This is a genomic window from Mesorhizobium sp. P2_D6 (assembly GCF_056404315.1).
On record NZ_JBFUEG010000006.1, the window covers coordinates 278927 to 335155 of the forward strand.

General features: G+C 63.0%; 51 protein-coding genes and 1 tRNA gene (1 of these 52 running past the window's edge). 28 read left to right on the forward strand and 24 right to left on the reverse strand.

Annotation, left to right across the window (positions count from 1 at the left end):
- Positions 1-162: 162 nt before the first annotated feature.
- Positions 163-570 carry a DUF3168 domain-containing protein gene (locus AC1D1L_RS15705; protein ID WP_477302443.1) on the forward strand — a complete coding sequence of 136 codons (408 nt, stop codon included), beginning with the start codon at positions 163-165 and terminating at the stop codon, positions 568-570.
- Here the strand turns inward: AC1D1L_RS15705 and AC1D1L_RS15710 are convergent.
- Entirely contained in the window at positions 567-953 is a 387-nt protein-coding gene (locus AC1D1L_RS15710) for an ester cyclase (protein WP_477342486.1), read from the reverse strand. The genes AC1D1L_RS15705 and AC1D1L_RS15710 overlap by 4 nt on opposite strands.
- Before the next feature lie 281 nt (positions 954-1234).
- Between AC1D1L_RS15710 and AC1D1L_RS15715 the strand changes: the two genes are divergently transcribed.
- The 13 genes from AC1D1L_RS15715 (at position 1235) to AC1D1L_RS15775 (ending at position 16073) form a co-directional block, all read left to right on the forward strand.
- Entirely contained in the window at positions 1235-1495 is a 261-nt protein-coding gene (locus AC1D1L_RS15715; protein WP_477342487.1) for a hypothetical protein, read from the forward strand.
- 65 nt (positions 1496-1560) lie between these two features.
- Complete coding sequence (locus AC1D1L_RS15720) at positions 1561-2226, forward strand: response regulator transcription factor (protein ID WP_352584881.1); 666 nt, start codon at positions 1561-1563, stop codon at positions 2224-2226.
- The gene (locus AC1D1L_RS15725) at positions 2210-3631 is read left to right on the forward strand and encodes an ATP-binding protein (protein ID WP_477342488.1); all 1422 of its coding nucleotides are present in this window, start codon (positions 2210-2212) and stop codon (positions 3629-3631) included. The genes AC1D1L_RS15720 and AC1D1L_RS15725 overlap by 17 nt, the downstream gene beginning before the upstream one ends.
- Before the next feature lie 176 nt (positions 3632-3807).
- Complete coding sequence (locus AC1D1L_RS15730) at positions 3808-4251, forward strand: hypothetical protein (RefSeq protein ID WP_477342489.1); 444 nt, start codon at positions 3808-3810, stop codon at positions 4249-4251.
- Between the two features lie 88 nt (positions 4252-4339).
- Positions 4340-5479 carry a c-type cytochrome biogenesis protein CcmI gene (gene ccmI, locus AC1D1L_RS15735; RefSeq protein ID WP_477342490.1) on the forward strand — a complete coding sequence of 380 codons (1140 nt, stop codon included), beginning with the start codon at positions 4340-4342 and terminating at the stop codon, positions 5477-5479.
- Between the two features lie 3 nt (positions 5480-5482).
- On the forward strand, positions 5483-5926 hold the full coding sequence (gene ccmE / locus AC1D1L_RS15740; protein WP_477342491.1) for a cytochrome c maturation protein CcmE: 444 nt from the start codon (positions 5483-5485) through the stop codon (positions 5924-5926).
- Complete coding sequence (locus tag AC1D1L_RS15745) at positions 5926-7917, forward strand: heme lyase CcmF/NrfE family subunit (RefSeq protein ID WP_477342492.1); 1992 nt, start codon at positions 5926-5928, stop codon at positions 7915-7917. Before ccmE ends, AC1D1L_RS15745 begins: the two co-directional genes overlap by 1 nt.
- Positions 7914-8381: a cytochrome c-type biogenesis protein gene (locus AC1D1L_RS15750; protein ID WP_477342493.1), complete on the forward strand. Its 468-nt coding sequence runs from the start codon at positions 7914-7916 to the stop codon at positions 8379-8381. The genes AC1D1L_RS15745 and AC1D1L_RS15750 overlap by 4 nt, the downstream gene beginning before the upstream one ends.
- 122 nt (positions 8382-8503) lie before the next feature.
- Positions 8504-10057 (forward strand): Do family serine endopeptidase, encoded by a 1554-nt coding sequence (locus AC1D1L_RS15755; protein WP_477342494.1) that lies wholly within the window; start codon positions 8504-8506, stop codon positions 10055-10057.
- A gap of 257 nt (positions 10058-10314) precedes the next feature.
- On the forward strand, positions 10315-10986 hold the full coding sequence (locus AC1D1L_RS15760) for a response regulator transcription factor (protein WP_477342567.1): 672 nt from the start codon (positions 10315-10317) through the stop codon (positions 10984-10986).
- Positions 10987-11093: 107 nt separating this feature from the next.
- The gene (locus tag AC1D1L_RS15765; RefSeq protein ID WP_477342495.1) at positions 11094-12569 is read left to right on the forward strand and encodes a sensor histidine kinase; all 1476 of its coding nucleotides are present in this window, start codon (positions 11094-11096) and stop codon (positions 12567-12569) included.
- An 11-nt stretch (positions 12570-12580) separates the two neighbouring features.
- Entirely contained in the window at positions 12581-15535 is a 2955-nt protein-coding gene (locus AC1D1L_RS15770) for a bifunctional [glutamine synthetase] adenylyltransferase/[glutamine synthetase]-adenylyl-L-tyrosine phosphorylase (protein WP_477342496.1), read from the forward strand.
- A gap of 64 nt (positions 15536-15599) precedes the next feature.
- Entirely contained in the window at positions 15600-16073 is a 474-nt protein-coding gene (locus AC1D1L_RS15775; RefSeq protein WP_477342497.1) for an EF-hand domain-containing protein, read from the forward strand.
- 254 nt (positions 16074-16327) lie between these two features.
- Here AC1D1L_RS15775 and AC1D1L_RS15780 read toward each other — a convergent pair whose 3' ends face one another.
- Entirely contained in the window at positions 16328-18649 is a 2322-nt protein-coding gene (locus AC1D1L_RS15780; RefSeq protein WP_477342498.1) for a PAS domain-containing sensor histidine kinase, read from the reverse strand.
- Between the two features lie 309 nt (positions 18650-18958).
- Entirely contained in the window at positions 18959-21598 is a 2640-nt protein-coding gene (pepN, locus tag AC1D1L_RS15785) for an aminopeptidase N (protein ID WP_477342499.1), read from the reverse strand.
- A gap of 248 nt (positions 21599-21846) precedes the next feature.
- Here pepN and AC1D1L_RS15790 point away from each other — a divergent pair, with 248 nt between their 5' ends.
- Entirely contained in the window at positions 21847-22821 is a 975-nt protein-coding gene (locus AC1D1L_RS15790) for a DMT family transporter (RefSeq protein WP_477342500.1), read from the forward strand.
- Here the strand turns inward: AC1D1L_RS15790 and AC1D1L_RS15795 are convergent, their stop codons facing one another.
- The 3 genes from AC1D1L_RS15795 to AC1D1L_RS15805 all read right to left on the reverse strand — a co-directional run bounded on the left by AC1D1L_RS15795 (position 22822) and on the right by AC1D1L_RS15805 (position 25614).
- Entirely contained in the window at positions 22822-23634 is an 813-nt protein-coding gene (locus AC1D1L_RS15795; RefSeq protein ID WP_477342501.1) for a helix-turn-helix domain-containing protein, read from the reverse strand.
- A 252-nt stretch (positions 23635-23886) separates the two neighbouring features.
- On the reverse strand, positions 23887-24765 hold the full coding sequence (locus AC1D1L_RS15800; protein ID WP_477342502.1) for a uracil-DNA glycosylase: 879 nt from the start codon (positions 24763-24765) through the stop codon (positions 23887-23889).
- A gap of 210 nt (positions 24766-24975) precedes the next feature.
- Positions 24976-25614 (reverse strand): hypothetical protein, encoded by a 639-nt coding sequence (locus AC1D1L_RS15805; RefSeq protein WP_477342503.1) that lies wholly within the window; start codon positions 25612-25614, stop codon positions 24976-24978.
- 219 nt (positions 25615-25833) lie between these two features.
- On the opposite strand from AC1D1L_RS15805, the gene AC1D1L_RS15810 reads away from it, so the two are divergent.
- Complete coding sequence (locus tag AC1D1L_RS15810) at positions 25834-27513, forward strand: electron transfer flavoprotein-ubiquinone oxidoreductase (protein WP_477342504.1); 1680 nt, start codon at positions 25834-25836, stop codon at positions 27511-27513.
- 77 nt (positions 27514-27590) lie between these two features.
- Positions 27591-28190 carry a DUF922 domain-containing protein gene (locus tag AC1D1L_RS15815; RefSeq protein ID WP_477342505.1) on the forward strand — a complete coding sequence of 200 codons (600 nt, stop codon included), beginning with the start codon at positions 27591-27593 and terminating at the stop codon, positions 28188-28190.
- Between the two features lie 25 nt (positions 28191-28215).
- Here AC1D1L_RS15815 and AC1D1L_RS15820 read toward each other — a convergent pair whose 3' ends face one another.
- The 5 genes from AC1D1L_RS15820 to AC1D1L_RS15840 all read right to left on the reverse strand — a co-directional run bounded on the left by AC1D1L_RS15820 (position 28216) and on the right by AC1D1L_RS15840 (position 31967).
- Positions 28216-29247: an endonuclease/exonuclease/phosphatase family protein gene (locus tag AC1D1L_RS15820; protein WP_477342506.1), complete on the reverse strand. Its 1032-nt coding sequence runs from the start codon at positions 29245-29247 to the stop codon at positions 28216-28218.
- Between the two features lie 118 nt (positions 29248-29365).
- Positions 29366-30826: an AMP nucleosidase gene (locus tag AC1D1L_RS15825; RefSeq protein WP_477342507.1), complete on the reverse strand. Its 1461-nt coding sequence runs from the start codon at positions 30824-30826 to the stop codon at positions 29366-29368.
- Between the two features lie 182 nt (positions 30827-31008).
- On the reverse strand, positions 31009-31203 hold the full coding sequence (locus AC1D1L_RS15830; RefSeq protein WP_477342508.1) for a hypothetical protein: 195 nt from the start codon (positions 31201-31203) through the stop codon (positions 31009-31011).
- A gap of 39 nt (positions 31204-31242) precedes the next feature.
- Positions 31243-31401 (reverse strand): hypothetical protein, encoded by a 159-nt coding sequence (locus AC1D1L_RS15835; RefSeq protein WP_185970258.1) that lies wholly within the window; start codon positions 31399-31401, stop codon positions 31243-31245.
- Between the two features lie 224 nt (positions 31402-31625).
- Entirely contained in the window at positions 31626-31967 is a 342-nt protein-coding gene (locus AC1D1L_RS15840) for a DUF2147 domain-containing protein (protein ID WP_352584918.1), read from the reverse strand.
- 443 nt (positions 31968-32410) lie between these two features.
- Here AC1D1L_RS15840 and AC1D1L_RS15845 point away from each other — a divergent pair, with 443 nt between their 5' ends.
- Together AC1D1L_RS15845 and AC1D1L_RS15850 are read left to right on the forward strand one after the other, a co-directional pair.
- Positions 32411-32677 (forward strand): SEL1-like repeat protein, encoded by a 267-nt coding sequence (locus AC1D1L_RS15845; RefSeq protein WP_025583692.1) that lies wholly within the window; start codon positions 32411-32413, stop codon positions 32675-32677.
- 382 nt (positions 32678-33059) lie between these two features.
- Complete coding sequence (locus AC1D1L_RS15850; protein ID WP_477342509.1) at positions 33060-34181, forward strand: branched-chain amino acid ABC transporter substrate-binding protein; 1122 nt, start codon at positions 33060-33062, stop codon at positions 34179-34181.
- Between the two features lie 65 nt (positions 34182-34246).
- On the opposite strand, the gene AC1D1L_RS15855 is transcribed toward AC1D1L_RS15850, so the two are convergent.
- The 3 genes from AC1D1L_RS15855 to AC1D1L_RS15865 all read right to left on the reverse strand — a co-directional run bounded on the left by AC1D1L_RS15855 (position 34247) and on the right by AC1D1L_RS15865 (position 38657).
- Positions 34247-36208 (reverse strand): acetyl/propionyl/methylcrotonyl-CoA carboxylase subunit alpha, encoded by a 1962-nt coding sequence (locus AC1D1L_RS15855; protein WP_477342510.1) that lies wholly within the window; start codon positions 36206-36208, stop codon positions 34247-34249.
- A gap of 309 nt (positions 36209-36517) precedes the next feature.
- Positions 36518-37048 carry an O-acetyl-ADP-ribose deacetylase gene (locus AC1D1L_RS15860; RefSeq protein WP_477342511.1) on the reverse strand — a complete coding sequence of 177 codons (531 nt, stop codon included), beginning with the start codon at positions 37046-37048 and terminating at the stop codon, positions 36518-36520.
- Position 37049: 1 nt separating this feature from the next.
- Positions 37050-38657, reverse strand: coding sequence for a carboxyl transferase domain-containing protein (locus AC1D1L_RS15865; RefSeq protein WP_477342512.1), 1608 nt, complete (start codon positions 38655-38657; stop codon positions 37050-37052).
- A 105-nt stretch (positions 38658-38762) separates the two neighbouring features.
- Here AC1D1L_RS15865 and AC1D1L_RS15870 point away from each other — a divergent pair, with 105 nt between their 5' ends.
- Complete coding sequence (locus AC1D1L_RS15870) at positions 38763-39017, forward strand: type II toxin-antitoxin system HicA family toxin (protein ID WP_192256661.1); 255 nt, start codon at positions 38763-38765, stop codon at positions 39015-39017.
- On the forward strand, positions 39014-39382 hold the full coding sequence (locus AC1D1L_RS15875; protein ID WP_192256663.1) for a type II toxin-antitoxin system HicB family antitoxin: 369 nt from the start codon (positions 39014-39016) through the stop codon (positions 39380-39382). Before AC1D1L_RS15870 ends, AC1D1L_RS15875 begins: the two co-directional genes overlap by 4 nt.
- Here the strand turns inward: AC1D1L_RS15875 and AC1D1L_RS15880 are convergent.
- From AC1D1L_RS15880 to AC1D1L_RS15890, 3 genes are all read right to left on the reverse strand, one after another.
- Positions 39379-40542, reverse strand: coding sequence for an isovaleryl-CoA dehydrogenase (locus AC1D1L_RS15880; protein WP_352584925.1), 1164 nt, complete (start codon positions 40540-40542; stop codon positions 39379-39381). The genes AC1D1L_RS15875 and AC1D1L_RS15880 overlap by 4 nt on opposite strands.
- On the reverse strand, positions 40511-41155 hold the full coding sequence (locus tag AC1D1L_RS15885) for a TetR/AcrR family transcriptional regulator (RefSeq protein WP_477342513.1): 645 nt from the start codon (positions 41153-41155) through the stop codon (positions 40511-40513). Before AC1D1L_RS15885 ends, AC1D1L_RS15880 begins: the two co-directional genes overlap by 32 nt.
- 73 nt (positions 41156-41228) lie before the next feature.
- Complete coding sequence (locus AC1D1L_RS15890; RefSeq protein WP_352584929.1) at positions 41229-41513, reverse strand: acylphosphatase; 285 nt, start codon at positions 41511-41513, stop codon at positions 41229-41231.
- Between the two features lie 318 nt (positions 41514-41831).
- Between AC1D1L_RS15890 and AC1D1L_RS15895 the strand changes: the two genes are divergently transcribed.
- A complete protein-coding gene (locus AC1D1L_RS15895; RefSeq protein WP_477342514.1) occupies positions 41832-42245 on the forward strand; it encodes a MarR family winged helix-turn-helix transcriptional regulator in 414 nt (137 codons plus the stop codon).
- Between the two features lie 68 nt (positions 42246-42313).
- Here the strand turns inward: AC1D1L_RS15895 and AC1D1L_RS15900 are convergent, their stop codons facing one another.
- The gene (locus AC1D1L_RS15900; protein WP_477342515.1) at positions 42314-43426 is read right to left on the reverse strand and encodes a pyridoxal phosphate-dependent aminotransferase; all 1113 of its coding nucleotides are present in this window, start codon (positions 43424-43426) and stop codon (positions 42314-42316) included.
- Between the two features lie 109 nt (positions 43427-43535).
- On the opposite strand from AC1D1L_RS15900, the gene AC1D1L_RS15905 reads away from it, so the two are divergent.
- Positions 43536-45215, forward strand: coding sequence for a tetratricopeptide repeat-containing sulfotransferase family protein (locus AC1D1L_RS15905; RefSeq protein WP_477342516.1), 1680 nt, complete (start codon positions 43536-43538; stop codon positions 45213-45215).
- 168 nt (positions 45216-45383) lie between these two features.
- Here the strand turns inward: AC1D1L_RS15905 and AC1D1L_RS15910 are convergent, their stop codons facing one another.
- The 3 genes from AC1D1L_RS15910 to AC1D1L_RS15920 form a co-directional block, all read right to left on the reverse strand.
- Positions 45384-46559 (reverse strand): porin, encoded by a 1176-nt coding sequence (locus AC1D1L_RS15910; protein ID WP_477342517.1) that lies wholly within the window; start codon positions 46557-46559, stop codon positions 45384-45386.
- A gap of 99 nt (positions 46560-46658) precedes the next feature.
- Entirely contained in the window at positions 46659-46910 is a 252-nt protein-coding gene (locus tag AC1D1L_RS15915) for a GIY-YIG nuclease family protein (protein ID WP_477234271.1), read from the reverse strand.
- A gap of 95 nt (positions 46911-47005) precedes the next feature.
- Positions 47006-47096: transfer RNA gene (locus AC1D1L_RS15920), tRNA-Ser, on the reverse strand.
- A gap of 464 nt (positions 47097-47560) precedes the next feature.
- Between AC1D1L_RS15920 and AC1D1L_RS15925 the strand changes: the two genes are divergently transcribed.
- The gene (locus tag AC1D1L_RS15925; RefSeq protein ID WP_477342518.1) at positions 47561-48754 is read left to right on the forward strand and encodes a porin; all 1194 of its coding nucleotides are present in this window, start codon (positions 47561-47563) and stop codon (positions 48752-48754) included.
- A gap of 241 nt (positions 48755-48995) precedes the next feature.
- Complete coding sequence (locus AC1D1L_RS15930) at positions 48996-50066, forward strand: tyrosine-type recombinase/integrase (protein WP_477342519.1); 1071 nt, start codon at positions 48996-48998, stop codon at positions 50064-50066.
- A 61-nt stretch (positions 50067-50127) separates the two neighbouring features.
- Here the strand turns inward: AC1D1L_RS15930 and AC1D1L_RS15935 are convergent, their stop codons facing one another.
- Together AC1D1L_RS15935 and AC1D1L_RS15940 are read right to left on the reverse strand one after the other, a co-directional pair.
- The gene (locus AC1D1L_RS15935) at positions 50128-51027 is read right to left on the reverse strand and encodes an alpha/beta fold hydrolase (protein ID WP_477342520.1); all 900 of its coding nucleotides are present in this window, start codon (positions 51025-51027) and stop codon (positions 50128-50130) included.
- Positions 51028-51339: 312 nt separating this feature from the next.
- Positions 51340-53373 (reverse strand): lytic transglycosylase domain-containing protein, encoded by a 2034-nt coding sequence (locus tag AC1D1L_RS15940; RefSeq protein ID WP_477342521.1) that lies wholly within the window; start codon positions 53371-53373, stop codon positions 51340-51342.
- A gap of 246 nt (positions 53374-53619) precedes the next feature.
- Here AC1D1L_RS15940 and dapA point away from each other — a divergent pair, with 246 nt between their 5' ends.
- The 3 genes from dapA to AC1D1L_RS15955 all read left to right on the forward strand — a co-directional run bounded on the left by dapA (position 53620) and on the right by AC1D1L_RS15955 (position 55824).
- Positions 53620-54501, forward strand: coding sequence for a 4-hydroxy-tetrahydrodipicolinate synthase (gene dapA / locus AC1D1L_RS15945; RefSeq protein WP_477342522.1), 882 nt, complete (start codon positions 53620-53622; stop codon positions 54499-54501).
- Positions 54502-54526: 25 nt separating this feature from the next.
- Positions 54527-55006, forward strand: coding sequence for an SsrA-binding protein SmpB (gene smpB / locus AC1D1L_RS15950; RefSeq protein ID WP_025583626.1), 480 nt, complete (start codon positions 54527-54529; stop codon positions 55004-55006).
- An 89-nt stretch (positions 55007-55095) separates the two neighbouring features.
- Positions 55096-55824, forward strand: coding sequence for a glycoside hydrolase family 25 protein (locus AC1D1L_RS15955; RefSeq protein ID WP_477342523.1), 729 nt, complete (start codon positions 55096-55098; stop codon positions 55822-55824).
- Position 55825: 1 nt separating this feature from the next.
- Here the strand turns inward: AC1D1L_RS15955 and AC1D1L_RS15960 are convergent, their stop codons facing one another.
- Positions 55826-56229 carry the 3' end of a DMT family transporter gene (locus AC1D1L_RS15960; protein WP_477342524.1) on the reverse strand. Its footprint extends 508 nt past the window's final position, so 404 of the gene's 912 nt are visible here — the last part of the coding sequence; its start codon lies off the right edge, out of view; its stop codon occupies positions 55826-55828.

Genomic DNA, 56229 nt, shown 5'->3' on the forward strand with positions numbered 1-56229 from the left:
CGTCGGGCCGGTCGTCATCTGGCGAAACCGGTGCAACGCAGTTAGGTTGCGCGCGAAACTGCTGGCGGCATGAGGTTTGTTCCAGAGCATGATGTTGAAAAGTGTGAAGCGGTTTTCTGAAGACATCATGCTCTTAGGAGAGACAGGCGAACGGAGACGAGGATGACGGCGCCCGGCGATTTGCTGCAAGCCCTGTTCATGAGATTGAAGAGCGACGCCTCGCTGACGGCGCTGCTCGGCGGCGCCGGGTTGCGCGAGCAGGCGGCAGACAGTGCCGCTTTCCCCTATGTCACGTATGGCAGGACCAGCGCGTTCGATCTCGACACCGGCGCCGACAATGATGACGACCAGCTGATCACGCTGCATGTCTGGTCGAAGGCGCAAGGCGAGGCCGAGACGCGTCTGATCATGGACAGCATCCGGGCGCGCCTCGACGGCGCTGCATTCGCCACCGGCTCGCGCGACCAGACACGCCTGTCGCTGGAATTCGCCGAGGCGCGCTACGACGAGGACTTGGCGCTCCATCACGGGGTGCTGCGGATACGCGCCATCACGCAAAGCGCCACCTAAATCTGCGCCTGGATCTCGGCCTTGTCGATGACCGACCACACTTCGCGAATGCGACCCTCTGCGAATTCGTAGAAAACATTCTCGGCGAACGACACGCGCTTGCCGTTCACCGGCAGGCCGAACAGCATTCCCTTGGGATGACAGTCGAAATGCAGGCGCGCCGCCACGCGCGGTGGCTGGCAGACCAGCAGTTCGATGTTGAAACTGAGATCGGGAATGGCCGCGAAATCGCCTTCGAGCATGCGGCGATAGCCTGACAGGCCGAGCATTTCGGCATTGTGCTGAACTTCATTGCCGACAAACCTTCCGAGATTGGCCCAGTCCTGGGCATTCAGGCAGGCGATGTAGCCCCGGTAAAGGTCGGCAAGGTCATTATCCGTCATGGCGCACTCCGATGGTTTGGCGTTCCCTACGCTAATTAGGGCGCCTCTGAGAATGGTCGCGCCTTGACCTGTTCCCGATCCACCTACGACTTGAGAACCAGCTGGCAAAAAACATAGCCGCGCTGCCGGTTTTCCGGCTATGAATCGCACGCCCGGTCTGAGGGGATCTGGGCGGCATGATTGCATTCATTCGTTTCGCGCGCAGGGGGTGTTGCGGGGATGGATTTTCAACCGCTCACCGTTCATTTCACGTTCAGCACAGTTGCGTTACAACGCCGACCATGAAAACGCTTCGCTCCCATTTCAGAACCGCGGCACTGGCGCTTGGTATCGCCGGCGTGTTGGCTTCGCAGGCGACGCCGGCCGCCGCCGCCGACTGCTACGCGATCGGCCAGCAGGTTGCAGAGCAGAATGGCGGAACGCTGGCCAAGGCCTCGCAGTCGACGCGTGGCGGCCAGGAGGTCTGCGTTATCGTCGTGCTCGTTCCTGGCAAGGACGGTCAGCGTCCGCGCCGCTCCGAGATCGTCGTCCCGGCGAACTGACCCCCACCGTTTCCCAGGCCGCCGGAATCGGCCTATATCTGAGACCTCAACAGGCCTGACCGATCATGCGCGTACTCGTTGTCGAAGATGACAAGGATCTGAACCGGCAGATAGCCGATGCTTTGGTCGATGCCGGCTATGTCGTCGACCGCGCCTATGACGGCGAGGAGGGCCATTTCCTCGGCGACACCGAGCCTTACGACGCCGTCGTGCTCGACATCGGCCTGCCGCAGATGGACGGCATCAGCGTCGTCGAGCGCTGGCGACGCAACGGCCGCAAGATGCCGGTGCTGATCCTCACCGCACGCGACCGCTGGAGCGACAAGGTGTCCGGCATCGATGCCGGCGCCGACGACTACGTCACCAAGCCGTTTCACATCGAGGAAGTTCTGGCGCGGGTGAGGGCGCTGATCCGGCGAGCCGCCGGCCATGCCTCGTCCGAGCTTACCTGCGGGCCGCTGCGCCTCGACACCAAGGCCTCCAAGGCCGATGTCGACGGTCAGCCGCTGAAGTTGACCTCGCATGAATTCCGTCTGCTTGCCTATCTGATGCACCATATGGGCGAGGTGGTGTCGCGCACCGAACTGGTCGAGCATCTCTACGACCAGGATTTCGACCGCGATTCCAACACCATCGAGGTCTTCGTCGGCCGGCTGCGCAAGAAGATGGGCATCGATATGATCGAAACCGTGCGCGGCATGGGCTATCGCATGCGTGAGCCGGAGGCGTAAGGCGGAACCGCTCCCCATACCAGCAAGGAAGCCTTTCTCAGCACGGCTCTGGCCGCGCTCGCTGGCCTTCCGCGTCATCGGCTTTTCCACCATCTGGGCGATCCTCACTTTGATCGTCATCTTCACCCTGATCACCACGCTCTACCGCCAGGCCAGCGAGCGTGGCTTCGACAGCCTTTTGTCGGCGCATCTGTTCAACCTGATCGGCTCCGTCGGCGTTTCTGAGTCCGGACAGCTCACCGGCGCTCCCGACCTCGGCGACCTGCGCTTCTCGGAGCCGAATTCGGGCTGGTACTGGTCGGTGGAACCGGCTTCCGAAGGCGTGCATGGCAACCTTCATTCGTCCTCGATGACCACGACGATCCCGTCTCCGACCGTCGCCGAGGTGCCTTTCAATTCCAGTTTCCAGCGCAGCTATTCCACCGACGGCATCGGCGACGAGGAATTGCAGGTGTTCGAAAGCGAATTCGTCCTCGACGCCAAGAACCGCGCCGCGCGCTTTCGCGTCATGGGCAACAAGACCGAACTCGAGCAGGAGATCGCCACCTTCCAAGGCCGCCTGCTGACCTATCTCAGCCTGTTCGGCGTCGGCATGATCGCCATCAACGCGATCGCCATCCTGCTCGGCCTGCAGCCCTTGCGCCGGGTTCGCAACGCGCTTGCTTTAGTGCGCGAGGGCACGGCGCAGCGGCTCGACGGCAAGTTCCCCGCCGAGATCGAGCCGCTCGCCAACGAGACCAATGCGCTGATCGAAAACAACAAGCGCATCGTCGAGCGCTCACGCACGCAGGTCGGCAATCTCGCCCATTCGCTGAAGACGCCGCTCGCCGTGCTGATCAATGAGGGGCGGGCGCTTGGCGGCGCCAAGGGCCAGCTCATCGCCGACCAGGCCGCCTCGATGCAGAAGCAGGTCGATCATTATCTGCAGCGCGCCCGGGTCGCGGCGCAGCGCGACAGCGTTGTCTACCGTACGCCGGTGACGCCGCTGGTCCAGCGCATGGTGCGCGTGCTGCAAAAACTCAAGCCGGATGTCAGTCTGTCGCTTGCGCTGCCGGCGGCCGACATTGTCTTTGCCGGCGAGCGTGAAGATCTTGAGGAACTGCTTGGCAATCTGCTCGACAATGCGATGAAATGGGCAAGGAGCGCGGTTGCCGTATCCATCACGCCGGCCGGCGCCGCCGGCTTGTTCGAGATCGCAATTGAGGATGACGGTCCAGGCATTCCCGAGGACAAGGCGCGCGATGCGCTGAAACGTGGCCGGCGCCTCGACGAGACCAAGCCGGGCACCGGGCTCGGACTTGCCATTGTCGCCGACCTTGTGAACGAATACGGCGGCGCGCTTGCACTGGACCGCTCCGCCATGGGCGGGTTGAAGGCGATAGTGCGCCTGCGCAGCCTTCCATGATGCTCTTCCCGGGAGCCAATCGACATGGCCGAATGCCTGTGTTATGGCGGCCCATCGATTGCACAAAAGCCGTTAAAAACGGCCAAATTTCCGACAAATATCAATAGTATGGCCTCCAGATATCCCCGATGACGCGGCCCCCCAGCGCATCCCGTTCAAGAAAACTGGTTGTAGGCATGAAGATTCGCGTTGCGCTCGTTTCCGCACTGCTCGCTCTCTCCGGCTGCGGAACCCTGAGCAAGGGCGGCGGCCCGGATATCTCCATCACCAACCCCCCCGCGTCGCCTCCTTCAGGGGCTAAAGTCGCGGCGACGATCATTTCGGCCATGGCTGGCGGGCTCGTCGGCGGATCGATCGGCAGTGGCCTGAGCGAGACCGAGAAGCGCAAGGCGCTCGAGGCGGAATACAAGGCGCTCGAATACACGGCGAGCGGCCAGAAGGTGACGTGGAAGAGCGACAGTTCGGCCCATTCCGGGGAAGTCGTCGCGGCCCAACCCTATCGCGTCGGCTCACAGGACTGCCGCCAGTACACCCATACGGTGTTTACCGGCACGGCCGGCCAGACCGCGCGTGGCACCGCCTGCCGCAACGCTGACGGCAGCTGGACGCCGCTGACCTGACCGTTCGGCTGACGGGATCGGCCTCCCGTCAAAGCGTCGCAGCACCCTCATGTTGTGAGAGCAGGGCTCTCGCTCTATTGGAAGAACCATGCTGTTCTGGGTCATAGCCGCAATCCTCACGCTGGGTGCAAGCTTGGCGGTGCTGCTGCCGCTGACCGGCGGCGGCAAGGGCGCTTCGACCAGCAACGACCACGATCTTGAAGTCTATCGCGACCAATTGGCCGAGCTCGAGCGTGATGCTGCGCGCGGGTTGATCCAGCCGGCGGAAGCCGAGGAGGCGCGTGCCGAAATCGCCCGCCGCATCCTTCGCCTGGGGGATGTCGGTCAAGCCGATGCGCCGACGTCGCGGCAGCCGTCGAGGGCGACAAGGCTGGTGGCGACATCAGCAGTGCTGTTGGTTCCACTGCTCAGCTGGGGCCTGTACAGCCAGCTCGGCTCGCCCGATTTGCCGTCACAGCCGCTTGCCGAGCGGCTGGCCAAGAACCCGGCCGACAGTTCAGTGGACGAGTTGGTGGCGCGCGCCGAGGCCCATCTTGCCGCCAACCCTGGGGATGGACGCGGCTGGGACGTGCTGGCCCCGATCTATCTGCGCCTGCAGCGCTTTTCCGATGCGGTGACCGCCTATCGCAACGCCATCCGCCTCGATGGCGACACGGCTGCCCGCGAGGCCGGGCTCGGCGAAGCGATCGCCAATGCGGCCGGCGGCATCGTTTCGGCCGATGCGCAATCGGCTTTCGAGCAGGCGTTGAAGCTCGATCCGGCAAACCCGAAAGCGTCCTTCTACCTGGCGATGGCGCTGGCGCAGGAAGGCCGCATACCGGAAGCCACAGCGGCCTGGCAGAAAATGCTCGGACTCCTGCCGCCGGATTCGCCCTGGCGGGGCGCTGTCCAACAGGCGTTGGCCGAGGCCGCCAACCGCAGCGTCGCGTCAGGAGAGCCAGCAAAAGGCCCCGATGCAGCAGCGGTCGATGCTGCCACGTCGATGGCGCCGCAGGACAGGCAGGCCATGATCGACACGATGGTCGCCGGTCTCGACGAAAAACTGCGACAAAATCCGCGCGACACGGAAGGATGGATGCGGCTCATTCGTTCCTATGTGGTGCTGGGCAAGGCCGATCAGGCGCGCGACGCGCTGCATCGCGGTATTGCCGTGTTTGGCGCCGACAGTGAGGAAGCGAAGAAATTCACCGCCTTTGCCGCCTCGCTCGGCCTGACGGCGAGGGAGTAGGGCATGACGCGTAAGCAGAAGCGATTGTCCGTGATCATCGGAGGCCTCGCCTTCCTCGGCGCCGCCACCGGACTGACCTTCTATGCGCTCGGCCAGAAGGCCTCCTATTTCTACATGCCTGCCGACCTGACCACCGCAAGCCTGGAGCCGGGACAGCGCATCAGGCTGGGCGGCCTCGTCGAAAAGGGCACGGTCGTGCGCGGGCAGGGCGCGACGGTTGCGTTCTCGGTGACCGACACGCACAAATCGGTCAAGGTCACCTATACTGGCATCCTGCCCGACCTGTTCCGCGAGGAGCAGGGCGTCATCACCGAGGGCAGCTTCGGAACGGATGGCGTCTTTGTCGCCGACAGCGTGCTGGCCAAGCATGACGAACGCTACATGCCCAAGGAAGTGGCCGACGGGCTGAAGGCCAAGGGCGTGTGGCAGGAGAGCAAGGGCGAGTAATGGTTGAAACCGGACATTTCGCGCTCATCCTCGCCTTCGCGCTGTCGCTGGTGCAGATGCTGGTGCCGCTCATCGGCGCCCGCACCGGCAATCAGCGGCTGATGGCTGTAGGCGGCCCGGTCACAGTCACCGGCTTCGCGCTGACCGCGCTCTCGTTCGCGGCCCTCGCCGGCGCCTATGCAAGCTCCGATTTCTCGGTGGCCAGCATTTGGGAAAACTCGCATTCGCTGCAACCGCTGATCTACAAGATCACCGGAACCTGGGGCAATCACGAAGGCTCGATGCTCTTGTGGGTGCTCATCCTGACCTTCTTCGGCGCGCTGGTCGCCGTCTTCGGCTCCAATTTGCCGGCAACGCTGCGCGCCACTGTGCTGGCCGTGCAAGGGGCGATCGGCGCTACCTTCTTCCTGTTCATCCTGGTGACGTCCAACCCGTTCATCAGGCTCAATCCGGCGCCGATCGAAGGCCGCGATCTCAACCCGGTCCTGCAGGACCTCGGCCTCGCCATCCATCCACCGCTGCTCTATCTCGGCTATGTCGGCTTCTCCATCTGCTTTTCCTTCTCGGTCGCGGCCCTTATCGAAGGCCGCATCGATGCCTCCTGGGCGCGCTGGGTGCGACCATGGACGCTGGTCGCCTGGATGTTCCTCACCGGCGGCATCGCCATGGGCTCATACTGGGCCTATTACGAGCTTGGCTGGGGCGGCTTCTGGTTCTGGGACCCGGTCGAAAACGCCTCCTTCATGCCGTGGCTGGCAGGCACCGCGCTCTTGCATTCGGCGATCGTCATGGAGAAGCGCTCGGCGCTCAAGATCTGGACGCTGCTGCTCGCCATCCTCACCTTCTCGCTGTCGTTGCTCGGCACCTTCCTGGTGCGCTCCGGCGTGCTGACCTCGGTGCATGCCTTCGCCACCGATCCGACGCGCGGCATCTTCATTCTGTGCATATTGACGTTGTTCATCGGCGGCTCGCTGGCTTTGTTTGCGCTGCGCGCCTCCAGGCTTACGGCTGGCGGCCTGTTCCACCCGATCTCGCGCGAAGGCGCGCTGGTGCTCAACAATCTGTTCCTGACCACGGCCACCGCCACCGTGCTGGTCGGCACGCTCTATCCGCTGGCGGTCGAGGCGCTCTCGGCCGGCAAGATCTCGGTCGGTGCGCCGTTCTTCAACCTGACATTCGGCCCGCTGATGGTGCCGCTGCTGGTCCTGGTCCCCTTTGGGCCGCTGCTCGCCTGGAAGCGCGGCGACCTCTATGCGGTCGCTCAGCGCCTGATGGTCGCCTTCGCCGCCGCCTTGTTGGCGATGCTAGTCACCGGCCTGTTCATCGACGGCGCATCAGTGTTCGCCGCTCTTGGCGTCGGCCTTGCCTTCTGGCTGGTCTGCGGCGCGCTCACCGACCTTGCCGTCAAATCCGGCTTCGGCAATGTGTCGTCGGCCATCATGCTGCGCCGTTTCGCCGGCCTGCCGCGTTCGGTGTTCGGCACCGCCCTGGCCCATCTCGGCCTCGGGCTGACGACGCTTGGCATTGTCGGCACGCTGTGCTTCGGCACCGAGAAAATCCTGTCGATGCATGCCGGCGAGAGCGTCGAACTCTCCGGCCACACGCTGCGCTTCGAAGGGCTCTATCCCGCGCAGGGCCCGAACTACAGCGAGGACCGCGGCCGCTTTTCCTTGATCGGCGCCGATGGCGGCATTGCGGCTGAAATCACCTCGGCCAAGCGCTTCTTTCCGGTGCGGCAGACGACGACGACCGAATCCGGCATCGAGACGATCGGGTTCAGCCAGCTCTATCTGTCGCTGGGCGACGAGGGCACCGACGGTTCGGTCGTCGTGCGCCTTTGGTGGAAGCCGCTGGTGACGCTGATCTGGGGCGGTGCTCTCGTGATGATGGCGGGCGCGGCAATGTCGCTGTTCGACCGCCGCCTGCGTGTCGGCGCGCCCTCGCGCCGCCGCAAGCCGACAGCTGCCATGCCATCGGCAGGCCTGCCGTGAGCACCAGGTTCTCGCTGGCCTCGCTCGTCCTGCTCCTGACGCTGTTGTTCGCCGGCGCAGCGCAAGCAGTGAAACCCGACGAGGTTCTCGCCGATCCCGCGCTCGAGGCGAGGGCGCGGCTTCTATCGGACGGCCTGCGCTGCATGGTCTGCCAGAACCAGTCGATCGACGAATCCGATGCCGACCTTGCCCGGGACCTGCGCATCCTGGTGCGCCAGCGCCTGGTTGCCGGCGATACCGACCAGCAGGTGATGGACTATATCGTGTCGCGCTACGGTGAGTTCGTACTGTTGAAGCCGCGCTTCAGCCCCCGAAACGCCTTGCTGTGGGGCACGCCCGTGCTTCTGCTTCTGGTCGGCGGCATTTTCATCGTGCTGACCGCACGCTCCCGCCGCTCGCTGGCAACCAAGGCGCTGAGCGCTGAGGAACAGGCGGCGCTGGACACCATCCTGCGGCGCGACTGAACAGCGCCAACATTACAAAACTTTCATGCTTCGGAAATGGCGCCGTAATGTGCGCCTCTCTATTCCTCTTGTCCGAGGATGCTCTGCCTGAGCCGCATCCAGTGAAAAGAGGATACAGATCCATGTCTATTGCCCCCAATTCATATTCCCGCACCCGCAAACGCCTGTTGGCAGCCGCCGCCTCGCTCGCCATTGCCGGCGCCATCGGCTTCGGTGCCGTCGCCACCGGCACGGCTCCTGTTCTGGCTGACGCCGTGCGGGTCGAAGCGCCGCAGGTGCCGGGCTTTGCCGATATCGTCGAGCGCGTTTCGCCGGCCGTGGTCAGCGTCAAGGTCAAGGCCAAGATCGAACCTGCCGCCGATGACGGTTCCGACCAGTCCGACGATCCGGACGGCATGAACAACCTGCCCGACAATCCGCAGCTGCGCCAGTTCTTCAAGCAATTCCGCGGCTTTGGCGATCAGAACGGCCAGGGCGGCGGCAACCGTCGCTTCAGCCATCGCGACCACAACAACGACCAGCCGCGCCCGGTGGCGCAGGGCTCCGGCTTCTTCATCTCCGATGACGGCTATCTCGTCACCAACAACCATGTCGTGGAGGAAGGCTCGGCCTTCACCGTGGTGATGAATGACGGCAAGGAGCTCGACGCCAAGCTGATCGGTACCGATCCGCGTACCGATCTGGCCGTGCTCAAGGTCGATGGCGTCGGCAAGTTCACCTATGTCGACTTCGCCGATGATTCCAAGGTTCGCGTCGGCGACTGGGTGGTTGCCGTCGGCAATCCGTTCGGCCTCGGCGGCACTGTCACCGCCGGCATTGTCTCGGCCCGTGGCCGTGATATCGGCGCTGGTCCCTATGACGACTTCATCCAGATCGACGCTTCGGTCAACCGCGGCAATTCGGGCGGCCCGACCTTCAACCTCAACGGCCAGGTCGTCGGCATCAACACCGCGATCTTCTCGCCCTCGGGCGGCAGCGTCGGCATCGCCTTCGACATTCCGGCCTCGACCGCCAAGCAGGTGGTGCAGGATCTGATGAAGAGCGGCTCGGTGCAGCGTGGTTGGCTCGGCGTCGAAATCCAGCCGGTCACGTCGGATATCGCCGAATCGCTGGGCTTGAAGTCGCAGAACGGGGCTCTGGTCTCCAGCGCCCAGGACGGCGGTCCCGGCAAGAAGGCCGGCATCACCGCCGGTGATGTGATCACCCAGGTCGAAGGCAAGGACGTCGCATCGCCGAAGGAACTGGCTCGCCTGATCGGCGCCTATTCGCCCGGCAAGTCGGTCGACGTCACCGTGTGGCGCGACGGCAAGAGCGAGACGATCAAGGTCGACCTCGGCACGCTGCCGTCCACCGACAAGCAGGCCTCGGCCGACCCGCAGCAGCCCGCAGCCCCGGCAAAGCCGGCCGCGCTGGCCGATCTCGGCCTCACCGTCACCAAGTCGGAGAACGGCAAGGGCCTGGTGGTGACCGATGTCGACCCCGACAGCGATGCCGCCGACCGCGGCATCCAGCCCGGCGATGTCATCACCTCGGTCAATTCGACGGAGGTGAACGGCACCGAGGACGTCGCCAAGGCGATGGCCGATGCGGTCAAGTCCGGCCGCAAGGCCGTGCTGATGCAGATCACCCGCGATGACTCGAACCGCTTCGTCGCGCTTCCGGTCGCCAAGGGCTGACATCGAACACTTTTCCAGTGCGGCGGTTTCAACACCCCCGAGCCGCCGCACGGGAAAGCAAGGGGCCGAACGCGTTAGTCAGTCATCGTGTTCTGCCCCCGGCGGCAGCGGGCCCCCATCGCCCGCTGCCGCTCTAACAGCAAGGCATGTCGCCCAAAAGTGCACGGCGGTTTTGGGATAACGACATGCTTGAACGAAAGCTTTTCACGCTCATGGCGGCCCCTCAATCTTCCAGCGAAATCGCGTATAACGGCTCTATGAAGATTCTCGTCATAGAAGACGATCGCGAGGCGGCCGACTATATGCAGAAGGCATTTGGCGAGGCCGGGCACACCGCCCATGTCGCCGGCGACGGCGAGACCGGCTTTGCGCTGGCCGATGCCGGCGACTATGACGTGATGGTCGTCGACCGCATGATGCCGCGCCGCGACGGGCTCTCGGTCATCGCCGGCCTGCGCTCGCGGGGCAACACCACACCGGTGCTGATCCTGTCGGCGCTGGGCGAGGTCGATGACCGGGTCACCGGCTTACGCGCCGGCGGCGACGACTATCTGACGAAGCCCTATGCTTTTTCCGAACTGCTCGCCCGCGTCGAGGTGCTGAACCGCCGCGCCAGCGCCAGAGAAGCCGAAACCATGTACAGGGTCGGCGATCTCGAGCTTGACCGACTGTCCCATTCCGTCAAGCGCGCGGCGCGCGAGATCACGCTGCAGCCGCGCGAGTTCCGCCTGCTCGAATATCTGATGCGCCATGCCGGCCAGGTGGTGACGCGCACCATGCTGCTCGAAAATGTCTGGGACTATCATTTCGATCCGCAGACCAACGTCATCGACGTGCATGTCTCGCGGCTGCGCGGCAAGATCGAGAAGGGTTTCGACAAGCCGATCCTGCACACCGTCCGCGGCGCCGGCTATATGCTGAAGAGCTAGAGCATGATCCCAAAAAGTGGGTACCGGTTTTTGGAAAAGATCATGCTCCAACAAAGGGGTAGGTCATGATGAGATTTCAACCAAATCTCATCATGATCTAGACATCCATGGCCCTTTCCCTGCCGGCCATCATGAGGACGACGGCGGCGCGGCTTTCGGCGCTCTATTTTCTTCTTTTTGCGCTGTGCGCCGTCCTGCTGGTTTTCTACATGACGTCGCTGTCGGCGCGGATGCTTACCGGCCAGACGCAGGAAACCATCAATGACGAGGTGCTCGGCCTTGCACGCGCCTATCAGCGCGGCGGCCTGCCGGTGCTGGTGCGCGTGGTCGAGCAGCGCTCGCGCCAGCCCGGCGCCAACCTCTATCTGATCGCCGACGCCAACGGTCAGATCCTGACCGGCAATGTGCAGAGCCTGGAGCCGGGCGTGCTCGAGACCGACGGCTGGACGACCGAGCCATTCTCCTACCGGCGCTTCGGCGAGGGCGAGCTCGAGCGGCAGCGCAATCAGGCTGCCGACCCTAACGGGGCGCAGCCCGGCGAGACCGAAATTCAGGTGGAAGGCGAGAAGGGCCACAACGCCATCGCGCTGGTGCTCAGGCTGCCCAACCAGATGATCATGCTTGTCGGCCGCGACCTCGGCGAACCCGAGCGCTTCCGTGCCGTCATCCGCCGCGCCCTGATGCTGGCGCTGGGCATGATGGGCCTGGGCGGGTTGCTGATCTGGTTCTTTGTCGGCCGAGCGGCGCTGAAGCGCATCGACAGCGTTTCGGAAGCGAGCCGCCGCATCATGGGCGGCGACCTCACGGGACGGCTGCCGGTGACTGGCGCCGGCGATGAATTCGACCGCCTGTCGGAAAACCTCAACACAATGCTGGCCAGGATTGCGACGCTGAACGAAGGCCTGAAGCAGGTCTCCGACAACATCGCCCATGATTTGAAGACGCCGCTGACCAGGTTGCGCAACCGCGCCGAGGCCACGCTTTCGGGCAAACACAAGACCACCGACTATCGGCAGGCGCTGGAAGGCACCATCGCCGAGTCCGACCAGCTGATAAAAACCTTCAACGCCATCCTGATGATCTCCAGACTGGAGGCCGGCTATTCCTCGGAAAGCACCAGCAAAGTCGATCTCGCCGCCGCCGTGCGCGACGTCGTCGAGCTCTACGAGCCGGTGGCGGAGGAGGCGGGCGTGGAACTCGAGACCTCCGTGGAAGGGGATTTCACAGTCAACGGCAATCGCGAGCTGATCGGCCAGGCGCTGTCGAACATCGTCGACAACGCCATCAAATACTCGACCGACGCAACTGAGAAGCCGGCCGTGCGCGTTGCGCTGCAGCGTGTCGGCCATGACATCCGGCTTTCCGTCGCCGACAACGGCCATGGCATTCCCGATGACGCTGATCGCGCGAGGGCGACCGAGCGCTTCGTGCGGCTGGAAAAGAGCCGCTCGCAGCCGGGGTCCGGCCTCGGCCTCAGCCTCGCCAACGCGATCATGACGTTCCACAATGGCCGGCTTGAACTTCTGCCCGCCAATCCTGGATTGTCCGTTATCATGAGTTTCCCGGTACGGGAGGAACATTGATGGCGGTGAGAATGGCTGCGAAACCGATCGAGACAGAATGGCACCTGCAGCTGGCAGCGCAACTTGCGCCGCTGGACGAGAGCCGCGCCCGGCGTGAACTGTCGGAGGTCGCTGGCGACGCCGAGGACGACAACCTGCCGCGGCTGGCGAAATTCCTCGCGGGCAAGGGCGCCGCCCAGGATTTCCTCGCTGCCGTCTTCGACCTCTCGCCCTTCCTCCGCGATGTCACGCGCCGCCGGCCGCAAATTCTCGACGCGCTGTTCGATGCCAGTGTCGAGGCCAGGCTGACCAGCATTAGCGACGCCATCGGCAAGGCCGCCTTTGCCGAGACCGTTTCGGAATCGAGCCTGATGATGGAGCTCAGGCAGTGGAAGGGGGAAGCTCACTTCCTGATCGCGCTCGCCGATCTCGCCGGAGAGGCCGAGACCGCACTCACCGTGCGCCGCCTCAGTGATCTCGCCGATGCCTGCAGCCGTGCTGCCGTCAACTTCCTGCTGCGCGAGGCGCACAGCCAGGGCAAGCTCAAACTGCCGGATCCCGAAAAGCCGTCTCAGCAGTCCGGCTGGATCCTGCTCGGCATGGGCAAGCTCGGCGCCCATGAACTGAATTTTTCCTCCGACATCGATCTCGTCGTCTTCTTCGATCCCGAAGCGCCGGCGATCGTCGATCCGCTCGATGCCACCGAGCTGTTTGCGCGCCTTACACGCAGGCTGGTGCGCATCCTGCAGGACCGCACCGAGCACGGCTATGTCTTCCGCACCGACCTCAGGCTGCGCCCCGATCCCGGCTCGACGCCGCTGGCGATCCCGGTCGAGGCAGCACTTCGCTACTATGAGGCGCGCGGCCAGAACTGGGAGCGCGCCGCCATGATCAAGGCGCGCCCCGTGGCCGGCGATCTCGCCATCGGCGAAGCGTTCCTGCGGGAGCTGCAGCCCTATGTCTGGCGCAAATACATGGACTATGCGGCGATCGCCGACGTCCATTCGATCAAGCGCCAGATCCATGCCCACAAGGGCCATGGCGAGATCGCGGTGAAGGGCCACAACGTCAAGCTCGGCCGTGGCGGCATTCGCGAGATAGAGTTCTTCGTCCAGACCCAGCAGCTGATTGCCGGCGGCCGTTTTCCCGAGCTGCGCGGCCGCGAGACCGTGCCGATGCTGGGTGCGCTGGCGGCGCGCGGCTGGATCACCGCCGATGCCCGCGACACGCTCACCCGCCAATACTGGTTCCTGCGCCGCGTCGAGCACGCCATCCAGATGGTCGCCGACGAGCAGACGCACATCCTGCCCGACGATGATGAGGGGCTGGAACGCGTCGCCCATATGCTGGGCTTTGCCGATGCCGCCAAATTTTCCGAAACTTTTCGCGCGGCTTTGCAGGAAGTCGAGCGCCATTACGCTGCGCTGTTCGAGACAGCTCCGGAATTGTCGGCAGGCGTCGGCAATCTGGTCTTTACCGGCGATGTCGACGATCCCGACACGCTGCGGACCTTGCACGGGCTCGGCTTCAAGCGGCCGAGCGACATCTGCCGCGTCATTCGCGGCTGGCATTTCGGCCGCTACCGCGTCACCCAGTCGGCTGAAGCGCGTGAGCGGCTGACCGAACTGACACCGGCGCTGCTCAAAGCCTTCGGCCAGACGCGCCGGGCCGACAAGGCTTTGGTGCGCTTCGATGAATTCCTCGCCGGTCTGCCCGCCGGCATCCAGCTGTTTTCGCTGCTGCAGTCCAATCCCGCTTTGCTGAAGCTGATGGCGACCATCATGGGTGCCGCGCCCCGGCTGGCTGCGATCATCACCAAGCGCCCGCATGTCTTCGACGGTCTGCTCGATCCGGCGCTGCTGAACGAACTTCCCAACCGCGCCTATCTGTCGGCGCGGCTTGCGGCTTTCATCGAAGGCGACAGGGCCTATGAGGACGTGCTCGACCGTCTGCGCATCTTTGCCTCCGAGCAGAAGTTCCTGATCGGTGTACGCTTGCTCGCCGGCTCGATCACTCCGAGCCGTGCTGGCCGCGCCTTTTCCGACCTCGCCGACCTCACCATCGACGCCGCACTGCAGGCAGTGACGGCCGAATTCGCACTCCGCCATGGCCGTATCGCCGCCGGCACGGTGTCGCTGCTCGGCATGGGCAAGCTCGGCAGCCGCGAATTGACGGCCGGCTCAGACGTCGACCTCATCCTGCTCTACGATCACGACGCTGACGCGGACGAGTCCGACGGCGACAAGCCGCTGGCGCCGTCGCACTACTACACCAGGATGACGCAGCGGTTGATCGCAGCCGTCTCTGCGCCGACCGCCGAGGGCGTGCTCTACGAACTCGACCTGCGCTTGCGGCCGTCCGGCAACAAAGGGCCGGTGGCGACCCATGTCGACGCCTTCAAGAAGTACCAGCGCCAGGAAGCCTGGACCTGGGAGCACTTGGCGCTGGCCCGGGCCCGCGCCGTTGGCGGCGACGCGGCACTGTGCGCCGAGGTCGAAACCGAGGTGGCGGCACTTCTGGCCTTGCCGCGCGATGTCGACAAGGTGAAGGCCGAGGCATCCGAGATGCGCGCGCTGATCGAGAAGGAAAAATCGCCGCGCGACCTCTGGGACATCAAGCTGATCCCCGGCGGCCTCATCGACCTCGAATTCATCGCGCAGGTGGCGGTCATCACCGGCCAGGTCGAAGCCGGCGGAAGGCTGACCGCCACCGGCGAAATCCTGTCACATCTGGCCCCGGATTTCGCCGACGCCGATGTCAGGCAGCAGCTTTGCGAAGCCTATCAACTCTATCTGGCGCTGACCCAGATGACGCGGCTTTGCCTTACCGGCGCATTCGAACGTGACGACGTTCCGCCGGGATTGTCGGATCTGCTTCTGGCGGTGACTGACCTGCCGGATTTCGGTGTGCTGGAAGCACATCTCAAGGAAACGTCGCGAAAGGTCAGAAAGGATTTCGACCTTTTGCTTCGTACGAAAGGGTCGTGAGGGCGTGAAGCGCTGACGGCTGTTTCGGATCGCATCGGGGGTGACGATGCAACAGGAGATATCAATGAGAAAGACAACCGGACTTGCCCTTGCCTTCGTCGCGCTCGCCGGCGCCGTCGGCACCACCGCCTATGCCGAGAACAATGCCAGCGCCAGAATGCGCGAGGGCACGATGATGCGCCTCGACAAGGCGATGGAGGATTCCAACGGCACCATCAGCTTCGACCAGTTTTCCGACGCCATGAACGCACGGCTGAAGAAGCTGGTCGCCGACAATGGCGGCAAGCTGACCGTCGCCCAGCTCGCCGACGCGCTGGAGAAGGCGCGGTTCGAGGAAATGGCCAAGCGCATCGTCGCCCGCTACGACACCAAGGGCGACGGCACGCTGACCACGGAAGACATCACCGGGCGCGAGAAGAAGGTGTTTGCCATGCTCGACCGCAACAATGACGGCAAGATCGAGCGCAACGAGCTGCCGAAGAACGGCCGCATGGGCCGCCACCAACAATGGGACGGCGGCGACGACAGCATGCAGTGATGTTGAATGATCTGGGTCCGGCGGCAGAGCCGCCGGATTCTGGAAGGTCTCGTTCCTTCGCGCCCCCCTCTGTCCTGCCGGACATCTCCCCCACGAGGGTGGAGATTGGCTGTCGCAACCGCCTTCGCCAAATCGCCAGCGTTGCAGAAATGAGCGGAGCGTCAAAACTGCTGATCTCCCCCCAAGTGGGGGAGATGTCCGGCAGGACAGAGGGGGGCGCTGTCCCGCCAAGCCTTCAAAGATTGCGCAAAGATCTAAGCTGCTGCCTTCACCGACGGCGCTGCCTTCTTCACCGGGATGCGCACCGACACGATGGTGCCGACGCCTTCGGTCGAGCGGATTTTCAGCGCGCCGCCCTGCAACTCGGCCAGTGAGCGTGAGATGGCGAGCCCAAGGCCGGAGCCAGCGTGGTTCTTGGAGAACTGGTTCTGCACCTGTTCGAATGGCCGCCCAAGCTTGCACAGCGCCTCCTTCGGAATGCCGCAGCCATTGTCTTCGATGGTCAGCACCAGCGCGCCCGAAGTGTTGCGGGCACGCACCGAGATATGGCCGCCCTGGCCGGTGAACTTCACCGCATTCGACAGAAGGTTGATGGCGATCTGCTTGATGGCCCGGCGGTCGGCGAACAGGGTCATGGTATCGGCGATGCGGGTTTCCACCGTGATCGATTTTTCCGCCGCCTGCAGCGAGATCACGCGCACCGTCTCGCGAATCAGCGGACAGAGATCGATTTCCTCGCGGTCCATCGAGAACTGGCCGGCCTCGATCTTCGACATGTCGAGTATGTCGTTGATGACGCCGAGCAGATATTTGCCGCTGCCGTTGATGTCGTTGGCATATTCCTCGTAGCGTGGCGAACCGAGCGGCCCGAACAGGCCCTGTTCCATCAGTTCGGAGAAGCCGATGATAGCATTGAGCGGTGTGCGCAGTTCGTGCGACATGTTGGCCAGAAACTCGGACTTGGCCCGGTTGGCGGCTTCGGCACGCTCGGTTTCCCTCATGTATTTGCGGTTGAGCTCGACCAGTTCGCTGGCGCGTTCCTCCTCGGCCCGACGGGCGAGGCTGAGGTCGTGGATGGTCGCCATCAGCCGACGCTCGCTGTCGACCAGCTTTTCCTGGTGCAGTTTGATCTGGGTGATGTCGGAGCCGACCGAGACGGTGCCGCCATCCCTGGTCCTCAATTCGTTGACCTGAAGCCAGCGCCCGTCGGAGAGCTGCCGCTCGAAGGTCGCGCCGCCTTGCGGTCCGTTGGTGTTGGCCAGCCGCCGTTCCGAGGCGAAGGCCAGCATGCGCTCCTCCAGCACGGCGCGCGCCGCGCCCGGCATGACGTCGCGGTCCGACAGTCCGTTGTCCTTCTGGAATTTGGAATTGCACATGATCAGGCGCTGGGCGGCATCCCACAGCACGAAGGATTCGTTGATGTTCTCGATCGCGGTCCTGAGCCGCAGGTCGGCCGCCTCCGAGCGCAACGCCAGATGCCGCTGTTCGGTGACGTCGACGGCAATGCCGATCAGCTGGATCTCAGGCGCTTCCGGGTCGATCACCTGGGCCCTGGCGCGCATCCACACCCACTGGCCGTCGGCGTGGCGCATGCGGAACACCTGGTCGATATGGTCGATCTCGCGCTCGACGATTTTGTTGGCCAGCTCGAACAGGTCGCCGTCCTCGGGGTGGATGATGTCGTCGACCTCGCCGAAGGACAGCATCGAGTTGCAGGGCTCGTAGCCCAGCATGTCGTACATCGAGCGCGACCAGTACATCTTGCCGCGCACCATGTCCCAGTCCCACAGGCCGCAGCGGCCGCGTACCAGGGCCATGTCGATGCGCTGGTGGGCTTCGAGGTAGATGCGGTCGGCCGTCTGGGCGCGCGATGCCTGGCCGAAATAGGCGTAGAGGATGATGATCAGCACACCCGCCGTCAGCACGAACAGCGTGACATTGAGCGACACGGTTTTGCGCCAGCTGTCGAAGACCGCTTCCTGCGGCACCAGCACGGCGGCGGCGTTCTTCCTGTCGCGGGTCAGGCTCACCGCCGCGTACCAGTCCTGTCCGCCGATGCTGACATCCATGACGCCAGCGCGGTCGCCGAACATGAACAGGGGCTGGCCGTCCAGCACCAGGCTGTCGAGCGATCGCCCTTGCCAGCCGGTCGACAGCGGCGACACGGCGATGATCTTGAACGCGCTGTCGGTGATGACGAGCACATGGCTTCTGCCCATGGCGCCTTGGCGGCTCGTGCTTTCCAGAAGATCGATGGCGCTGCTGGCTGCCGCGTTCGGATCGGCCGAGATTGCGTTCGCCATCTGGCCGGCAGCCAGGCCCAGCACTGCCTTGACGTCGCGCTCGACCTCGTCGCGTTCGTTCATCAGCGACAGGACGCGCAGTGCGGCGATGACGATCAGGAAGATGATGATGAGCGCCGGTATCGAGCGACGCAGAAGGGGTTCGGCAGCCAGGAGCCGCCGGTAGGCTGGTTCAGCAATGAGCCGCGTATTGCCGGCGAGGCCGTCGCCTCGCGCCTTGCGCCGCTCAAAAGCCGTCCCTTCGGGCGCGCCCCACGCGTCCGCCTTGGCCATAAATGGCACTCCCCGAATTTCCGTACGCTTGACGATCCGGCAACACCGCACGTCCGAATCGTCTGTAAAGAATCAAAGGTGATTCGCCTTGTCCAGTGGCGCGGGCGAAAAACATTAAAAATTGATTGAAATAACGGCGTTTCTGGCTGTGGTGCTTCGCGCCGACCTAAGGTGTGTTGAGATTCAGGTCAGGCCGAGCCGAAAATGATGGGTTCCGAGAACCGGAGCGGAGCGTACTTAAGTACTTGAGCACCGGAAGCGCAGGAGGCCGGCATTTGCAGGCCGGCCTCACCTGAATATCAGCGCACCTTATGCCAGCGTGCGCTCGACAATATCCCGCAGATCCGCCGACAGGTTCTCGGCACCGGCGATGGCCAGCAGCGCTTCCCTGGCCTTGGCTTGCCTGCCCGGTTCCAGCGAGCGCCACGAGCGCAGCGCCGTAGCCAATCTGGCGGCCACTTGCGGGTTGCGCTTTTCGACCTCGAGCACGGTTTCGGCAAAAAACCGGTAGCCTTCGCCGTCGGCGCGGTGGAAGCCGGTCTGGTTGGCGCTGGAGAATGTGCCGACCAGTGAGCGCACCCGGTTCGGATTGGCCATCGAGAAGGCCGCGTGGCCGGTCAGCGCGCGCACCCGCTCGACGGTCCGCGGTCCCGGCACGGCGGCCTGGATCTGGAACCATTTGTCCATGACCAGCGGATCGGCCCCATAGCGCGCCTCGAAGCCAACCAGCGCCTTGACCGCCTCGGGCGACCCGTCATGGCGATGAGCAAGAACGGTGAGTGCGGCCGCGCGGTCGGTCATGTTGGTCGCGGCTTCGAAATGCCGGACAGCCAACTCGGCGCCTCCAGGCAGCAGCGAGAGATAGTCGAGCAGGATGTTGCGCAGCGCCCGCCGTCCCGTGCTTGCCGCATCGGGGCTGAATGGCCCGTCATCGCCAAGGTGGCCGTAGAGATTGGCGAAGGCGCCCTGGTTGGCGCGGGCGATTGCCAGTGCCAGCGCCTCGCGGGCGGCAAAGATGGCGTCGGGATCGATGTTTCTGCCGATGTCGCGGGCAATGTCGGCCTCGCCGGGAAGCGACAGCGCCAGCGCGCGGTAGGCGGGCTCCAGCGTCTCATCGCCGGCGATCTTGCCGGCAAGCCCGGTCAGCCTGGCGGTGAAGGCTGGCTTCGCGCCGCCGAGGATCTGGCGGAAAGCCGCTATCAGCGCATCGGTGAGCAGTGTGTTGAACGCCTGCCAGCGCGCGAAAGCATCGCTGTCGTGGCCGGCGAGGAAGAACTGGTCGTCGGTCTTCTGCTCGACCGAAAGCGTGATCGGTGCCGAAAAGCCGCGGTTGAGCGACACTGCCGGCCGCTCGGCAACGCCGGAGAAGCGCACCATGTGACGGCGCTTGCGGATATGGATGACGCCATCCTCGACGGCGGCGCCCTCGACACCATCATAGGCGACCGGCTCGCCGCCGGCGCCGACCAGGCCGAAGGCGAGCGGAATGTGCATAAGCCGCTTGCGGCTTTCCGACGGTGTCGGCGGCACCGACTGCTCGATCTCGAGCGTGAACTCGCGCGTGGCCGGATTGTGCGTCGAACTGACGGTCAGGTTCGGCGTGCCGGCCTGGTGATACCAGAGCGCGAACTGCGACAGGTCGCGCCCTGAAGCGTCCTCGAACACCTTGAGGAAGTCCTCGATCGTCGCGGCCTCACCGTCATGGCGCTCGAAATAGAGATCCATGCCGGCGCGGAAGGTTTCGGCCCCGAGGATGGTGCGGATCATGCGCACCACTTCCGAGCCCTTTTCGTAGACGGTCGCCGTGTAGAAATTGTTGATCTCGCGGTAGCGCCGCGGCCGCACCGGATGCGCCAGCGGTCCCTGGTCCTCGGGGAACTGGTGGGCGCGCAGCGTGCGCACCTCGGCAATGCGCTTGACCGCGCGCGAGCGCTGGTCGGCGGAGAATTCATGATCGCGAAAGACCGTCAGCCCTTCCTTCAGGCAGAGCTGGAACCAGTCGCGGCAGGTGATCCTGTTGCCGGTCCAGTTGTGGAAATATTCATGCGCGATGATCGCCTCGATATTGGCGAAATCGGCATCGGTCGCGGTCTCCCGATCGGCCAGCACATATTTGTCGTTGAAGATGTTGAGGCCCTTGTTTTCCATCGCCCCCATGTTGAAGTCGGAGACGGCGACGATGTTGAAGACGTCGAGATCGTATTCGCGGCCGAACGCCTGCTCGTCCCATAGCATCGAGCGCTTCAGCGCATCCATGGCGTAGCCGGCGAGCCCCTCCTTGCCGGGCTCGACATAGATGCCGAGCTCGACCTTGCGGCCGGATAGGGTGACGAAGCTGTCGGCGACCTGGCCGAGATTGCCGGCCACAAGCGCAAACAGATAGGACGGCTTGGGGAAGGGGTCGTGCCATCTGGCATAGTGCCAGCCATCGGTGAGCGGACCGCTTTCCACCGGGTTGCCGTTGGACAGCAGCAGCGGTGCCTCGTCCAGCCTTGCCTCGATGCGCACGGTGTAGACCGACAGGATGTCGGGGCGATCGAGGAAATAGGTGATGCGGCGAAAGCCCTCGGCTTCGCATTGCGTGCAATAGACATTGCTGGAGCGGTAGAGGCCCATCAGCGCCTCATTGCTGGCCGGCGCGATCTCGGTCTCTAGCAGCAGCTCGAAGCGGGCCGGCGGCTTCAGAATGGTCAGCTGGTCCGGCGTGGCGAGATAATCCACCGGCGCGAGTTCGTGGCCGTCGATGGCGATGCGCTTCAGCAGCAGCCCGTCGCCGTCGAGCACCAGCGGCACCGAGGCGGCGGCGCCATCGCGGCGTTCGATCGTCAGTACGGCGGTGACGCCCGTTGCGTCTGGCGAAAGGCGAAAGGTCAGGCCAGTTTGCGGAATGGAAAAGTCGCTGGGGCGATAGTCTTCGAGCTTGAAGACCTGGCCGGTATCGGTTCGCATTCCCTGGGGTTTCCCTGTCGTTATAGGGGCCGCTGATGTGTCCGCTGGCCCATAAAATCTGAAGTTGCGCGCTCTTTACACGAAACGGCCACTCGACAAAACTGCGCCAATGCCTATTTCACGGCGTTCTCCTTCCTTCATCATCGCGAGGCCTTGATGACCGCCGTCACACCGAAGTTCGGCATGCGCGCCTCTGTGCTGCGTCGTGTGACGTGCATCTCAGCGGCGATCCGGGAAGCAACACCGCAGTGAAAGCCGGACCGGGAAACGAAGCGGCCGGGAAACTGTCCGACCACCCCGGCCGTGTCCTGACCGGGATCACGCTCAAGATCATGTCGGTGGCGGTCTTCGTCGGCATGCAGACCTGCATCAAGGCAGCCGGTACTTTGCCTGCCGGCCAGATTGTCTTTTTCCGCTCCTTCTTCGCCATCTTCCCGATCATCGTCTTCCTGGCCTTCAGGAGAAAGCTGGGTACGGCGTTTGCCACCAAACGCCCACTGAACCACATTGCGCGCGGTGTCGTCGGCGTTTGCGCCATGGGACTCGGCTTCTTCGCGCTGACGCGCTTGCCGCTGCCGGAGGCGATAACGCTCAACTATGCCCAGCCGCTGCTGGTGGTGGTGTTCTCCTCGCTGTTCCTCGGCGAGGCCATCCGTATCTATCGCTGGAGCGCGGTTGCCGTTGGTCTGGTCGGCGTGCTGATCATCTCGTGGCCGGAACTGACGCTGCTCACTTCTGGCGCCGCACTCGGCGACCAGGACGTACTGGGCGTGGTTGCGGCGCTGGTTTCCGCGGCGATCTCCGCCAACGCCATCCTTCTGGTGCGAAATCTGGTCCAGACCGAACGGACCGCGACCATCGTGTTGTGGTTTTCGGCAACGGCGAGCGTCATGGCGCTGTTTTCACTGCCTTTCGGCTGGCAGGCGCTGACGCCGCGGCAGGCCGGCCTGCTGGTTGCCGCCGGGTTCGGCGGCGGCTTGGCGCAGATCCTGATGACGGCCGCCTACCGCCATGCCGAGGCCTCGGTGGTGGCGCCGTTCGAATACACCTCGATGATCCTCGGTGTCGTCGTCGGTTATTTCGCCTTCGGCGATGTCGCCACCATCAACACGCTGGTCGGCGGCGTGATCGTCGTCGCCGCCGGCATCTTCATCATCTGGCGCGAGCGCCAGCTCGGTCTTGAGCGCACCCGCACCCGAAAAGCGGCGCCGCCGCAGGGGTGATCAGGACGATTGCGAACGTTCCTTCGCCAGCCTCACCAGCACCGACCGCGTCTGCTCATCCGCCGGGAAAAATGACTCGATCGCCAGTTCCGACAGCGTCACGTCGAGCGGGGTGCCGAAGACGGTGATGGTGCTGATGAAGGACAGTACCTGGTCGCCATGCGCCAGCCGCAGCGGATGGACGATGCCGTTGGGCTCAACCGGCACAGGTCGCGCGCCCTTGAGGCCGGATGGAAAGGTTCGCAATTCACGCTCCAGCTCGACCAGCACGGGATCGCCGGCGGCATCGTTCTGATGCTTCAGCCGCTCCAGCAGATGCGCCCGCCACTCCCCGAGATTGACGATGCGCGGCGCGATGCCGTTCGGGTGCAGGCTGAGCCGCAGCACGTTGACCGGCGGCTGAAGCAGCGACCGCTCGTCAACATCGGCCAGAAACGGGCCGATGGCGGCATTGGCCGAAACCAGGTTCCAGTGCCGGTCGACGGCGAGCGCTGGGAACGGTTCATGCCCCTTGAGCACGGTCTCGACCGCGGCAAGCGCCGGTGCCAGCGTCGCGTCGGTGATCGGCCGTTCGCTGAAGCTCGGCGCGAAACCGGCGGCAAGCAGCAGCTGGTTGCGCTGCCTGAGCGGGATCTCAAGCTGTTCCGCCAGATGCAGCACCATGTCGCGCGAGGGGGCCGCGCGGCCGCTTTCGACGAAGGAGAGATGCCGCTGCGAAATCTCGGCCTCCATGGCGAGATCGAGCTGGCTCATGCGCCGCCGCGTGCGCCATTCGCGGATCAGGCTGCCGGCGGAGGTCTGGGCTGTTGTCATGCGGGATGAGTAGGCCGGGGAGGGGCATATTTCAATTACTTCCGAGGTCATGGTGAGGCCGAGGCGACAATTGATCTGCCCCCTTGTGGGGGAGATGCCTGGCAAGGCAGAGGGGGGCTGTCCCGCCGACCGGTCCGCTATTTTTTGGGGCTGCTTCTGCTGGGCGAAAATAAGCGAGATTGCGAGGCTGGTGATCCTCCGCGCCCCCCTCTGTCCTGCCGGACATCTCCCCCACGAGGGGGGAGATTGTAGTCACCCCAACCCCTTCAGCTTCGCCTTCACCTCGAGAAAATCCCGCCATGCCAGCTTCTTGTGCGCCGGTGTGCGCAGCAGGTAGGCCGGATGCAGTGTCGGCATCGCCGGAATGGCGATGCCGGACGCCGTCGTATGCACCCGCCAGTTGCCGCGCAGCCGCAAAATGCCTTCGCTCGTGTTGAGCAAGGTCTTGGCCGATGGGCCTCCGAGATTGACCAGCACCTTGGGATTGACCAGCTCGATCTGCCGCTCGATGAAGGGGCGGCAAATTTCGGTCTCGTGCGGCGTCGGCGTGCGGTTGCCGGGCGGCCGCCAGGGGATGACGTTGGCGATATAGGCGGAAGTGCGGTCAAGCCCGATCGCCGCCAGCATGCGGTCGAGCAGCCTGCCGGAGCGGCCGACGAAGGGCAGGCCCTCAATGTCCTCGTCGCGGCCGGGCGCCTCGCCGACCAGCATCAGCGATGCCTGCGGATTGCCGTCGGCGAAGACCAGGTTCTTGGCGGTGAATTTGAGGTTGCAGCCGTCGAAGGACGCCATGTGCTGGCGCAACGCGTCGAGCGTCGAGGCGCTTGCCGCCATTTGCCGGGCAAGTGCTGCCTGTGCCTCATCGGGCACGGTCGCGGTGGCCGGCACGGAGCGCGCCGGCGCGTCCGGGACCTGGCTCGCATCCAGCCTGGGGCTGGCTGTTGGTTGTTCCGCTGCCTTGTTTTCACGCGGCGGCGCGGCCGGCGCCACTGCGCGCTCGGCAGGCCTCGGTGCAGCCTCGGCAAACCGGTTCACCGGCGCGTCTTCCAGCGCCTCGTCGACGCCTGCGCTGGCGTAGAATGCCAGAAGGTCGGCAAGGTCGGATCGGTTGTTGGGGGAGGCGGCAGTCATGCCGGGCACATTCGTCCGCCGAGAGACGATTTGCAAGGTTGGGCGGTTAGTAATCTCCCCCCTCGAGGGGGAGATGGCCGGCAGGCCAGAGGGGGGTCGCCGCGCGTGGAGCGCTAGCCTCGTCTGTCAGTGAGGGAGAGTGTCGCGTCAGGACGTACCGACCCCCTCTGTCGCCTTTGGCGACATCTCCCCCTCAAGGGGGGAGATTACTCAGCCCGTCGGTATCCGCGGATCCTGCACCAGATAGAACGTCCAGCGCGGCGTATAGTCTGTGATCAGAAATTCGAAGCTTCCCGTCTTCAGCGGGTCGATCTTGCCGTTTTTGAACAGCAGCCGGTCATAGGGTTCGAAATCGCGGTCGAAATCGGCATAGGCGCTCGACAAGATATTATCGGGCGTCTTGTTGCGCTGGTCGAACGACAGGCCGTCGCCGAACACGCTCGGCTGGTTGAGGATCTCCTGCAGCTCGAACTGGAATTCGACCCAGGCCTGGCCGCTGTTGTTGAGCACCTCGATGCGCATGTACAGGACGCCGTTGGCGAATTCACCATTGGTGCTGAACGGCTGGATCGGTTTGGTGGTGCGGATGGTGAGCGTCACCGGCGTCGACGAATTCAGCTCCTCGGAGATGACCAGCGGGTCTTCCTTGGTGCCGAGGCCCGAGGCGCCGGTGATGTGGAAGCCGCCAAGCTCGTCGGAAAAGGAGTAGGCCCCGGTCGCCCACACCTTCACCGGATCGGCATGAGCCTCAACCGGCGCCAGCAGCGAAAGGGCGAGAAGAAGCGCTCGGCGGGTCCGGCCGGGCGGAAGGGGAAAGCGCGTCAATGAAAAGCCGGACGGCGTGCGCATGGGCTGAAGTATGGCCGATAAGCGAGCCGCCGAACAATTAAAATATGGGAAGCTCGGTCCGGCTAAGCGCAAAAGGCGTGCAGCATCACCGTTATCCGCGACTTTTTGGCGAAAACGGCATTGTCACGTCAGCGCCGGTTTCCTGTCGCGGATTGATGCGCTATGCAGCGCAAGAGCCAGCAAAATGCCCGGAAACGGTTAGCCAGTGCGGAGGGGTTGATGAGCGAGATCGAACGCGAGAGCATGGAATTCGACGTTGTCATCGTCGGGGCCGGCCCGGCGGGCCTTGCCGCGGCGATCCGTCTCAAGCAGGTCAATCCCGAGCTTTCCGTCGTCGTGCTGGAAAAGGGCGGCGAGGTCGGCGCCCACATATTGTCCGGCGCCGTCGTCGATCCCATCGGCATCGACCGCCTGTTGCCAGGCTGGCGCGACGAAGACGGCCATCCCTTCAAGACGCCGGTCACCGAGGACCATTTCCTGGTGCTCGGCCCTGCCGGCTCGTTCCGCCTGCCCAACATCATGATGCCGCCGCTGATGAACAATCACGACAACTACATCGTCTCGCTCGGCAATGTCTGCCGCTGGCTGGCTGGCAAGGCCGAAGCGCTGGGCGTCGAAATCTATCCGGGCTTTGCCGCCGCCAGCCTTGTTTACAACGATGCCGGCGCCGTCACCGGCGTCATCACCGGCGACATGGGCGTCGAAAAGGACGGCACGCACGGCCCGGGCTTTGCGCCGGGCATGGCGCTGATGGGCAAATATGTGCTGATCGGCGAAGGCGCGCGCGGCTCTCTCGCCAAGCAGCTGATCGCCAAATACAAGCTGTCCGACGGTCGCGAGCCCGGCAAATACGGCATCGGCCTCAAGGAACTGTGGCAGGTCAAGCCGGAGAACCACCGGCCGGGCCTGGTGCAGCATTCCTTCGGCTGGCCGCTCGATCTGAAGACCGGCGGCGGCTCCTTCCTGTATCATCTGGAGGACAACCAGGTTGCGGTCGGCTTCGTCCTGCATCTCAACTACAAGAACCCCTGGCTGTCGCCGTTCGAGGAATTCCAGCGCTTCAAGACCCATCCAGCGATATCGGGCACATTCGCGGGCGCCAAGCGCATCGGCTATGGCGCGCGCGCCATCACCGAAGGCGGCTGGCAGTCGGTGCCGAAACTGTCCTTCCCCGGCGGCGTGCTGATGGGCTGTGCTGCCGGCTTCGTCAACGTTCCGCGCATCAAGGGTTCGCACAATGCGGTCCTGTCCGGCATGCTGGCGGCCGACCATGTCGCGCAAGCCATCGGCGCCGGCCGCGCCAATGACGAATTGGCCTCCTACGAGGACGCCTGGCGGGCGACCGACATCGGCAAGGATTTGAAGAAGGTCCGCAACGTCAAGCCGCTTTGGTCGCGCTTCGGCACTGTTCTCGGCATCGGCCTCGGCGGTCTTGATATGTGGCTGAACACGCTGTTCGGCTTCTCGCCCTTCGGCACGCTGAAGCACGGCAAGGCCGACTATGCGACGCTCGAGCCGGCCGCCAAGCACACGAAGATAGCCTATCCCAAGCCGGATGGCGTGCTGACCTTCGACCGTCTGTCCTCGGTGTTCCTGTCCAACACCAATCACGAGGAAAACGAGCCGGTGCATCTCATCGTCGGCGACATGGCGCTGCAGCAGCGTTCCGAGCACGACGTCTTCGCCGGGCCGTCGACCCGCTATTGCCCGGCCGGTGTCTACGAATGGGTCGACAAGGACGGCAACGCCGCCGCCGATCCGGCCGCAGAGGATGTGCGCTTCGTCATCAACGCGCAGAACTGCGTGCACTGCAAAACCTGCGACATCAAGGATCCGAACCAGAACATCAACTGGGTGCCGCCACAAGGCGGCGAAGGCCCGGTCTACCAGGGCATGTAAGGCGCGCCCGGCGCCATTGATTGTTGAAACCGTCATCTGCTTGTGGTCTCATTGCTGTGTCCATGTGGGAGAATGGCATGCGGGTGTTGGTCTTGTTTTGCGTCGCCGTCATAGGCGCGGCCTGCGGCATCGTCGGGACGGCGTCTGCCGGCGTGAAAACTGCCGTCAAGACGCGAACCTACGACATTACCGGCGCCACGGGTGCCGGTCTGGTCGTAGCCATGAACCGCAGTGGGCCCAAGCACGGTTTCATGACCCACGCCATCGCGCAGACAAGCTACACCGCGGACTGGAGCCTGGACCTCGGCCAGGTCAACGGCGTCTGCCGCCTGCGCCAGGCCAATGGAACGCTCAACATCACCTACACCTATCCGCGCGTGGCCTCGGCCGTCACGCCGGCGCTGCGCAAACGCTGGAACCGGTTCTTCACCGGCGTCCTCGCTCATGAAGGAACCCATGGCCGTATCGCCGGGCAGATGATGCAGGCCGCGGAGCGGTCGGTTCGCGGCATGAAATTTGCCAACGATCCGCAATGCAACAAGACGCGCGCCGAAGCCCGGCGGCGCTTGGAAGCCACCGCCAAGGTCTATGAAGCGAAACAGATCGCCTTCGACGCGCGCGAGCACAGTGAAGGCGGCCATGTCGAGCGCATCATCGAGGCCCTTGTAGGCTTGTGAAACCTCAAGCCCGTAACGTGTTGATCTAGCCGCGCATGTCGGGCTGAATGAGCGACACGGTCGCGGTGGCGTTCTCGTCGACCGGCTTGTTCTCGTCGCGCTTCAGCGAAAATTCCACCATCACCGGCAGATGGTCCGAGCCAGTGTCTTCCAGCCGGGTTGACGACAGGATCGTCACCCCGCCTTTCGAGAATACCTGGTCGATCGGCAGACCCGCGTAGCGGCGCAGGAAGTCGGGCAGCGTCCGGTGAATCCAGCTCGGCCCGGCCGACGGCATCACGGTCAGTCCGCCGAGCGATGCGACGCGCCGCACCGCAGCGCTCCACGGCACGGCATTGCAGTCGCCGGCCATGATCGCCGTCTCGCCCAGCGAGGTGAGCGTCTTGGTCAACTCGCCAATCTGCCAGTATTGCTCCTTCGGCCACGGCCAGCTCAGATGGATCGCCGCGACATCGACGCCGATGCCGCCGAAGTCGACCGTGGCGGTGGCCATCGCGCCGCGCGGTTCGCAGTATGGTTCGGTACCGACGGCAAACGGCCGCCTGGACAACAGCGCCACGCCGAACACGCCGTTGGGATAGGCGCACAGGATGCGATAGGGATAGGCGCTGCTGATATAGCCGAGCTCGGTTGCCCACATCGCCGATACTTCGTCGAGCGTGATCACGTCGGGGTTGGTCCGGCCGATCAGCGAAAGAACCTTCTTGGGCGTCGGATTGTTGAAGCGCAGGTTCATCTGCAGCAGCCTATAGACCGTCTCATTGCCGGGCTCGGCGTCACCGGCGGCCTGCACCGGCCACAGCCGCGGCAAGGTGCTCAACGTGCTGGCGAAGGCGGCTATGGCCAAGAGCAGGCCCACACCCGCCTGCAGGCGAAACGAGGTGGCAAGCAGCGGCAGCGCAATCAGGGCCATCAGCACGGCAAAATGGATGCGGAAATGGGCGAAGGAATCGAAGGCCGGATGCAGTGTGCCAAGGAACCCGGCTACAAGCGCGGCCGAGAGGCCGAGCATTGCCAGGAACGCCATCGAAGCCATCATGTTTCGCACGCGTGCCATCAGACCGGGTTTGCATTGCCCAAAGTGTCGGGCCGAGGGTGTCAGGCCTGTTATCGGCGCAAATGCGGCCCAATCAAGATGACGAAACGCCTCGCGGCCAACATTTACGGGAGCCAGTCTACTGGAAGGCCGTCTCCGAAAAGCTTCTCAGCTTGCGCGAATGCAGCCGTTCCATCGGCATTTCCGCCAGCTTCTCCATCGCCTTGATGCCGATGGTCAGATGCTGCGCCACTTGCCGCTTGTAGAATTCAGTCGCCATGCCGGGCAGCTTCAGCTCGCCATGCAGCGGCTTGTCCGAGACACACAGCAGCGTGCCGTAGGGAACGCGGAAGCGGAAGCCATTTGCGGCGATGGTGGCCGATTCCATGTCGAGCGCGATGGCGCGTGACTGCGACAGCCGTTGCACCGGTCCGCGCTGGTCGCGCAACTCCCAATTGCGGTTGTCGATAGTGGCGACGGTGCCGGTGCGCATGATGCGCTTGAGATCGTAGCCGGAAAGCCCGGTGACTTCGGCGACCGCCTCCTGCAGCGCCACCTGGATCTCGGCCAGCGGCGGGATCGGCACCCACACCGGCAGGTCGTCGTCCAGCACATGGTCCTCCCTGACATAGGCATGCGCCAGCACATAGTCGCCCAGCGCCTGCGTGTTGCGCAGGCCGGCGCAATGGCCGAGCATCAACCAGGCGTGGGGCCGCAGCACGGCGACATGGTCGGTGATCGTCTTGGCGTTGGACGGGCCGACACCGATGTTGACCATGGTGATGCCGCCATGGTTCGGCTTCTTCAAATGATAGGCTGGCATCTGCGGCAGGCGCGGCGCCGCCACGCCTTCGCTGGGCGCACTCTGCCCGGCCTTGGTGACGACATTGCCGGGTTCGACGAATTCAGCATAGCCGTGGCCACCTTCCGCCATCTGGGTCCGGGCGCGGGCGACGAATTCATCGATGTAGAACTGGTAGTTGGTGAACAGCACGAAGTTCTGGAAATGCTGCGGGCTGGTCGCCGTGTAATGCGTCATGCGGTGCAGCGAATAGTCGATGCGCTGCGCCGTGAATGGCGCGAGCGGCCTCGGTTCGCCGAACGCCACTTCGAAGGTGCCATTGGCGATCTGGTCGTCGGTGCCGTCGAGATCCGGCACATCGAACAGGTCGCGGATCGGCCGCTTGATGCGTTCTGCCGCGGCGCCGTCGACATGCGTGCCTTCTAGGAAGGCGAAATGCAGCGGGATCGGCGTGGTCGATTCCGAAACCGTCACCGGCACGCCATGATTGCGCATGATCAGGCGAAGCTGCTCGACGAGATAGCGTTCGAACAGCACCGGCTGGGTGATGGTGGTCGAGAAATGCCCTGGCGTCGGCATATGGCCATACGCCTGGCGCGAATCGATCTGGGTGAAAGAATTGGTGGTGACGCCGATCTCCGGGTAGAAGGCGCGGTACCGCTTGCTTTCGTCGCCGCCGGCGGCAAGTGTCGCAAAGGAGTCGCGCAGAAATTTGGTGTTGCGGTCGTAGAGCGCCTGCAAGGCGGCCACGGCCTTTTTGGCGTCGTCGAAGCTCTTCTTGCCGAAAGGCTCCGGCATCACGACCGATTCGATAGCTTGTGGGTAGATTCGCTTTTCCATGGCTCAATATAGGGACTTGAGGCCGCACTTGGGAGGGGGAGGGTGGCCATCCAGGCGGCCAAGGCGAAGATTTATTCCACCACGTTTCAAGGTGTGTTGAGATTCGGGTCAGGCCGGCATCACCTGAATGCCAGCATAGCTTACCCGCGCTGCAGGCTGACCAGCAGAACAAAGCCAACGCCATGCTTCTTCGTCGCCGGCGCGTCGGTCGTCGTGTCGGCAGCGGCCCGCATCATCGGCATGGCCAGGACCGGCGCCGACAGCACGATCAGGACGAGCGCCGCCCGCGGCAGAAGCCGGAGGGTCTGGAGGGCGTTGATGGCTGTGCGGTTCATGGCTTTGGCTTTTCTGTTTGGATCTATGTCTTTGTCGTTTCAGGGGCGAAAATGGTTCATGCAATCGAACTGGCAGCTGCTGGAACTGGCTGCATCCCAGGAGCGGGCCGGACGGCCGGCTTCGGCCACGAGAATGGCGAAGAACATGCCGAACAGGCTCATCAGCAGGCAGACGATGGTGAAGCGGCGAGCGAGCATTTGCGTGGTGTCTCCTTGAACACGCCTTCAAAATGCCCTGATGCGACTGAACCGGCTCTGATGCCGGCGTTCATCTGCGGTTCAAAGTGATTGACGATGTTTTAGGGAGAGCGTCGGCTCGGCTAAGAGGCCGCGAGGTGCCGACGCGGGTATGTCGTGGATCGTCCTGGAAAAGAAAACGGGGCCTGTTGGGGCCCCGTCGTCGTCATGTCAAAACGGCAAGCTCAGAGCTTGTGCCAGGTCTGGCTCTTGCAGATCAGCCCGCCGAGCACGCAGCCGCTCATCTTCAGCGAGGTACCCGACAGTGTGGCCTTGCCGGAATACGTCTTGTCGTTTGCCGGATCTGTGATGTTGCCGGCATATTTGTTGTCGCCGGCCGGCTTGAGCGAGCCGATGGTCTTGCCGGCATATTTGCCGGTCTTCAGTGTGATGGAGAATGAGTCGCTGCCGCCAATGAGTGCGGTGTCGCCGGCTTGCGTCTTCCAATTGCCTTCGATCGGATCGGCCCAGGCCGCGCCCGCCATCATCACTGTAGCCGCCAGGGCCAAGCTCACTTTCCGAAACATATCTGTCCTCCCTGTGGTTTTAGGTGGGCGCCCGCCTCTCTGCCCCTTACGCAAACGTAAGCTAATCCAGCTCCCGGCAAAACAAAAGCGGGTGCCGTGGGGGAAGGGTTTGCAATTTTCATAAGGGTCGAGAAAGCGCTCAGCGACCAGGAAATGAAACGATCGAGGCGTTGGCTTTGGTTTCCGTGGTTAGCAGAGTGTTGATTGGTGCCCCATAAATTTTCGTCAAATCCGGCGCGAAACGGCGCGGTTGCTGACTTTGTATCCTTAACGAATTTCCGCGTTTACCTCTTGTTTTAGCTTTGTTTTCTCCAAATTAAGCACGCCATTTAACGACGAATTCAAGGCTCGGCTTCATTCTCGAAAGCATCGAAAGAGCGGCTCCCCAGGGGACACCGGGGGACAGAAAAGGCCAGCTCTCGGGAGCCAGACAGGGGACTAAAATGGCACGTTTTGAAATGCTTGAAGCCGGCTTCGGCGCCATGGGGGCAACTGCCCAGGCCGACATTCTTTTCGAACTGGGCATGATGTATGCGACCGGCCGCGATTGCGAGACCGATGTCGTTGCCGCCCACAAATGGTTCAACATCGCCGCCATCAAGGGCTCGATCCGCGCCGCCGAACTGCGCTCGGAACTGTCGGCCGCAATGTCCAAGGTCGAGATCGCCAGGGCGCTGCGCGAAGCCCGCGAATGGATGACCATGCACTGAGATCGGCGATCTCGAGCAGATATACGAAAGACAGGGAAGCTCCGGGATCAAGACCGCATAGACGGCCGGAACCGGTAGACAACAAGACCGCGACAAGACGGTCGACGACGAAAGACGAGAACGCGGCAGGCCGACACGGTCCCAGCCGTGCACAATGGGGACGGTGAGCAGGTTTTCGTGGCGCGGGGGCGCATGGGGACTGCTCTAAGAGCAAAAAGCCACGACCGGCCGGAACAAGGCTGGCGTGGCTTTTTGCGTTGATGAGGCCCAATCGAGTGGCGCCGATGCGCCTAGACAGGCCCAGTGAAGGATGAAATTGTCCCGCCTTCTGAAAGAAGCGCGGCCAGAGCGGCTGCGCGAGTGTGGGAGGAGTTCTATCACCATGAAAAAAATGGGTATTTTGAGCGCGGCCGTATTTGGCCTGATGATGAGCGCGCCGGTTGCCTTTGCCGATGATATCACCATTTCGGTGGTCGGCCCGATGACCGGACAGCTCGCCACGATCGGCGATCAGTTCAAGCAGGGCGCAACGGCAGCAGCCGACGCGATCAACGCCGCCGGCGGTGTCAACGGCTCGATGATCAAGCTCGACATCGAAGACGACCAGTGCGATCCCAAGCAGGCGGTTTCGGTGGCCAACCGCATCGTCGCCAACAGCGTAAAGTTTATTGACGGCCATGCCTGTTCGGGTTCGAGCATCCCGGCTTCCGCCGTCTACGCCGAGGCCGGCGCGCTGATGATGAGCCCGGCCTCTTCAAATCCCGAACTGACTGACGCCGCCGCCAAGGCCGGCTGGCCGACGATCATGCGTCTCTACACGCGTGACGACGCGCAAGGCGCCTTCATCGGCCCCTGGATCGCCAAGAAATATGCCGGCAAGAACATCGTCATCCTGCACGACAAGAGCGCCTACGGTCAGGGCGTGGCGGATGCCGTGAAGGCGACGATGAATGCCGGCGGCCTCAAGGAAGTCGACTATGAAGGCATCAATGCCGGCGAGAAGGACTATTCGGCACTCGTCACCAAGCTGAAGGACCTCAAGGCCGACGTCGTCTATTTCGGCGGCTATCACCCGGAAGCCGGGCTGATCCTGCGTCAGTCGGCCGAGCAGAGCGTCAAGTTCCAGCTGATCATGCCGGACTCGATCGCCTCGCCGGAATTCTGGCAGGTCGCTGGCCCGGCCGGCGAAGGCACGATGTTCGTCTTCCCGTCGGACCCGCAGGCTAAGCCGGAAGCCAAGGAGGCCATCGCCAAGATCAAGGCGGGCGGCTTCGTGCCGGAAGGCTTCACGCTGTTCTCCTACGCCGTCGTTCAGGCCTTTGCAGAGGGCGTCAAGCGCGCCGGAACCGACGATCCGGTCAAGGTCGCCGAAGCGCTGAAGAACGGCACGCCGTTCAGCACCGTGGTCGGCGAGGTTACCTTCGACGAGAAGGGCGACCTGAAGAACGCCAGCTACGACATCAACCAGTGGCATGACGGCAAATACGCGCCGATCGCGCAGTAATCGTCCGCATACTCATGAAATGGCCGGGCTTGTCCCGGCCATTTTTTGTTCGAGCCTCCAGCCGGCTATGCAGCCTCTTCAACGAAACGCACCAGCACCGTTCCGTCGGTGACCTGCGCGCCTTCCGCTGCAATCTCGGCGATGACGCCGTCATGGCTGGCCGAGATCGTGTGCTCCATCTTCATCGCTTCCAGGATCAGCAGAGGCTGGCCCTTGGTCACGGCTTCGCCCTTGGCCGCGCGCACCAGCTTGACCAGGCCGGGCATCGGCGCGCGCAGGCTGCCGGAAGCGGCGGCGGCTTCATCGGTTCGCGCCAGCGGATCCGGGACGAGGAAACTGTAGCCGACCGCGCCTTCAAACACGGTGACGTGGCCTGGCCAGCGGGCAAGGCGAGGGGCAGCGCGAAGATCGTGCGAGTTGACGCTGTCATAGGGCGCCTCCAGCGCCACCTCGAAGCGCCCGTCCGGCCGCACTGAAACACGCGCCAGAATATCGTCCTCGCCATGGCGTAGCCGTGTGCGCCGCGCAACAGTGTGGAAATGCGCATAGCCGGCAAGCGACGACCACGGATCGTCCGTTTGCGGCAACGCACCGGCGCCGGCCGCGGCAAGGGCTGCCGCGGCAACGATCTCGCCGCTCGGTGGGGCGACCGTGGTCAGCGCCTCCTGATGCCTGCCGATCAGGCCGGTATCGACGTCGCCGGCGGAAAAGTCGGTGTCGGCGGCAAGTGCAGCGAGAAAGGCGGTGTTGACGGTCGAGCCGGCAATCTCGGTCTGCGACAACGCAGAGTCGAGTGCGTCGAGCGCCGCTTGCCTGTCCCTGGCGTGGACCACCAGCTTGGCGATCATCGGATCGTAGAAGGGCGAGATCGCATCGCCGGCCCGCACGCCGGTCTCGATGCGCATCGTGGCGCCTTCGGGAGCGCTGCCGGGAAACGCCAGATGATGCAGCGTACCGGTCGCCGGCAGAAACCCTTTCGCCGCGTCCTCGGCATAGATGCGCGCCTCGAAGGCGTGGCCGGACAGCGTTATCTCGCTCTGCGTCTTGGGCAGCTTTTCGCCGCTGGCCACCCGCAGCTGCCACTCGACCAGATCGGTGCCGGTGACCATTTCGGTAACGGGATGCTCGACCTGAAGGCGGGTGTTCATTTCCATGAACCAGAAGCGGTCGGCCTTCAGCCCTTGCGATGCGTCGACGATGAATTCGATCGTGCCGGCGCCCGAATAGCTGATCGCCTTGGCAGCCTTCACCGCCGCTTCCGTCATCGCCTTGCGCAACGCCGGTGTCATGCCGGGCGCCGGCGCTTCCTCGATCACCTTCTGGTGGCGGCGCTGCGCCGAGCAGTCGCGCTCGTAGAGATGCACGGCGTTGCCAAAATTGTCGCCAAACACCTGGACCTCGATGTGGCGCGGCTTGTCGACATATTTTTCGACCAGCACGCGGTCGTCGCCAAACGCGGCCTTGGCCTCGCGCCGTGCGCCCGACAATGCCTCGGAGAAATCGTCGGGATGCTCGACGCGGCGCATGCCCTTGCCACCGCCGCCGGCGCGCGCCTTGATCAGCACGGGATAGCCGATCTCGCGCGCCTTGGACGCCAGCAGCACGATCTCCTGCGCCTCGCCATGATAGCCCGGCACCACCGGCACGCCGGCTTTCTCCATCAGCCGCTTGGCCGCGTCCTTCAGACCCATGGCGCGGATCGAGGCGGCCGACGGGCCGATGAAGATGAGCCCTGCCGCCACCACCTGATCGACGAAGTCGGGGTTTTCCGAGAGAAAGCCGTAGCCGGGGTGGATTGCCTCGGCGCCTGTCGCCAGCGCCGCCGCGACAATCCTGTCGCCGCGCAGATAGCTTTCGCCGACGGGCGAAGCGCCGATATGCACCGCCTCGTCGGCCATTTCGACATGTATGGCCTTGGCATCGGCGTCGGAATAGACGGCGACTGTGCGCACACCGAGCCTGCGCGCGGTGCGGATCACACGGCAGGCGATCTCGCCGCGATTGGCGATCAGGATCTTGGCGAACATGGAGCCTCCCGGTTTTGCGTTGGTCGACGTCGGCATCCCTTCGCGCCCCCCTCTGTCCTGCCGGACATCTCCCCCACGAGGGGGGAGATTGGCAGCTTTGAGGCTGCTGCCCTTCTTTCAACGGTGGCGATTGACGAAAGCCGGCGTGACGTCCGATCTCCCTCCAAGTGGGGGAGATGTCCGGCAGGACAGAGGGGGGCGCTGTCCCGCCAGCGTGTCAGGGCAACCATTCGTGCATTACCGACCTCTCCCTTACCAAGGGAGCGCCCTATCGAAGTCGTCTCTATAGCAGTCGTTTGATCCATGAGTTCAGCCCTCCCCAAGAGCGGCAACGGCACGCTGATATAGTTCGGCCGTCTGATCATCGAAGCAGCAGAAGGTAACTGTATCAGGCACTGCATTCTGTTGCAGGAAGTCGCTCACGGCGCCAACGGCGATCCCGGTCGCCTGGTCTTTCGGATAGCCGTAGATGCCGGTCGAGATCGCCGGAAACGCCACCGTCCGGCAATCATGACTATGCGCAATTTCAAGCGACCGGCGATAGCAGGAAGCGAGCAGTCCGGCTTCGCCCTTGCTGCCACCTTGCCAGACAGGTCCGACCGTGTGGATGATGTAGCGCGCCGGCAGCCTGTAGCCCTTGGTGAGCTTTGCATCGCCGACCTTGCAGCCATTGAGCATCCGGCATTCGAATTCGAGCTCCGGGCCGGCCGCGCGGTGAATCGCGCCGTCGACACCGCCGCCGCCAAGCAGCGAGGAATTGGCGGCATTGACGATGGCGTCGACCGCAAGCCTGGTGATGTCGCCGGTGTGGATGCTGATGCGTTGGTCGAGCGTGCTCATCTCACATCCTGAACGCGCCGAACTTCGTTTCTTCGATGTCGGCGTTGAGCGCGGCCGACAGGCTGAGCGCCAGCACCTCGCGTGTTTTCGCCGGATCGATGATGCCGTCGTCCCACAGCCGTGCCGAGGAATAAAGCGGATGGCCCTCATGCTCGTATTTCATCAGGATCGGCTTCTTGAATTTTGATTCCTCGTCCGCGCTCCACTCGCCGCCCTTGCGCTCGATGCCCTCGCGCTTGACCACCGCCAGCACGGTTGCTGCCTGTTCGCCGCCCATCACCGAAATGCGGGCGTTCGGCCACATCCACAGGAAGCGTGGCGAATAGGCGCGCCCGCACATGCCGTAATTGCCAGCGCCGAACGAACCGCCGATGATCATCGTCACCTTCGGCACGCGCGCGGTAGCGACCGCCATCACCAGCTTGGCGCCGTCCTTGGCGATGCCGCCGGCCTCGTATTTTCGCCCGACCATGAAGCCCGTGATGTTTTGCAGGAAGATCAGCGGAATCTTGCGCTGGCAGCACAGCTCGATGAAATGCGCGCCCTTCAGCGCGCTTTCCGAAAACAGCACGCCATTGTTGGCGATGATGCCGACGGGCATGCCCTGGAGATGGGCAAAGCCGGTGACCAGCGTGGTGCCGTAATTCTGCTTGAACTCGTCGAACTCGGAGCCGTCGACGACGCGCGCAATCACCTCGCGCACATCATAGGGCTGGCGCAGATCGGTCGGCACGATGCCATAGAGTTCCCGAGCGTCGTAAAGTGGCGGCGTGGGCTTCTGTAAGGTCAGGCTTACACTCTTGCGTCGGTTGAGGTTTTTCACAATGCGCCGGCAGATGGCCAGCGCATGTTCGTCGTCCAGCGCGTAGTGGTCGGCGACACCGGACAACCTGGTGTGTACATCGGCGCCGCCCAGATCCTCGGCGCTGACGTCTTCGCCAGTGGCAGCTTTCACCAGCGGCGGGCCGCCAAGAAAAATGGTCGCCTGATTGCGCACCATGATCGTCTCGTCAGACATTGCCGGCACATAGGCGCCGCCTGCCGTGCATGAACCCATGACGCAGGCGATTTGCGGGATGCCGGCCGCCGACATGTTGGCCTGGTTGTAGAAGATGCGGCCGAAATGCTCGCGGTCGGGAAACACCTCGTCCTGGTTGGGCAGATTGGCGCCGCCGCTGTCGACCAGATAGATGCAAGGCAGATTGTTCTGCAGCGCGATCTCCTGCGCCCGCAAATGCTTCTTCACCGTCAGCGGATAATAGGTCCCACCCTTCACCGTGGCGTCGTTGACGACAACCATCACCTCGGCGCCTTCGACACGGCCGACGCCCGCGATCATGCCGGCTGAGGAAATCTCCTCGCCATACATCGACCATGCCGCGAACTGGCCGATCTCGAGGAAGGGCGAGCCGGTGTCGAGCAATTGCGCCAGTCGCTCGCGCGGCAACAGCTTGCCGCGCGAAACATGGCGCTCGCGCGCCTCGTCCGAGCCGCCGCGCTCGACGCTTGCCGCCTTGTCCGCAATGTCGGCAACCAGCGCCCGCATGCGCTCGGCATTGGCGCGGAAGGTTTCGGTGGAGGGTGAGATCTGAGAGGCTAGAGTGGCCATTGACGAACCTTTTGTGATATCATATTTTAGTATCACTATGGGCTCTCGCCCTAACCCGAGAGGAGCCGACTACCACGGTATTCAATTTGGGGAGGGCGGAAAGTCATGAAAGCTGCGCACCGGCAGACACTAGACAAGATATTTGCGAATCCGGTCAGCGCTTCGATCAAATGGCGCGATGTCGAGGCATTGCTGGTGGCGCTTGGAGCCGAAGTTTCGGAAGGCAGCGGCTCACGAGTGAGGTTCACCATCGCCGACCAGACACTGTTCCTGCACCGCCCCCATCCATCGCCCGACACCAAGCGGTGGGCAATCAGGGACATCCGGGAATTTTTGACCAATGTTGGAATAGGGCCATGAAACTTTACAAGGGTTATGCCGGATCGATCGAGTTCGACGATGAGGACATGGTGTTCCATGGTCGCGTCCTTGGCATTCGCGACATCGTCACTTTTGAAGCCGAGACTGCAGAGCAATTGGTGAAGGCTTTTCAAGGCAGCGTCGACGACTATCTTGCTTTTTGCAAGGAGCGTGGTGCTGATCCTCAGAAGCCGTACTCGGGCAAGCTCGCTTTGCGCACGACACCAGAGATTCATGCGCTCCTGGGCAAGGCCGCCGCCAGCGACGGCAAATCGATCAATCAGTGGGTGTCGGACACGCTTGCCGAAGTCGCCCGCAAGCGGGTCGACCAAGGTTCGACAAAAGTCCGAACCCGCACGCACTAAACGCCCTCCGCCATGATCTCGCGTCCGATCAGCCAGCGGCGGATTTCGCTGGTGCCGGCGCCGATCTCGTAGAGCTTGGCGTCGCGCAACAGCCGGCCGGTCGGATAGTCATTGATATAGCCGTTGCCGCCGAGCAGCTGGATGGCGTCGAGCGCCATCAGCGTCGCCTTCTCCGCCGCAAACAGCACGCAGCCGGCGGCGTCCTTGCGCGTCGTCTGACCGCGATCGCAGGCAGCCGCCACTGCATAGACGTAGGCGCGCGCGGCGTTCATCGTCGAATACATGTCGGCCAGCTTGCCTTGCACCAGCTGGAACTCGCCGATCGGCTGGCCGAACTGCTTGCGCTCATGCACATAGGGGATCGCGACATCCAGGCACGCCGCCATCAGCCCGATCGGTCCGCCGGCAAGCACGGTACGCTCATAGTCGAGGCCGGACATCAGCACCTCGACGCCACGCCCTTCCTCATGCAGCACGTTGTCGTAGGGAACCTCGACATTGTCGAACACCAGTTCGCCGGTGTTGGAGCCGCGCATGCCGAGCTTGTCCAGCTTTTGCGCCGTCGAAAAGCCAGCCATCTTCTTTTCGACGATGAAGGCGGTGATGCCGCGCGATTTCCGCTCCGGATCGGTCTTGGCGTAGACCACCAGCGTTTCGGCGTCGGGACCGTTGGTGATCCACATCTTCGAGCCGTTGAGCACATAGCGGTCGTTGCGTTTTTCGGCGCGCAGCTTGAGCGAGACGACGTCGGAGCCGGCGCCGGATTCCGACATTGCCAGCGCGCCGACCTTTTCACCCGAGCACAGCGCCGGCAGATATTTCTCCTTCTGCGCCGGAGTCGCCCAGCGGTTGATCTGGTTGACGCAGAGGTTCGAATGGGCACCGTAGGAGAGGCCGATCGAGGCCGAGGCACGGGAAATCTCTTCCACCGCGATCACGTGGGCGAGGTAGCCCATGCCGCTGCCGCCGAAATCGGGATCGGCGGTAATGCCGAGCAGGCCGAGCGCGCCGAGTTCTTTCCACAGATGCATGGGGAATTGATTGCTGCGGTCGATCTCGGCGGCGATCGGCGCTATTTTCTCTTGGGCAAAGCGGCGCACCAGATCGCGCAGCGCCTCGATGTCTTCGTCATGCCCGAAGCTGAGCGTGTTCGTGTACATGCCGTTCCTCCCCGAAATTGATCTTCGCGCCAACCAGGCGCATTGTCATTGAAAGATATGTCGCCGTGACTTCAGCCATCGACAGCCGCTCGCCCGGGCGGAACCAGACGATGACGCCGGTCATCATCTGGATCAGCGCCATGGCGGTGAGCCCGGTGTCGTCGATGCTGAAGGTGCCGGCCTCCGCGCCGTCGCGCAGGATGGCGCGCAACTCCTTCTCATAGGCGGTGCGCATGCGCAGGATCTGCGTCAGCCGTTCATGCGAGAGGCTGCGCAATTCCATGTTCGAGACATGGGTGGAGTGGCGGCGCTCGATGTGGAAGGCGATGTGGTTTTCGACATAGGCGGCCAGCCGCGTCGTCGGATCGGCGGCATCGGGACGTGCGGCGTCCCAAGCTCTGATCAGCCCTTCCATATGCTCGCGCATCAGCGTGAACAGAAGGTCTTCCTTGGTCGGGAAATAGCGGTAGAGCGCGGCCGCCTGGACGCCGACTTCGGCGGCGAGCTGGCGCATCGACATCGCTTCGTAGCCGAAGCGTGCGATCAGGCTGACCGCCGCCTCGCGGACGGCGGCTTCCGTCTTTTCACCGTCGGATCCGGTCGTGCGCGCCATGAATGCCTCCCAATAGGCGTCGATAATAAAACGAACGTTCAATTAATTCAAGAGAGCAATCCGGATCGTACCTTTAAACGATGATCCGAAAGTCGATGGGGACGTCGCGGAGTTCGAATTCCTCGGTCTCGACCTTTGAAACCGAAGCTCCGCTTGGTCCTTGCCGTAGCCGTTCGATCATCGTCGAAACCGCGGCATCGCCACCGGCAATCCAGGCCGTCACGGTGCCGTCCCGTTCATTGCGAACCCAACCTGCGAGGCCAAGCTCTATCGCTTCGCGTCGCGCCCACACCCGGTAGCCGACGCCTTGCACCTTGCCGTGGACGCGCGCCTGTACCGCCTTTTTCTGGTCATCCATCATCGTCTCCCATGCACAGAGTCTGGCGCAGGATCGAACGAAAGCAACAGGCTTGAACGGCTGGATTGTTGCTGGATCGACGGGAACCCGGCTCACACCTTCGAGATGAATGGCATCGTCCAGCAAATAGTTGACGAAATCAACTAATTCGATGAAGATCGGGCACTGCGGAAATCTTCTGGAAAGGTGGCCGACATGCCAGCCGATCGAGATGCGTTGGTTGCCGAGATGCGCGGCTTCAACAGGTTCTACACGTGCCTGGTCGGACTGCTCGATGAGACGCTGATGCAGAGCGCCTACACTTTGGTCGAAGCCAGGGTGCTGTTCGAACTCGGCCACCGGCCAGCTGACGTTTTTGCTGGTCCCGGCGGCGAATCGGGATTTTTGGCGAAGGCGTTCCATCTCGATCTTGCGCCGGTTGCATCGGCCCTTGCCGGCGAACTCCAACTCCCGCCGGCCCACCTCATGCGGATCCTGCGAGAATTCACGGCCGCCGGCCTGATCGAACTGCTTGCCAACCCGGACGATCGGCGCCGGCGGATCCTGTCGCTGACCGCCCGGGGCAGTGCCGCGCTGGCCACACTCCAGGCAGCGGCGAATCGTGATCTCGCCTGTCTGACCGCCGGCCTCGCCGATGATGAAGCCGCCGAGCTTTCGGAGGCGCTGAAGCGGGTCACGCGGCTGCTCGGTGGTGGCGGCAAGGAATCGCGGGCTCTGCCGGCTGCAAGGTGATGCCGGTCTGCCGGCTGGTTCGCCCGCAGTGTCGTGCCCGTCGCCACATGCCGATGGCAGGGGCCGGTCTAGTTCCCGCGCGCTGCCGCCAGCGCGCCGGGCAGTTCCTCGGCAAAGATGTCGAGCTCATTATCGAGGCCGACACTGACCCGGATGCAGCGGTCGAGCCCTGGCGCCATAGGCTTGCGGATGAAGACGTCGCGCGACAACAGGTTTTGCAGCACCTTCAGCGCGAAGGCGCCGTCCTGGCCACAGTCTATGGTGACGAAATTGGTCGCTGACGGCAGCGGCTTCAGTCCGTTTGTCGCGGCAATCCCGGCTATGCGTGTGCGTCCGGCAGAGACCCGTGCCACCACGCTGCGCAGCCAATCCTGGTCGGCAAGCGCCTCCACGCCGGCGATCTGCGCCATGCGGCTGACGCCGTAATGGTTGCGGATCTTCTCGAAATCGCGGATCACCTCAGCCTCCGCCACCGCGTAACCGCAGCGTATGCCGGCTAGCCCGTAGGCCTTGGAGAAGGTGCGCATGCGGATGACATTGGGCCGCGCGACATCGATCGGCGGCAGTGCCGAGGCCGGCCCCAACTCGCCATAGGCCTCGTCAAGCACCAGCATGGTGGTTTCCGGCAAGGCTTCGATGAAGCGGGTAACCTCGCTTGCTTCCCACCAACTGCCCATCGGATTGTCGGGATTGGAGAGATAGACCAGCGGCGCTTTTTCCCTGACGACCGCAGCCCGCAGGCCGTCCAGACTTTCCTTGTCGTTCTCGTAAGGCACCGTGACCAATCGGCCGCCGACGCCGGCAATGTGGAAGTTGAATGTCGGGTAGGCGCCCAGCGAGGTGACCACCGCGTCGCCGGGCGCCGCATACATGCGCGCCACCAGGCTGAGCAGCCCGTCTATGCCTTCGCCCACCACCACGTTTTCGGCACTAACGCCGAGATGGCGGGCCGCGGCCTGCTTCAGATCGTAATTGTCGGGATCGCAATACATCCACTGGTCGCGCGCGACGCTCTCCATGCGCGCAATGACACGCGGCGACGGCCCAAAACTGCTCTCATTGGCGCCGATGCGGGCGCGAAACGGGCGGCCGCGCTCGCGTTCCTGCGCTTCAGGGCCGACAAACGGCACCGTAGAGGGAAGCGCACCGACAAGCGGCGTGAGGGCAGGGCGCTGGCGCATCGCATAGGCTCACTCGAAAAACGGTCTTCTTGCTAGCGTGGAGGCATGTTGGGCGCAAGATGACAATGCCGCACTGGATTTCCCCGATCCGTTTTGCTAGCGAAATAGAATGAGCAACCGATTGCCGCCCGCTTGGGCAAAGCACCTTAAAGCGCAAGCAGCGCCGAAGCGCGCACCGCCGAAAGTTGGGCAACCGAAACCTCAGCCCGCAATGGCGGCTTCGTCTCGCGCTCAGGCCAATGATACGATGTTGAGGCAGGCGCTCGAGTTTCAGCAACAGAATCGATTACCTGAGGCGGAAGAACTCTGTCACCGCGTTCTGGCGAGAACGCCCGAACATCCGCTGGCCCTTTATATACTGGGGACGATGGGAATTGGGTACGACGAGGAAAAGGTCCTGCGGTATTTTGGTCGGGCGCTCGCGCAGGAGCCCCGAAATCCCTACTACCACCTAAGCCTCGGCCAAACCTATTTGAGGCTCAGCGAGTTTACACCGGCGATCGAACACATTCAGTACGCACTGGAATTGAAGCCGGATCTGGTGGAAGCGCTTTGCGCCTTGGGCGATGCATACAATTCGTTTGACAAGGGGGAAATGGCGCTGCCGCTCTTTGAGAAAGCGCTCAGGATCGACCGAGATCATCCCATGGCCCGGTTGGGGCTGCCTCGCGCGCTGGCAAGCCTCGGCCGTATGGACGAAGCCGCCGTTCATCTCAAAGAGGCAATAGATCGGCGCATCGCGGTACCTGCTGCCTACAATGCACTTGTACGCACGCACAAATTCACTGAAGAGCCACCAGAACTCGCGGCGATCCTGACGGAGCTTCAAGACCCTGACCACGGATCCGAGGGCGCGACGGCGCTCCATCACGCGGCCGGAAAGTTGCTCAACGACCTCGGTCGCTATAAGGAGGCGATGGATCACTTCAAAAAAGGAAATCAAGCCGGCGGCCAGAGCTTCGATGTGCAATCCTACCGTCGTTGGGTCGACGCCCTGATCGAAACCTTTACACCGGATTTGGTGGCTTCGAGGGCTGCTTCTGGCGATGTCTCGGAGGTACCCGTGTTCGTAGTCGGGATGCCTCGCTCGGGCACAACACTGACTGAGCAGATCTGCGCCAGCCATCCCAATGTTCATGGCGCCGGCGAGTTAGCAAAGCTTGGGCGCACATCGAATGGGCTCGGTCTTAGGCATGGTTCCGACATAAGCCCGGGTGAGGCGATCGCATCGATGACTCCACAGCTGTCCAGGGCGCTGGCTGCGGAGCATCTTGCCTACCTGCGCGAGCGGGCCCCGGATGCGCTTCGAATTGTCGACAAGATGCCTCACAATTTCGAGCTGGTCGGCCTGATTGGCATCCTTTTCCCCAACGCGCGCATCATTCATTGTCGCCGCGACGCCATTGACAACTGCATCTCCTGTTTTGTCCTGCAACTCAGCCAAGGGCATAGCTATAGCGCCGATCTGGAGACACTGGGGCTTTACTACCGGCAGTATGATCGTCTGATGCGGCATTGGGACAAGATTTTCCCGGGCCGTATCTTCGAAAACCGGTACGAGACGTTGATTGAAAATCAAGAGAAGCAGTCGCGCCGTCTCATAGATTATCTCGGACTACCTTGGGACGATAGCTGCTTGCGCTTTTTTGACCGGGGCGGCTCCGTAAAGACCTATAGCAATTGGCAGGTCCGCCAGCCGATCTATACCTCGTCCGTCAAGCGGTGGACGAATTACGAAAGCGAGATCCAGCCGCTGATCGAGGTCCTCGGCGATTTGGCCGATATCTGATCTTAATCTGGAATCCAGGCATCGTGAGTCCACACCGCGTCGCCTGTTCTGGCAATCTGGGCGGCCCAGCCATTGAGCAGGTCGACACCTGCAAGGTCTGAAAAAGCGCGACGGTCGAAAAACCCGGCGGTTGCCCGCCGGGTTCGATTGTGAGTCAGGCTCTGCCTGTTAGAACGAGCGCTGGAAGCGGAGGAGACCGCCGACGCTGCTCTTCTTGTCGGCGTTGGTGAAGTTGGAGAAGTCGGCGTCGTCGAACTTGCCTGCATTGAGGTAGTCGACTTCGGCCGTGACCGTGAAGCCGGGAACCACATCGTAGGCGATGTTCGCGGCGACGCCGAGGTTCTTCCAGTCGTCATATGACACCTGGAGGTTGAACGAGGTCTTCTCGTTGATGGTGTAAGTGCCACCACCCCAGAATGCCCAGTTGCCGCCCCACTGCTTGTAGAAGCCGCGGCCACCGGCGTCGATCGCGTAGTTCGGATCCGTCAGGTTGTCGTCGGTGCCGTAGCCGCCCATGATGAAGAGCGACAGGTTCTGCATCGGGGTGATGTCCAAACGAACCTTGCCGGCGACTTCTTCGTAGTTGCTGTCATAAGCGACGACGCCGGTGATGGCGCCCCAGCCCTGCGTGTACTTCACGCCGCCGACGACATGCGGAACATAGCTGTCGATGGTGCCGACGGTGCCCGAGCCTTCTTCGAGCGAGAGAACAGCCGAGAAACCGTTGCCCGCGTCAAAATAGTATTGGACGACGTTGGTGTCGAAATCGCCGTAGGGAACCAGCGTATCCTGGATGACGTTGCCGGCGTAACCGATGAACGTATCGAAGGCCGATTCGTCCTTACCGACGCGCAGGCCACCGAGCTGGATCCAGGCGAAGTTCAGAGAAACGTTCTTGTTGCCGGCAGGGTTGGAGTTGAATTCATCTGCTTCCGTTGCCGGGTCGTCTGCCGACGGATAGCCGTTGCGGTTGCCGAAGTTGAAGCGGGTCTCGGTGTAGGTCTTCAAGGTGCCGAGCTCGGTTTCCTGGCCGGTCCAGGTCTTCAGCGTGAAACGGGCGTTCTTGTAGAAGGTATCCTGTTCGTCGCCGTCCTTATGGTCGAAGGACCTGGCACCATCGAACGAGCCGACGTCGCCAACGCCGATGTCGTAGCGGACATAGCCGCCGATGCGCAGGCAGGTTTCGGTGCCGGGGATGTAGAAGTAGCCCGAGCCGTAAACGTCGCAAATCTTGACGTATTCAGCCGGTTCCGGCTCGGCGACGACGACGGCGTCGGCGGCGCGCGCACCGGAAACTGCGATCAGGGCCGCAGCGGAGCCGAGAAGAAGGCTCTTGATGTTCATTTTCTGACCTCCAGTCAGAATCGGGAGTGGAGGTCAGTGAAAAGCGGGTCGTTGTTCTGCTTTTCTGTTTTATTTCAAAGGGATGTGCATCCTTGGCAATCAGTTGGAGCTGTTCGCGAAAAACCGCTTGCTTGCGAACGCCTTGCCCGACCCGGTCTTGAAATATCGCTCGAGCTGCCGTGCGTTGGCCTCGGTTTCAACTCCGATATAGGCCTTCAAGACCACAGGCAGGTGAGCCTTTGTCGACGTCACATGGCCTGATCGGTGAGATTCGAATCGGCGTCGAAGGTCATTTGTCGATCCAACATAGACATCGCCGTTATGGAGCCGCAGGAAGTAGACGTACCACATGGTCCCCCTACGCTACTCCGTAGCTTCGGGCGACACTCCTACGCCCAAAATGCGGTTCCGGGTGGCCTGCCACCCGAAGCCCGCAGGGCGTAGGGTGGCGGAGAGGATGGGATTCGAACCCACGAGAAGCTTTTGACCTCTACTCCCTTAGCAGGGGAGCGCCTTCGACCACTCGGCCACCTCTCCGTTGCGCCGCTGGATAGAGAAAAGCGCCGGCACAATCAACAAGCCGGCGCGATAATCGTTGAAAAATCCGCATTCGGCCGAAGCGGCGCTTTCGCCATGCGGCGATTCTGCGGCAGCTCGCAGGTCGGCGAGTCGGCGGCGTGGCCGCAATTTCGGCCGGCGATCGCCAGATTCGGCCGCATTCCAAGGCTCGGACCAAGGCTTCCGAGCCCTTCGATGGTTAATGAGAGCTTTCTGACTGAGGCCAAATCGTGTCATTTGTGCAACAACGCCGGGGGATAGCGCCCGCACAGTCCTTTTGCCGGTACGATCGTGGTTGAACGCCGCCGCCTCATGGGTAATGTCGAATTCGAAGGAGCGGCGCGGTGCGCATCTTTTTCGGTAGTGGGGATGGGGCAGGGAACGCTGTCCTTCAGCAAAGAATACCCAGACCCGTTTTTTAACTTTTGACTGGAGGTCAGAAAATGAACATCAAGAGCCTTCTTCTCGGCTCCGCTGCGGCCCTGATCGCAGTTTCCGGTGCGCGCGCCGCCGACGCCGTCGTCGTCGCCGAGCCGGAACCGGCTGAATACGTCAAGATTTGCGACGTTTACGGCTCGGGCTACTTCTACATCCCCGGCACCGAAACCTGCCTGCGCATCGGCGGCTATGTCCGCTACGACATCAGCGGTGGCGATGTCGGCTCGTTCGATGGTGCCAAGACCCTCGACGCGGAGGATGGCGACGAGCAGGATACCTGGCGCAAGAAGGCCCGCTTCACGCTGAAGACCTGGACCGGCCAGGAAACTGAACTCGGCACCTTGAAGACCTACACCGAGACTCGCTGGAATTTCGGCAACCGCAACGACTATGCCGCCAATTCCACCACCGATGACAATTTTGCTGGCAACTCGGGCGTCTCGCTCAACTTCGCCTGGATCCAGCTCGGTGGCCTGCGCGTCGGTAAGGACGAATCGGCCTTCAACACGTTCATCGGTTACGCCGGCAACGTCATCCAGGATACGCTGGTTCCCTACGGCGACTTCGATACCAACGTCATCCAATACTATTTCGACGCGGGCAACGGTTTCTCGGCTGTTCTCTCGCTCGAAGAAGGCGCGGGCGACGGCTCGTTCGGTTCCTACGGCAAGGGCACGATCGACAGCTACGTTCCGCATGTCGTCGGCGGCGTGAAGTACACGCAGGGCTGGGGCGCCATCACCGGCGTCATCGCTTACGACAGCAACTATGAAGAAGTCGCCGGCAAGGTTCGTTTGGACATCACCCCGATGCAGAACCTGTCGCTCTTCATCATGGCCGGCTACGGCACCGACGACAACCTGACGGATCCGACCTATGCCTTCGCAGCTGGCGGCCGCGGCTTCTACAAGCAGTGGGATGGCAACTGGGCGGTGTGGGGTGGTGGTACCTACACCATCAACGAGAAGACCTCGTTCAACGTCCAGGTCTCGTATGACGAAGGTGAGAACCTCGGCGTCGCAGCCAACGTCGCTTACGACATTGTCCCGGGTCTGACGGTCACGGCCGAAGTCGACTACATCAATGCGGGCAAGATCGACAACCCCGATACCCCTGGCGTCAACCACAACTGGACCAATATTTCTGCTGGCGACGACGACGCCATCGGCGGCATGCTCCGCTTCCAGCGCTCGTTCTAAGGGCTGGCTTTATACAGGTGAATACCAGCCCGGGCGCTTCAACGCCCGGGCTGTTTTGTTTCGTGACTGGGTCAAGGCAAGCAGAAGGAACAGGGGGAATCGGCAGCTGAATAATCCGTAAGGGTGAGTTCGTGGGATCCGCTGATGGGCGGATGAAGTCACAACTGCGTGATTAAATCTCTTGAAAGGACGCTTCCAAGCGGGTAGGTCTGACTCTATCCACTCGGGGGTGTGGCATTTGATGACCAACGAAGCGACGCAAGAGGGTGATCCCGCCGATCATTTCTCGATGTTTTCTTCTCAAAACTCGAAGATAAAATACAGCTACAACAAAATCCGAGAAGTAAAGTCGCACAGGGTCGGAGAGCTTTTTTCAGCATACCGGGACATACTCTGGGATGACGGACGGCATAAATACAATGTCAGCTCCTTCATCGGCGAAATAGACGAGATCCTCCTCGGGGATCGTTTCAGCGCCTTCGACCAGAGCACCCTCGATAACCTTATCGGCACCTTGCGCCAGCGCGGCAACAGCAACGCAACCATCAATCGAAAGATGGCTGCCCTCAGCAAACTGCTGCGCAAGGCTTACAAGATGGGGGATATCCACAGCCTGCCTGAGTTCCGCCGCCAGAAGGAGCGGGCGGGACGGATTCGTTTCCTCGAAAGGGACGAAGAGGCAAGGTTGTTCGCCGCCATCAAGAACCGCAGCGAGGATGCCTATCGTCTCTCGGTCTTCCTCGTCGACACCGGCTGCCGCCTCGGCGAGGCGCTCGGACTGATCTGGAACGACATCCAGGAACATCGCGTCTCGTTCTGGATCACCAAATCCGGCCGCAGCCGCACCATTCCGATGACCGAACGGGTCAAAGAGGTCATCAAGCTGCCGCCTTCGGAAGGTCGCAAGCCCAAAGGTCCATTCACGAAACTCAGCCAGGCGCAGTTTCGCGCCATCTGGAACGATGCCAAGGCCGAGGTCGGCCTCGGCGCCGACGACCAGGTGGTGCCGCACATCTTGCGCCACACCTGCGCTTCGCGTTTGGTCCAGGGCGGCATCGACATCAGGCGTGTGCAGATGTGGCTTGGCCATCAGACGCTTTCGATGACCATGCGCTATGCGCACCTGGCCACCAACGATCTCGACGGCTGCGTTGTCGTGCTGGAGACGCCCCGTGGCGAGGGCCTGTCCGGCGAAAACTCGGCCTTCGCATCGCCGCTGACTACGCCTTCAACGGCAGCGCCGACGCAAAAGGGCGCAGCGACCGCGGCGAAAGCGGTCAAGGCGCCCAGGAAAAGCTCGAAAGCCAAATAGTTCCGACGAGCTTTCATATATACTGAAAAGGTAACCTCAGGATCCTGTTTGATCTTGGGGTTTACTTTGTTAGAGCTGTGTTTTCCGCCTTGTCCAGGAAAGCTGCGATGGCGCCGGGCAGATCGCCCGTCTCCAGAAAGGGCGCGTGGCCCTGGCCGTCGACCGTGATTGCTTCCAGGCCGGGATGGCGCTTGCCCATCTCTTCGAACGTCTCCACCGACAAAAGTTTCGAGTTGGCGCCACGTATGACAAGCAATGGTATGGCCGCCAGCGCCTCGAACTGCGGCCACAGGTCCGGCAACGGCTTGCTGAAATCCGCACCGGCCAGCGTCTCGACCAGCTTGGGGTCGAAATCCGGCACCAGCCCCTGATCCGTCTCGCGATAGAGAGCCGACACCATCCGCTCCCAATCCGCCTCGGTCAGCGCATGAAAATCCGCGCCATGAGCGCTGCGTTGGGCATCGATTGCCTCGGCGCGGCTCTTCGGCTTTGGTGCCGGATCGAGATAGGTCCGGATATGCGCGAGCCCGTTCGCTTCGATCACCGGGCCAATGTCGTTGAGCACAATGGCTTTCAGCACGGCTGGCCGCAGCGCGCCGAGCACATGGATGATCAGCCCGCCGCGCGACGTGCCGATGACGGCGGCTTCCCCGATGTCGAGCGCTACCAGCCCGGCGAGAATATCGCCGGCTTCGACGCCGACATTGTAGTGGCCGATATCAGGGTCGTAGGCCGACCGGCCACGGCCACGATAGTCGAAGGCAACGACCTTGCGCGGATGATCGGCCCGCCGCGACAGATAGAGCGCAAGCTCATGAAAGTCGCGCGCGTTGCGGGTCAGCCCAGGCAGGCAGACGACCGGCCATGTTCCCGAGTTTGTCTCGCCATAGACGCGGGCGTGAAGCTTGAGCCCATCCGGCCCTGTATAGAAGAAGTCGGAGAAGCCGTCGGTGCTCGACATATGAAAGCGACTCCCTAGCGGATCGTCTCTGACTGCTACAGGCGAGGGCGGGGGTGGTCAAATCGGAGGTTGTCGGCAGGCTGACAAGCTTGGAAATGTCCGGAGGGACAGCGCCCCCCTCTGTCCTGCCGGACATCTCCCCCACGAGGGGGGAGATTGGCGGATCGGGTGCTGCGCCTTTTCCGCGACATTGGAGATTGGCGAAATCGAGGATGAAAGCTGATCTCCCCACTCGTGGGGGAGATGGCCGGCAGGCCAGAGGGGGGCGCGAAGGATCGCCAAATGTCTGCCTGAGACGACAGCTCTGTCGCCTCAGCTCCGACCGTTTACCAGGTCGCCGACAATGTCGTACTTCCCGGAAATGCGCATCTTGTAGACTTCGTAATTCTCCATCACGCGCTGAACGTAGCTTCTTGTTTCCGTGTAGGGAATCCGTTCGATCCAGTCGACGACGGCGTCGATGCCCTTGCCGCGCGGGTCGCCATATTTGGCCACCCATTGGCTGGCGCGGTTGGGGCCGGCATTGTAGCCGGCGAAGGTCAGCACATAGGAGCCGCCGAAGCGGTCGAGCTGTTCGCCGAGGAAGGCCGCGCCCAGCGTCGCATTATAGCCGGCATCGCTGGTCAACCGATCCTGAGAGAAGGTCAGTCCAGCCTTCTTCGCCAATTGTTTGGCGGTGCCCGGCATCAGCTGCAACAGACCGCGCGCGCCGGCGCTGGAGACGGCGCCGACATTGAACTCGCTTTCCTGGCGGGCGATGGCATAGGCCAGCGCCTTGCCCGAGCCGGAAATGTCGGCGGTGTCGGGAATGACGCCCAGCGGATGCGACAGCGCGCCGACATCGATGCCGCGCGCGCCGGCGATCTTGCCGACCTTCAGCGCCATGAAATGGTTGCCCTGCTTTTCCGCCAGCACGGCCAGCAGCGCCAGTTCGCCGGGGCTGGTCAACTGTCCGGCGAGGTCGCGGTAGAGCGTCTCGGCATAGCGGTCATAGCCCGCCTCCTGCAGCCGCTTGATGGCGCTGACCGCTTCGCGTCCGTCAAAGCTTTGGCGGTCTGCGGTGCTTGGCTCGGGATAGACGATGTTCAGCGTGCGCAGACCAACCCGTTCCGCCGCCAACTGCCCGTAGAAAGTGGTGCCATAGGCGGCCGCCTTGGTGAAATAGGTCTTCGCATCGCCGGGGCCGCCGACTTCCGCTGCACGGCCAAGCCAGTAATAGGCGCGCGACAGAGACATCGGCCCCTGCGCGAGGTCGGCGATGCGGGCAAAATGGGTCGAGGCCGTCGCGGGATCGTTGAGGCCGCGCAGCGCATACCAGCCGGCGTGGAATTCGGCCTCGGCGGCACTGGCGGGGCTTTCGGCGGCATGCGCGGCAACGATCTTGTAGGCAGTCTTCCAGTCGCCCTGGTCGACCAGTGCGCGCGACAGCACGCGGCGCTCGACCCACCAGGCATCGGGATCGACCAGCGCGTCGCGATCGGTTGGCGCTTTCATCACCAATGCGGCGGCATCCGCAAACTTCCGCTGCTTGCGCAGATATTCAGCTTGCGCGAAGAAATAGCTGGCCGATTGCTGCGCCGCAGGCACCGCCTTTAACAGCTTGGCCGCGTTATTGTCGCCACGCGAGACGGCGGCCCAGGCATCGGCCAGCGGTTGCGCGCCGGCAAGCGCTGCGACCCGCAGCGCCGAATTCTCCCGGTCGGCATAAAACATCCGTTCCATGCGGAAACGATGGTCGGCAGCCGGGATAATAGTGCCAAACTCCTTGATGACGGACGCCTCGTCCTTCGCTTCCAGTTTCTCGGTGCGCCAGAACGGCGTCAGCACCGAGAGCGCCGCTTTGATGTTGCCAAGCGCCACATAGGAGCGGGCCAGGATCACCACGCCTTCGAAGGTCAGCGGTTGGCTGCCGTCAAAGGCTTTCACCACGGTCTGCGGCGACGGGCTTTCGCGGTAGAGCGCGCGCTCGCTGTTCTTGCGCAGGGCGATGGTGCCCGGCCAGGTCGGCAACATCTTTGCGGTATCGGCAATCTCGCTGCTCGGCACACGGTCGCCGCCATAGAGCGCGATCGCCCAGGCAAGGATGTGGTGGTCGAGCGACTTGGCCGGCAATGTTTCGCGCGCGGCTCGTGCCGCGGCAATATCGCCGGTCGCCAACGCGTCGAGACCGCCTTTCAACACGACGATACTGGCGGCGGGCGCATCAGTCTGCGCGCCGTCCTGCAGGCCAGGCATCGGGATCGACGAGGTCGTCTGCTCATCGACGCGCTCATTTGCCGCCGTCCCCACTATCAGCAGGGCAACCGCGCCAAGCAATACGAAGCGGAGTGGCCGAATGCCCGGCATGATCCTGATCTTTCCCTGTTACGGCACTTTAAATGGCAAGCCCGGGTGCCTGAGAGCCTAGACTTAGGTCGTGAAGAGCCCGTAAACAAAGGGTTATCGAGGCCGTTCGAATTGGGCTCGCTGGCACCATCGGCATGCTTGCCGCGCAACAGTGTCGAGACTATGGTGCGCGGCTTCGCTTTCGGCTAGAAGGCGCCGACGCTAAAACACACCAAGAAACCGAAAAGTCCCAGGGAGTTGGACGATATGCTGAGAGGCTCGCTTACTGCGCTCGTAACACCGTTCGAAAAGAGCGGGCGTTTCGACGAGAAAGCCTTTCGCGCTTTCGTCGAGTGGCAACTCGCGGAGGGCACCACGGGCCTCGTCCCGGTCGGCACCACCGGCGAGTCGCCGACGCTGTCGCACGACGAGCATCGCCATGTTGTCAAGGTCTGCATCGAGGTCGCCAAGGGCAGGGTGCCTGTCGTCGCCGGCGCAGGCTCCAACAACACCGCGGAAGCGGTCGGTCTGGTGCAATATGCCGAGCAGGCGGGCGCCGACGCGGCCTTGGTCGTCACCCCCTATTACAACAAGCCGACGCAGCGCGGGCTCTACGAGCATTTCGCTGCCGTCGCCCGGGCGACCAGCCTGCCGATCATCATCTACAACATCCCGCCGCGCTCGGTCATCGACATGATGCCCGAAACGATGGGCCGGCTGGCGCACGACTTCACGAACATCGTTGGCGTCAAGGATGCCACCGGCAAGGTCGAGCGTGTGTCCGAACAGCGCGCCACCTGCGGCAAGGAGTTCATCCAGCTTTCGGGCGAGGATGCCTCCGCGCTCGGCTTCAACGCCCATGGCGGCGTCGGCTGTATCTCGGTGACATCGAATGTCGCGCCCAGGCTATGCGCCGAATTCCAGGAGGCCACGCTGTCCGGCGACAACGCCAAGGCACTGGAGTTGCAGGACCGTCTGCTGCCGCTGCACAAGGCGATCTTCCTCGAGCCAGGCCTGTGCGGCGTCAAATACGCACTGTCGAAGATTGGCAAGGTCGAGAACGTTGTGCGCTCGCCACTGGTGACGATCGAGGCATCGACCGCCGAGAAGATCGATGCGGCGATGAAGCACGCCGGCTTGATAAATTGAGGATGAGGCGCCACCTCTCCGCATCATGAATCAAGTCAGAAAAGCCGATCCCAACAACAAGACCGTTGCGGAAAACCGCAAGGCGCGGTTTTCCTATGAGGTGCTCGACACGGTCGAGGCCGGCCTGGTGCTGACCGGCACCGAGGTCAAGTCTTTGCGCCAGGGCCAGGCCAACATCCAGGACAGTTATGCCTCAGTCGAAGGCGGCGAGATCTGGCTGATCAATTCCTATCTGCCGGAATATCTGCAAGCCAACCGCTTCAACCATGAGCCGCGCCGGCGCCGCAAGCTGCTGCTCAACAAGCGCGAGATGGCAAAACTGTCGCAAAGCATTGAGCGCGAAGGCATGACGCTGGTGCCGCTGAAGATTTATTTCAACGACCAGGGCCGCGCCAAGCTGCTGCTCGCCGTCGGCCGCGGCAAAAAACTGCACGACAAGCGCGAAACCGAAAAACAGCGCGACTGGTCGCGCGAGAAGGGCCGGCTTCTCAAGGAACGCGGGTGAGGGGCCTAGGGGAATAGCCTTAGAAAAGCCAACGGTTTGGCTTTTAAGGGTTTCGACCGATCAGCCACGACGATGAACAGGGGATGGTCTTGAGAAACCGGATCATCCTTTGGGCTGCGGCCAGTCTGGTCATTGCCGGCCTCGTTGCGGCAGGCGGCTTCTTGTATTTCCAGACCTTCTCGCCGGATCGGGACAGCTATCCGGTCAGGGGCATCGACGTTTCCCATCATCAGCGCGAGATCGACTGGCGGCGCGTTGCGGCCGATGACGTCGCTTTCGCCATCATCAAGGCGACTGAGGGTGGCGACCATGTCGACGATGCCTTTGCCAAAAACCTGCGCGAGGCCCGTGCGGCCGGCCTTGCGGTCGGCGCCTACCACTTTTTCACCTTCTGCCGGCCGGGCGCCGACCAGGCGAAGAATTTCATTGCAGTGGTGCCGCACGACCAGCCGCTGCTGCCGCCGGTCGTCGACATCGAATTCGGCGGCAATTGCCCGCAGCGCCCATCGCCGCAACAGCTGGGCGCGGAACTCCAGGCCTTCCTCGGGCCGGTTGAAGCCGCGTTCGGCAAGCCGGCGATCATCTACCTGACCGACGAGGCTGAGGACGCCTATGCCGAACAGATAGCTGTGCGTCGGCGCTGGCTGCGCTCGCTGGCGATCAAACCGAGCGAGGACGGCTGGATCTACTGGCAGTACCACAATATGGGCCGCGTCGACGGCATCGAGGGCGATGTCGACCTCAATGTGCTTCAGGGCGGGCAGAAAACGCTGGCTGAGTTGTTTGCACCATCTGCACAACCATCGCCATCGCCCTGAATCAGGCAGTCTTGGCCGCAGGTCTGGCAACAGCCGAAAAGGCCATTCCCGCAGCCATGATCACGATGGCGGCGAACTGGGTGCCGGTCGGCGTTTCACCGAGTACCGTCATAGCGATCAGGACAGTTGCGATCGGCACGCATGGCATGAACAGCGATGCCGTTTGCGACCCCAGCTGTCGGACGACATAGGTGTAGAGGAACATGGCGGCCGCACCTGCCAAAAACCCTTGAATGACGATCTGGCTTGCGATCTCGGCCACTGATGCGGCGCGCAGCCCGCTCGGGGCAAAGAAATAGAGCGATGGCAGCGGCACGCATGACAGGAGCACGACCGTTGCGGTCGCCGTGACCGGATCGACGCGCCAGTGCCGCACGAGAACGGCATAGGCGGCAAACATTGCGC

Excerpts from the sequence above, each read along its gene's own strand:
- AC1D1L_RS15820 (WP_477342506.1), bottom strand. The coding sequence starts at position 29,247 with ATGGCACGCGTGCGAAACATGATGGCTTCGATGGCGTTCCTGGCAATG.
- AC1D1L_RS15800 (WP_477342502.1), bottom strand. The coding sequence starts at position 24,765 with ATGACTGCCGCCTCCCCCAACAACCGATCCGACCTTGCCGACCTTCTG.
- AC1D1L_RS15765 (WP_477342495.1), top strand. The coding sequence starts at position 11,094 with ATGGCCCTTTCCCTGCCGGCCATCATGAGGACGACGGCGGCGCGGCTT.
- AC1D1L_RS15835 (WP_185970258.1), bottom strand. The coding sequence starts at position 31,401 with ATGCTCGCTCGCCGCTTCACCATCGTCTGCCTGCTGATGAGCCTGTTC.
- AC1D1L_RS15890 (WP_352584929.1), bottom strand. The coding sequence starts at position 41,513 with ATGGATGACCAGAAAAAGGCGGTACAGGCGCGCGTCCACGGCAAGGTG.
- smpB (WP_025583626.1), top strand. The coding sequence starts at position 54,527 with ATGAATCAAGTCAGAAAAGCCGATCCCAACAACAAGACCGTTGCGGAA.
- AC1D1L_RS15815 (WP_477342505.1), top strand. The coding sequence starts at position 27,591 with ATGCGGGTGTTGGTCTTGTTTTGCGTCGCCGTCATAGGCGCGGCCTGC.
- AC1D1L_RS15900 (WP_477342515.1), bottom strand. The coding sequence starts at position 43,426 with ATGCGCCAGCGCCCTGCCCTCACGCCGCTTGTCGGTGCGCTTCCCTCT.
- AC1D1L_RS15925 (WP_477342518.1), top strand. The coding sequence starts at position 47,561 with ATGAACATCAAGAGCCTTCTTCTCGGCTCCGCTGCGGCCCTGATCGCA.
- AC1D1L_RS15715 (WP_477342487.1), top strand. The coding sequence starts at position 1,235 with ATGAAAACGCTTCGCTCCCATTTCAGAACCGCGGCACTGGCGCTTGGT.
- AC1D1L_RS15885 (WP_477342513.1), bottom strand. The coding sequence starts at position 41,155 with ATGGCGCGCACGACCGGATCCGACGGTGAAAAGACGGAAGCCGCCGTC.
- AC1D1L_RS15935 (WP_477342520.1), bottom strand. The coding sequence starts at position 51,027 with ATGTCGAGCACCGACGGCTTCTCCGACTTCTTCTATACAGGGCCGGAT.
- AC1D1L_RS15770 (WP_477342496.1), top strand. The coding sequence starts at position 12,581 with ATGGCTGCGAAACCGATCGAGACAGAATGGCACCTGCAGCTGGCAGCG.
- AC1D1L_RS15910 (WP_477342517.1), bottom strand. The coding sequence starts at position 46,559 with ATGAACATCAAGAGCCTTCTTCTCGGCTCCGCTGCGGCCCTGATCGCA.
- AC1D1L_RS15705 (WP_477302443.1), top strand. The coding sequence starts at position 163 with ATGACGGCGCCCGGCGATTTGCTGCAAGCCCTGTTCATGAGATTGAAG.
- AC1D1L_RS15845 (WP_025583692.1), top strand. The coding sequence starts at position 32,411 with ATGGCACGTTTTGAAATGCTTGAAGCCGGCTTCGGCGCCATGGGGGCA.
- AC1D1L_RS15745 (WP_477342492.1), top strand. The coding sequence starts at position 5,926 with ATGGTTGAAACCGGACATTTCGCGCTCATCCTCGCCTTCGCGCTGTCG.
- AC1D1L_RS15830 (WP_477342508.1), bottom strand. The coding sequence starts at position 31,203 with ATGAACCGCACAGCCATCAACGCCCTCCAGACCCTCCGGCTTCTGCCG.
- AC1D1L_RS15780 (WP_477342498.1), bottom strand. The coding sequence starts at position 18,649 with ATGGCCAAGGCGGACGCGTGGGGCGCGCCCGAAGGGACGGCTTTTGAG.
- ccmE (WP_477342491.1), top strand. The coding sequence starts at position 5,483 with ATGACGCGTAAGCAGAAGCGATTGTCCGTGATCATCGGAGGCCTCGCC.
- AC1D1L_RS15810 (WP_477342504.1), top strand. The coding sequence starts at position 25,834 with ATGAGCGAGATCGAACGCGAGAGCATGGAATTCGACGTTGTCATCGTC.
- AC1D1L_RS15875 (WP_192256663.1), top strand. The coding sequence starts at position 39,014 with ATGAAACTTTACAAGGGTTATGCCGGATCGATCGAGTTCGACGATGAG.
- AC1D1L_RS15940 (WP_477342521.1), bottom strand. The coding sequence starts at position 53,373 with ATGCCGGGCATTCGGCCACTCCGCTTCGTATTGCTTGGCGCGGTTGCC.
- AC1D1L_RS15840 (WP_352584918.1), bottom strand. The coding sequence starts at position 31,967 with ATGTTTCGGAAAGTGAGCTTGGCCCTGGCGGCTACAGTGATGATGGCG.
- AC1D1L_RS15855 (WP_477342510.1), bottom strand. The coding sequence starts at position 36,208 with ATGTTCGCCAAGATCCTGATCGCCAATCGCGGCGAGATCGCCTGCCGT.
- AC1D1L_RS15755 (WP_477342494.1), top strand. The coding sequence starts at position 8,504 with ATGTCTATTGCCCCCAATTCATATTCCCGCACCCGCAAACGCCTGTTG.
- AC1D1L_RS15930 (WP_477342519.1), top strand. The coding sequence starts at position 48,996 with ATGACCAACGAAGCGACGCAAGAGGGTGATCCCGCCGATCATTTCTCG.
- AC1D1L_RS15805 (WP_477342503.1), bottom strand. The coding sequence starts at position 25,614 with ATGCGCACGCCGTCCGGCTTTTCATTGACGCGCTTTCCCCTTCCGCCC.
- AC1D1L_RS15825 (WP_477342507.1), bottom strand. The coding sequence starts at position 30,826 with ATGCCGGAGCCTTTCGGCAAGAAGAGCTTCGACGACGCCAAAAAGGCC.
- AC1D1L_RS15865 (WP_477342512.1), bottom strand. The coding sequence starts at position 38,657 with ATGGCCACTCTAGCCTCTCAGATCTCACCCTCCACCGAAACCTTCCGC.
- AC1D1L_RS15860 (WP_477342511.1), bottom strand. The coding sequence starts at position 37,048 with ATGAGCACGCTCGACCAACGCATCAGCATCCACACCGGCGACATCACC.
- AC1D1L_RS15905 (WP_477342516.1), top strand. The coding sequence starts at position 43,536 with ATGAGCAACCGATTGCCGCCCGCTTGGGCAAAGCACCTTAAAGCGCAA.
- AC1D1L_RS15775 (WP_477342497.1), top strand. The coding sequence starts at position 15,600 with ATGAGAAAGACAACCGGACTTGCCCTTGCCTTCGTCGCGCTCGCCGGC.
- AC1D1L_RS15760 (WP_477342567.1), top strand. The coding sequence starts at position 10,315 with ATGAAGATTCTCGTCATAGAAGACGATCGCGAGGCGGCCGACTATATG.
- AC1D1L_RS15730 (WP_477342489.1), top strand. The coding sequence starts at position 3,808 with ATGAAGATTCGCGTTGCGCTCGTTTCCGCACTGCTCGCTCTCTCCGGC.
- AC1D1L_RS15915 (WP_477234271.1), bottom strand. The coding sequence starts at position 46,910 with ATGTGGTACGTCTACTTCCTGCGGCTCCATAACGGCGATGTCTATGTT.
- AC1D1L_RS15720 (WP_352584881.1), top strand. The coding sequence starts at position 1,561 with ATGCGCGTACTCGTTGTCGAAGATGACAAGGATCTGAACCGGCAGATA.
- AC1D1L_RS15795 (WP_477342501.1), bottom strand. The coding sequence starts at position 23,634 with ATGACAACAGCCCAGACCTCCGCCGGCAGCCTGATCCGCGAATGGCGC.
- AC1D1L_RS15710 (WP_477342486.1), bottom strand. The coding sequence starts at position 953 with ATGACGGATAATGACCTTGCCGACCTTTACCGGGGCTACATCGCCTGC.
- dapA (WP_477342522.1), top strand. The coding sequence starts at position 53,620 with ATGCTGAGAGGCTCGCTTACTGCGCTCGTAACACCGTTCGAAAAGAGC.
- AC1D1L_RS15880 (WP_352584925.1), bottom strand. The coding sequence starts at position 40,542 with ATGTACACGAACACGCTCAGCTTCGGGCATGACGAAGACATCGAGGCG.
- AC1D1L_RS15850 (WP_477342509.1), top strand. The coding sequence starts at position 33,060 with ATGAAAAAAATGGGTATTTTGAGCGCGGCCGTATTTGGCCTGATGATG.
- ccmI (WP_477342490.1), top strand. The coding sequence starts at position 4,340 with ATGCTGTTCTGGGTCATAGCCGCAATCCTCACGCTGGGTGCAAGCTTG.
- AC1D1L_RS15870 (WP_192256661.1), top strand. The coding sequence starts at position 38,763 with ATGAAAGCTGCGCACCGGCAGACACTAGACAAGATATTTGCGAATCCG.
- pepN (WP_477342499.1), bottom strand. The coding sequence starts at position 21,598 with ATGCGAACCGATACCGGCCAGGTCTTCAAGCTCGAAGACTATCGCCCC.